This is a genomic window from Azonexus sp. MM2026_4 (genome assembly GCF_055901855.1).
Genome location: NZ_CM148380.1, coordinates 3484386 through 3540106, shown reverse-complemented (window position 1 = coordinate 3540106; position 55721 = coordinate 3484386). Strand labels below are relative to the sequence as shown.

The window sequence follows — 55721 nt, the reverse complement described above, 5'->3', positions numbered from 1 at the left end:
CCGCCTGGTGCGCGTCACCCAGGAAGGCCTGCCGCTGGTGCCACGCCCTTACGCCAGCATCGCCGCCGTCCTCGGCGTCAGCGAGGCGCAGGTCATCGAACGCCTGCAGGCGATGCTCCAACGCGGCGCCATCCGCCGCATCGGCGCCGTGCCCAACCACTACGCCATCGGCTACACGGCCAACGGCATGAGCGTCTGGGACATCGACGACAGCGCCGTCGACCGGGTCGGCGAGCTGCTCGGGCGGCAGGCGGCGGTCAGCCACTGCTACCGCCGGCCGCGCCGCCTGCCGGACTGGCCGTACAACCTGTTCGCCATGCTGCACGGCCGCCAGCGCGCCGAGGTGGACGCCCAACTGGCGGCGCTGGCCGCGCTGGTCGAGCGCGAATGCGGCGCCGTGGTGCGCGCGCGCGACATCCTCTTTTCCAGCCGCATCCTCAAGAAAACCGGCCTGCGCCTCGGCGCCGGCCCCCGGGAGACCTGAACCATGTTCCGCATCAGCCAGTTCCTCAGGGAAATCGACCAGCCGACGCCGGCCGGTCCGCGCCGCCACCCGCCCGGCCCGGTGGTGATCTGGAACCTGCTGCGCCGCTGCAACCTGACCTGCAAGCACTGCTACTCGATCTCCGCCGACAAGCACTTCCCCGGCGAACTGAGCACGGACGAAATCAACACCGTGATGGACGACCTGCGCGCCTTCCGCGTGCCGGTGCTCATCCTTTCCGGCGGCGAGCCGCTGCTGCACCCGGACATCTACAGCATCGCCAGCCGCGCCAAGCGCCTCGGCTTCTACGTCGCGCTGTCGACCAACGGCACCCTGATCGACCGCGACAACATCGACCTGATTGACGCCATCGCCTTCGACTACGTCGGCATCAGCCTCGACGGCATCGCCGCCACGCACGACCGCTTCCGCCGCCAGGAAGGCGCCTTCGCCGCCTCGCTGGCGGCGCTGCGGCTGTGCCGCGAACGGCGCATCAAGGTCGGCGTCCGCTACACGATGACCGAGGACAACGCCCACGACCTGCCGGCGCTGCTGCGCCTGGTCGCCGACGAGGGCATCGACAAGTTCTACTTCTCGCACCTCAACTACGCCGGCCGCGGCAACAAGCACCGCGCCGACGACGCCCGCCACGCCAGCACGCGCGCCGCCATGGACCTCCTGTTCGACACCTGCCTGGACAGCCTGCGGCGCGGCGAGGACAAGGAATTCGTCACCGGCAACAACGACGCCGACGGCGTCTACCTGCTGCACTGGGCGGCCCGCCGCTGCCCGCAGAGCCTGCCCCACCTGCTGGCCAAGCTGCGCCAGTGGGGCGGCAACGCCAGCGGCGTCAACGTCGCCAACATCGACAACCTCGGCAACGTGCACCCGGACACCATGTGGTGGCACCAGACCCTGGGTAACGTCCGCGAGCGCCCCTTCTCCGCCATCTGGAGCGACCCGGCCAACCCGCTGCTCGAGCGCCTGCGCGAACACCCGCGCCGCCTCGAAGGGCGTTGCGCCGGCTGCCGCTACCTTGCCATCTGCAACGGCAGTTCGCGCGTGCGCGCCGAGCAGGTCACCGGTAATCCATGGGCCGAAGACCCCGGCTGCTACCTCGACGACGCCGAGATCGGCGGCGCCGCCAGCCAACGCATCCGGACCACGCCGTGGCCCCGCCTGGAGAAAGTCGCATGACCGCCCGCCTCCTGCTCTGCCTCGCCATCGTCTGGCCGCTCTTCGCCAGCGCCGCCGAACCCGCCGCCCTCTACCGCCAGCACTGCGCTTCCTGCCACGGCGCCGACCGCCTCGGCGGGATCGGCCCGGCGCTGCTGCCGGAAAACCTCGAACGCCTGCGCCGCCCGGAAGCCGAAAAGACCATCCGCGACGGCCGCATCGCCACCCAGATGCCTGCCTTCGCCACCCGCTTCGACGACGCCCAGGTCAAGGCGCTGACCGACTACCTCTACCAGCCGGTGACACCGGCACCGGCCTGGAGCGAGGCCGACATCCGCACCTCGCGCATCCAGCACGTCGATCCGGCGACGCTCGCCGACCGCCCGGTATTCCGCGCCGACCCGCTCAACCTCTTCGTCGTCGTCGAAAGCGGCGACCACCACGTCAGCATCCTCGACGGCGACCGCCTCGAACCGATCCACCGCTTCGCCTCGCGCTACGCCCTGCACGGCGGCCCCAAGTTCTCGCCGGACGGCCGCTACGTCTATTTCGCCTCGCGCGACGGCTGGCTGAGCAAGTTCGACCTGTGGAACCTGACCACCGTCGCCGAAGTCCGCGCCGGCCTCAACACGCGCAATGCCGCCGTCTCCGGCGACGGTCGCCTGGTCATCGTCGCCAACACCCTGCCCGGCAACCTGGTGGTCTTCGACAGCGAGCTGCGCCTGCTCAAGACGATCGCCGCCGCCAGCCTGGACGGCCGCCAGAGCTCGCGCGTCTCGGCGGTGTACGACGCCTCGCCGCGCAAAAGCTTCATCGCCGCGCTGAAGGACCTGCCGGAAGTCTGGGAAATCAGCTACGACGAGCAGGCGGCGCCGATCCACGACGGCCTGGTGCACGACTACCGGATGGGCGAGGCGATTGCCCGCCCCGGCTACCTGCATCCGCGGCGGACGCCGCTCGACACCGTGCTCGACGATTTCTTCTTCGATCAGAGCTACACCCACGTCATGGGCGCCAGCCGCGACGGCAAGGGCCAGGTGGTCAACCTCGACATCCGGCGCCAGGTCGCCGACCTGGCGCTGCCCGGCATGCCCCACCTCGGCTCCGGCATCACCTTCACCTGGCAGGGCAAGCCGGTGATGGCCTCGACCAACCTGAAGACCGGCGAAGTCAGCGTCATCGGCATGAGCGACTGGCAGCTGGTCAAGACCATCCCGACCCGCGGCCCCGGCTTCTTCCTGCGCAGCCACAGCCAGTCGCGCTACGCCTTCGTCGATTCGATGATGAGCCGCGAAGGGCGCAACCACCTGCAACTGATCGACAAGGAAAGCCTCGAGGTGGTGCGCGAATTCACCGCCCCGCCCGGCCAGACGCTGGCTCACGTCGAATTCACCCGCGACGGCCGCTACGCGCTCGCCAGCCTGTGGGAAATGGACGGCGCGCTGGTCGTCTACGACATGCAGACGCTGCAGGAGGTGAAGCGCCTGCCGATGAAGAAGCCGGTCGGCAAGTACAACGTCTGGAACAAGACGCGCAAGGACGAAGGAACCAGCCACTGATGGACGATTTCAGCGCCCTCTGGCTGGCCCGCGCCGCGCACGTGATCGGCGTCGTGCTGTGGATCGGCGGCGTCGCCTTCGTCACCACCACGCTGCTGCCGGCGATCCGCCGCGACTTCCCGGTCGCCGCCCAGCTCGCCGAATTCGAACGCTACGAACGCGGCTTCGGCCGCCAGGCGCGCTGGACCACGCAACTGGTTGGCGGCAGCGGCCTGTTCATGGTCTGGAAGCTCGACCTCTGGTTCCGCTTCGCCACCCCCGACGCCTTCTGGATGCACGCGATGCTGGCCATCTACCTGCTCTTCACGCTGCTCCTCTTCGTCATCGAACCGCTCTTCTTCCACCGCCTGCTGCGCCACCTCGCGCAACGCGACCCCGCCCTGCCGCTACGCCTCCTCGGCCGCCTGCACTGGCTGCTGCTCACCCTCAGCCTGCTCACCACCGGCTTCGCGGTAGCCGGGGCGCATGGGTGGGGTTGAGAACAGTATTACGTCACTCCCGGCGTCTCGTCATGCCTGAGTCGGACTGATACAATGAACGCCGATTTTTTGGGCGTTCCAATTCATTCGCCATGAAGCGTTGCATAGTCGGTATTCGCCCCTCAGGTACGCACGATGCCACGGCGATTGAGCCTTGATGATTTACCCCAACCTTAATCCCGAGAAGGCGCTGATCTGGCGCATTGTCCATCGCGACAACCTGCCGTGGATTCTGGACAACGGCCTCCACTGCGGCAACAGTGCGCTGAAGGCGCCAGCCTGGGTAAATATCGGCAACCCGGAACTGATCGACAAGCGGGCCAATCACCCGGTCCCTTTGCCGCCCGGAGGTTTGTTGAACGACTATGTGCCGTTCTACTTCACGCCGTTTTCACCCATGCTGCGCAACATCCACACCGGTTGGGGCGGTATACCAAAACGGCCGAATGAGGAAATCGTGATTCTGGTCTCCAGCCTGCATCACATTGCCGGACTGGGCTTGCAGTTTTTATTTACCGATAGCCACGCCTACTACCAGTGGGCAAACTTTTACGCTGACCTTGCCGATCTGGACAAGATCGACTGGCCCCTGCTGCAAAGGCGGGACTTCAAGCGGGACCCGGAAGACCCCGCCAAATTCGAGCGCTATCAGGCTGAAGCGCTGGTTCATCAGCACTTGCCGGTGTGCGGACTTCGCGGCATCGTGTGCTACACGGAAGCATTGAAACAACGTATCGAACCGGAAATACAGGCCAGAAATCTGAACCTGCCGGTTCATGCCAGAACAGGGTGGTACTTCTGATGATCACATTCACTCAAGGCAATCTGCTGGCGGCCCGCGCGGAGGCGCTGGTCAACACGGTCAACACCGTCGGGGTGATGGGCAAGGGCATCGCGCTGATGTTCAAGGAGCGTTTCGACGAGAACTTCCGCCGTTACGCTGCAGCCTGCAAAGCCAAGGAAGTGCAAACCGGCAAGATGTTCGTGACGCAGGTACACGAGTTGGATGGCCCGCAGTGGATCGTCAACTTCCCCACCAAGCAGCACTGGCGGGCGCCCTCGCGCATGGAGTGGATTGTTGAAGGACTGCAGGACTTGAAGCGCTTCTTGATTGAGCAGCAGGTCAAGTCCATTGCCATTCCGCCACTGGGTGCGGGCAATGGCGGGCTGGAATGGGTCGAGGTACGCGAACAGATTGAGCAGGCACTGGGCGATCTGGATATCGACATCCTGGTGTTCGAGCCCACCAGACAATATCAGAACGTAGCCAAGCGCAGCGGCGTCGAGAAGCTCACCCCGGCCCGCGCACTGATTGCCGAACTGGTGCGCCGCTACTGGGTGCTGGGCATGGAGTGCAGCCTGCTGGAGATACAGAAGCTGGCGTGGTTCCTGGAGCGCGCCATCGAGCGTCACAACCCCGGCGACAACCCGCTGAACCTGCAGTTCGCGCCGCACAAGTACGGCCCCTACGCCAACCGACTTGACCATCTGCTGAACAATCTCGACGGCAGCTACCTGCACTCCGAAAAACGTATCAGCGATGCCGATCCGCTGGACGTGATCTGGTTCGACGATGAGCGCAAGGCTTTCGTACAGACCTATCTCAAGAGCGAGGCAAAAGCCTACACGCAAGCGCTGGAATCCACCGCCGCACTGATCGATGGCTTCGAATCCCCCTTTGGCATGGAATTGCTGGCTACCGTGGACTGGCTGCTTGCCCGCGAAGGCGTCGCCCCCAACGTTCCTGCCTTGCGCGCTGGGCTGCATCGCTGGCGCGGCGGCCCGGACGCGGCGGCGCGCAAGGAACGCCTGTTCGACGACCGGGCGCTGGGCATTGCCCTGAATCGGCTGACACAAGCGACCACCGTGCCGGCTTGAGGGCCGGACTCGGCAAAACCCGGAACTCGCCCCCTCACGCAACTCGTAGATCAAACACCGCCGGATCATCGCGGTGTTCGGTGAGCAGGCGGGCGACGCGGTCCTGCCAGATTTCGCCGAAGCGCTGCCGGGCGGCGGCGTCGGCGGTGCCGAAGGTGACGGCGGCGAGCAGGTCGGAGAGCGCCGGATCGGCGGGCACCTGTTGCGGGTAGGCGGCGGCGTCGACGCGGGCGCCGGTGTCGAGGCGTTCGAAGCGCAGGTCGAGCGGGATGGTCGCCGCGAAGTTGAGCAGGCCGCGGCGGGCGTAACGGCCGCCCAGGCCCTTGAAGCCTTCGCTGCCGGCGGCGCCGGTGAGGAGGCCGACGACGGCGGCGGTGACGCCGGTGACGCCTTCGTCGCGCGGCTGGCGGAAGCTGACGCGGATTTCGCCGCGCACCGGCAGCGCCGTGCCGTAGAGCAGCGCCAGCGCCCGCCAGGTCAGCCAGTAGGCGGCGGCGACGGTGGGGCAGGAATGGCCGGCCAGGCGGACGGCGTCGGCGTAGCCGTAGTCGAGGATGCCGTCGGCGCTGGCGCCGAGCAGCCCGGCCAGTGGATCGCGCAGGCGCAGGCGGGGAACGTGTTCGTAGAACTCAGGGAAGGACATGGCGGGTTCCTTGGACGAGGTCAGACGAGGCCGGCGCGCAGGCGGCCGATGTCGGGGACGTGGATGAGGCGGCCCTGGACGACGACCAGGCCTTCGTCGACCAGTTCGTGAAGGATGCGCGAGAAGTGTTCCTGGGTCAGGTTGAGGCGCGAGGCGATGGTGCCCTTGTGCGTCGGCAGGCGGATCGTCACCGCGCCGGCGCTGGCGACCGGACCGGCCATTTCCTCCTCGCGCAGCAGGTAGCCGATGATGCGCTCGCGGCCGGAACGCAGCGAGTGCGCTTCGAGGTCGCCGATCAGGTGGTGCAGGCGCATCGACAGGCCGGCGATCAGCTTGCGGCACATCTGCGGGTCGCGCGCCAGTTCGGCGAACACCGCGTCCTTGGCGATATGCAGCAGGCGGCAGTCGGTCAGCGCCTGCGCCATCAGCATGTAGGGGCGCTCCATGAACATCACCGCCTCGCCGAAGGTCTGGCCGGGGCGGATGATCTCGACCACCTTCTGGTTGCCGTCCTGGGAGATGAAGGCGAGCTTGATCTGGCCTTCCAGCGCCAGATAGAAGCCGTGGCAGGGGTCGCCCTTGTGGAACAGGATATTGCCCTTGTCGTAGTGCTCGCGCCGGCAGCCGGCGGCGAGGCGCAGCAGGTCGTCGGGGCGCAACCCGGAGAACAGCGGCGTACCGGCCAGGATGCGCGCCACTTCGAGCAGCGCCGGGTCGCTGGCGGCATGGTCGTCGAAATCGGGCCGGGGAATGCAGGTCATCATGGCCTCACCTCGTCAGTTGGGCGTAGAACAGCGGAAGATGGAGCGGCAGTTCCTCCGGCTTGCGCAGCACGGCGTAGCCCTGCGGCCCGAACAGATGGGGCAGGTAGCCGGCGCCTTCGCGGTCGATCGTCAGGCAGAAGGGCAGCAGGCCGAGGCGGCGCGCTTCGAGCACCGCTGCCCGGGTGTCCTCGATGCCGTAGCGGCTGTCGTAGAGGTCGAGGTCGTTGGGCTTGCCGTCGGACAGGATGAGCAAGATGCGCCGGCTCGCCGCCTGCGCGTCGAGCAGTTGGCTGGCGCGGCGGATGGCGGCGCCGAGCCGGGTGTAGTAGCCGGGGCGGATGGCCTGGACGCGGCCGCGGATGCGGTCGTCGAAGGGATCGCCGAAATCCTTCAGGCGATGGAAGCGGACCTGCTGCCGGCGCACCGAGGAAAAGCCGCACAGCGCGAAGGCATCACCGGTGGCGGCGAGCGCTTCGCCGAACAGCAGCAGGGCGTCGCGGATGACGTCGATGACGCGCGCCTCGCTCGACACCCAGGCGTCGGTGGACAGCGAGAGGTCGGCGAGCACCAGACAAGCAAGGTCGCGTTCGCGCCGTTCCAGCGACAGGTAGAGCTGCTCGCCGGGATGGCGGCCGCAGGCGCGGTCGGTGCAGGCGCGGACGACGGCGTCGAGGTCGGCCTCGCTGCCGTCGGGCTGCCCCTTTAGCCAACGCCGGCCGGGCTGCAGGGCGGCGAACTGCTGGTGCAGACGGCGCGCGGTGCGGCGCAGGCGCGGCGGCAGCGGCGTCGGCACGGCATGGCGGGAGGCCAGCTCCTGCAGGCAGACGTGGTCGTCGAGCAAGCGGCCCTTGCGGTAATCCCATTCCGGCAGGCGCAGGCCGGGGCCGAGCACGATGTCGTCCTCGGCCGCCGACGGCAGGTCGAGGTCGAAGCGCACCCGCGAGGCGACCCGCTCGCCGGGCGCCGCTTCGGTCAGCGACAGGCGGTCGAGGTCGGCGGCGACCTCGGCGGCATTGGCATCGGGATCGTCGTCGACGCCGCGATTGACGCGGATGAATTCGGCCACCGAGAGCAGGCTTTCGGCGCGGAAGTACATCATGATGCCGTCGCGCTGCGGCCCGGCATCCACGCGCTCGGCGCGGTGCGCCTGGGCGCCGCCGTCCTGCACCGCACCGGCGGCCTCGGCGCCGCCGTCGCTGCTCTTGTTCGGCGCGCCGGCGGCAACGGCGCCGGCCTCGCACCAGAGCAGCACCGGCGCGGCCGGCGCGGCATCGGCCGGCAGTTGCGGCCATGCGCTAACGCTGCCCGGTTCCAGCAGCGCCTGGCGCAGCGCGTTTTCCAGCGCCGCCTCGGCCGGCGGCAGTTGTGCCGGCGCCAGGCGCAGCGGCAGGTAGGCAGCGACCAGGCGCCGGTAACGCGTCGCCAGACCGGGAAAGTCGGCCAGCGCGGCGACCGTCGCCGCCTGGTTGCGGGTCGCCGGGCCGGCCCCGGCGAGCGCCGCCGGCAGCCGATGCAGGCAGGCCGCCTGCGCCGCCAGCCAGTAATAGAGGTCGCGGTTCAGCGCGCGCTCCGGAAACACCGCCAGGCGCGCCGGCAGGCGCAGGCTGGCGAGGTCGATGCGGGCCTGCGCCTGCCGCTCGCCGTTGCCAGCGACACGCGCCAGCCAGGAACGGCGGGCGCCGTGGGCGTCATTGGTGGCGGCGGCCAGACGCAGGCCGGGGTCGCCGCCGAGGGCGCGGAAATAGATGCCGAGCGGGCGCTGCATCGCCTTCAACTCGACGACCGCCGCCGGATACTCGGCGCCGGCGGCGCGCGTCACCCAGCGATGCCAGAGCTTGCCGACCCATTCTTCCATTTAATTATCTCTCTCGTCGGCGAGGCGGTTGCCGGGGCGGAAGCCGGCCTCGTTGCGGCGCGCCGCGGCCGCCGCCACCCAGTGCAGCAGCGGGCCGTCCGGGTTGGCCACCTGGCTCTCGGCGCAGGCGCTCAGGCATTGGCCGCACTGGGTGCAGGTGAACATGTGGCGCTTGATGTTGCGCGGGTTGAGGCGCATCGGGCAGACCATGTCGCAGGCGGCCTGGCGGTCCGGCAGGCAGTCGTTGCAGGCGGCGCCGCGGGCGCGCTGGAAGCCGACCACCATGGCGTCGCGGTTGCCGATCCAGATCAGCGACTGAAAGAGGCCGACGGCACAGGCGTAGCGGCAGAACAGGTGGCGGGCGAAGAGGAATTCCAGGCTGAGGACGACGGTGGCGGCGCCGATGAACAGCGCCTGGTTGCGCGTCGGCGCGGCACGCCACAGGTTGCCGTAGACCTCGGCCGGCGGCAGCAGGTAGGTGAGCAGCACCACCGCCCAGCACAGCGCGAAGGCCACCGCCGCCGGCACCACCAAGAGCCACCAGCGGCGGTCGATGTGGCGCGACCGGCCATCCGGCTGCCACGGCGGCAGGATTTCCTTCTCCCACAGGCTGGGTTTGCCGGAGGCACGCAGCATCAGCGTGTTGATGGTTTCGACCACGGAAAAATGCGGGCACAGCCAGCCGCAATAGAGCCGCCCCCAGCGCCGGGCGACGCCGAGGAACAGCGCGGCGCCGGCCAGGAGCGGCAGGAACAGGCGCAACAGCACGTTGCCGGCGGCCTCACCAGCGCCGATGCGGCCGGCGATGAAATCGTCGAGACCGAGCCGCCATTCCATGCCGAGCAGCCAAGCGTGGCCGGCGTTGAGGTCGTAGCGGAAGAGGTCGAACACCGGCGCCAGCACGAAGAGGACGAAGAAGCCCGCCTGCCAGGCCAGCCGCCGCCGCTGCAGTCCCGCCGGCGCACCGGCGTTGCGGATCGGGATGACCCGGCGGGCGGCGCCCCCTGCCCCGTTCATCGTCCTGCCCCGGTCAGCGGCCGAAGGTGGCGGATACCACCTCCATCAGCGCTTCGGCGACTTCCGGATCGTCGGTCAGGCTTTCGACGATGGCGCTGCGGCAGGCCAGCACCGGGTCCATGCCGTCGCCGACGAGAAGCGCCGCGTATACCAGCAGGCGGGTGCTCGCCACTTCCTCCAGATCGTGGTCGCGCAACTGGCGCAGGGCGGCGGCGATGCCGGCGAGGCGGCGGGCGAGGTCGGCGTCGCAGCCGGTTTCGCGGCGCAGGATGGCGGCCTCGCGCTCCGCCGTCGGGAAGTCGAAGCGCAGGCTGACGAAGCGCTGCCGGGTCGACGGCTTCATCCCCTTGAGCAGGTTCTGGTAGCCGGGGTTGTACGACACCACCAGCATGAACGACGGCGGCGCCGCCAGCAGTTCGCCGGTGCGGTCGATGGGCAGCAGGCGGCGGTCGTCGGCCAGCGGGTGGAGGACCACCGTGGTGTCCTTGCGCGCCTCGACCACCTCGTCCAGGTAACAGATGCCGCCGGCGCGCACCGCCCGGGTCAGCGGGCCGTCGCACCAGACGGTCTGGCCGTCGCCGATCAGGTGGCGGCCGACCAGGTCGGCGGCGGTGAGGTCGTCGTGGCAGGCGACGGTGAACAGCGGCAGCCCCAGCTTCGCCGCCATGTGGGCGACGAAGCGCGTCTTGCCGCAGCCGGTCGGCCCCTTGATCAAGAGCGGCAGGCGGTTCTTCCAGGCCGATTCGAAGACCGTCGCCTCGTCGGCGCAGGGTTCGTAGAAGGGCGTGAGGTCGGCGGGGGCGGCGGCGTTCATGCGGACATTCCTTTCCAGTAAGCGAGGGCGATGACGACGCCGACCAGCAGCAGCCAGCCGACGATCAGTGCCGGCCAGAGCAGCGGCGCGCGGCGCAGCGCCATGAATTCGAGGGCGACGACGCTGCCCTTGGCGATGGCGAGCAGCAGCAGGACGGCGGTCAGCGCCGGGCCGCCCCGCCCTTCGCCGAGCGCCCAGGTGAGCAGCGTGGCGAGGACCAGCAGCAGCCAGAGCAGCGCGGTGCGCGCCGGCGTGCCGTGCAGGCTGGCGGAAGATGGATCAATGGATGACATAGACGAGCGGGAAGAGGATCAGCCAGACCAGGTTGACCATGTGCCAGTAGGCGGCGCCGCTCTCCAGGCCGTTCATCGCGCCCGGGCCGTAGTGGCCGCGACGCAGGCCGTGCCAGAGCACGGCGAGGATGACCAGGCCGAGGATCACGTGCATGAAATGGAAGAAGGTCAGCGACAGGTAGAACATCTGGAACGGCCCACCCGACAGATTGACGCCGGCGGCGAAGGCGAGCGCGTATTCGTGGCCCTTGACGCCGAGGAAGGCGAAACCGCAGACGATGGCACCGAGCAGCCAGGGAGCCGCCCGGGCGCCGTCGCCACGCGCCGCGCCCTGCACGGCGCGGACGACCAGGGCGCTGGCGCTCAGCAGCAACAGGGTGTTGATGGCGCCGGCGTTGCGGTCGAGCAGTTGCTGGCCAGCTTCGAACAGCGCCGGATGGCGGGCCCGGGTGAAGGCGTAGGCGGCGAAGAAGACGCCGAAGGCGAGCAGCTCGGCGAGGATGAAGATCCAGATGGCGAGGTCGCCGGCCAGATGACGCGGCGGCGGGGAAAGATCGACTTGCATGCCGCGCAGTCTAGGCGCCGCCTCCGGGCGGGGCTTTGATGCGTGTTAAATTCGTCCGGCCGCAGCCAACGTGGACAAAAAAGGGGCGGCTCGCGCCGCCCCGAAAACACCACTATCCACTCACTTGTTATTGGGCGCCAACCCGGCTTTCGCCCTTAACGAAGAAGCTGATCAGGTAGATCACCAGGCCGATCAGGAAGATCACGCCGCTGATCTCGCGCAGCCAGTAGAACAGCGAAATCTGGTCCTGCGTCGCCATGAAGGACAGCGGCGCGGTCGAGATGCGCTGCAGCCAGACCTGCAGGATGCCGGCGGCGGTCAGGAACAGCGTGATGAAGACCATGGCGATGGTCATCAGCCAGAAGCTCCACATCTCCAGCACCTGGGCCCGCGGCGAATTGGCGGCCCGACCGCGCAGGATCGGCATGGCGTAGCTGATCAGCGTCAGGACGACCATCACGTAGGCGCCGTAGAAAGCCATGTGACCGTGGGCGGCGGTGATCTGCGAACCGTGGGTGTAGTAGTTGACCGGGGCCAGGGTGTGCAGGAAGCCCCAGACGCCGGCGCCGAGGAAAGCCATGACGCCGGTGCCGAGCGCCCACAGCACGGCAGCCTTGTTCGGATGCTCGCGGCGGCGACGGTTGACCATGTTGAAGGCGAAGACGGTCATCGCGAAGAACGGGATCGGTTCCAGCGCCGAGAACACCGAACCCCACCACTGCCAGTATTCCGGCGCGCCGATCCAGTAGTAATGGTGACCGGTACCGATGATGCCGGTGACCAGCGTCAGGGTGATGATCACGTACAGCCACTTCTCGATCACTTCGCGGTCCACGCCGGTGACCTTGATCAGGACGAAGGCGAGCAGCGCACCGAGGATCAGTTCCCAGACGCCTTCCACCCAGAGATGGACGACCCACCACCAGTAGTACTTGTCCTTGACCAGGTTGTGCGGGTTGTAGAAGGAGAACAGGAAGAAGATCGCCAGACCCCACAGGCCGAGCAGCAACACCATCGAAATCGCCGTCTTGCGCCCCTTCAGCATGGTCATGCTGATGTTGAAGAGGAAGCCGAGGACGACGACGACGATGCCGATCTTGGTGATCAGCGGCTGTTCGAGGAACTCGCGCCCCATCGTCGCCAGGATGTCGTTGCCGGTCATCTCGGCCAGCGTGGCGTAAGGCACGAACAGGTAACCGAGGATGGTCAGCGCCCCGGCGACGAGGAAGATCCAGAACAGCCCGAGCGCCAGCTTGGGGCTATACAACTCGGTTTCCGACTCCTCCGGCACCATGTAGTAGGCCGCGCCCATGAAACCGAACAGCAGCCAGACGATCAGCAGGTTGGTATGAACCATCCGGGCAACGTTGAAAGGCAGGGCGGGAAAGAGGAAATCCCCGACCACGTACTGGAGGCCCATGATCAGTCCGAAGACGATCTGCCCCACGAACAGGCCGATTGCCGCCACAAAATAGGGCTTGGCAACCGCTTGGCTCTTGTATTGCATCGCGATACTCCTTGAATGTCGAAACTCGGCGGGCTCAGCCTTCGATGTTGGGCGGCCAGTTGGCGGTGTTGATCTCGGAGGCGTACTTCAGGAAGGCCACCAGATCGTCGAGTTCCTTGTCGCTCAGATGGAACTGCGGCATCTGCCGCCGTCCCGGCGCGCCGGTCGGCTGCGCCTGGATCCACGCCTTGATGAAGTCCGGACCGCGCCGGACATAGACGTTGCCGAGCTCCGGCGCGAAATAGGCGCCCTCGCCGAGCAGGGTGTGGCAACCGATGCAGTTGCGCGTCTCCCAGATCTTCTTGCCGGCAATCACCTCCGGCGTCAGATTCTGGCTGTTGTCCCGCTTCGGCAGCGCCTGGTTGGTGTCATAGGTGAGAGCCAGGAAAAGGAGGAAGAAGAAGACCGTTCCCCCGTAGAAAATATTCCGGGCCATCGATTTCGTGAAAGTTCCGCTCATCGTGCGCTCCTGTGCATGGTGTGGAGCGCATTGTCCGCGTCAGCCCGGCGGCCCATCCATGATGTACATCAAGAACGAAAATCCGGCGGAAACGGCCGGCTGGCGGGGGTGTGAGTGCTTGACTGGTGGGGAAGAGTGCAGGCGGGAACGGCGAGTGAGATGACGAAAGACCGATCCACCACCGAGGTCATTTCGGTAAAACAGGCAAAGCAAGCGAGGTTGACTTCCCGTTTGAACAGATAATGCATCGCGCGCTCGGAACTGCCCAGCAACGAATGCTTCACCAGACCCACTGCCAGTCAACGAGGGCTGGTGTCGATCCACTTGTTGCGCAATGCTACTGCTCAACAAACGGGATAGGGCTCGAGCCTTGATATTCCATTTGATTCGCGGCACGATCACGGCATGAAAAGACTTTTCCGCAGTGTAGTTACACATCTCCGCTACACGGGAAAGATTCAAGGAGAGTCCGACCAACACCCGCTTAGAGGCTGAATGAGGAGCGCCAGCAATACGCGCGACAAGTTCTGAGTCTACTCTGGGCCGAGCAAACGCGATTGGCGGATTTTCTTGATTCGATGCCTGCAGCCCAATCCATCAACCCACCAGATTAGCCATTATGCATAGACGATCGTTTTTAATTTCGAGTTTTGCTTTGGTGGGATGCTCTAACCTAGCCAAACAAGGCTCTCCCAGCAAACTCGTAAGCCTAAGTGATTTGGAATACGCCGGCTGCGCCCCGAAAACTCCGATGGGAGTGACGGTAGATGAATGGTCAATGCAAACTCACCACGCTTCAGGTTCTGTGCATTGCGCTGGACTCTATCTGGGTAATGCGGATGTAACAAGATACATCGAGTTCTCCACCTATCGCGTTGGGCTTCTTGTCCCAATTGCAACGGTGTTTGTTCCATCATTCCTGTTTCTAAGTAAATCCTTCGAGCCAATCGCTATTGTTGAACCCCCAATTTATCAGGACGTTCACCGTATTCGCCCACCTAATCCACTATCACAGCAATCCTTCTACGGAGTGGCACGTGTGCCACAAAACGCCGCACGTGTTGTTATCTTCACCGAACCATCGAAGCAAAAGACAGAGACGGTTAAGTTGGTGCAAGGCGGTGGGCTTAGTGGTGATATGACTGTTCGTGATTATGCGCTATCCCTTCGCCGCTTTACATTGCAGGAATTCTCCCAAGGAAAACCGCAGGAAATATCGTCTAAATGGCATACACACAAAGTTTCTCGAGCAAAATTTGGTGAGATATCTGTACTGCTTTCAATCACTTAACAGACAGCCAAGCATGCACCAACTAGCTTACGTAAAAACAGTGGAGATAAATGACCAGCAGGTTTAATTTCGCCACGAATGGAGGGGAAAAGACATGGCGGCATACACAACCAAGGGGAGCATTCAGAATGTAAAAATTCTTGTAGTAGCAGTTCGCAGTATTGGATTAAGCAATCAAGAACACTTCTATTTAACAAAAAAATCATTAAACCTATTCGCTTGCAATCAAAACGATAGGAACCGGACCACGGTTTATTTGTTTCCTATTGTGCAGCACAAGTCGGACATGAAAAACTCCGCAGAACTCATTGCGCTGTCGCTATCGGCAATATTTGTTGCGGGAGCGGTGACTTGCGCATGCATCGTGTCTCGGTACGCACAAGCCTTCGAGGCTACCGGCAAAGAAGACCGACTCCTACTATCTTGTACTCAAGCGTTTCGGCAAGCCAAGCGCATTGAATATCCTGCTCAACCATTTCTGCACTGTGCCATCCCAGGCCTGTAGCGCACCATGTGCATTCAGATTGAGAGGGTGCATCTGGTGCTCAAAGACATTGAGGCATGGTCGATAGAGTTCAACGATAAAAGCCATTTCATTCATACCGCCCACTGGCTGTCTCCATGATAACGACGCTCAATCGGGTAAACAAGCCCCAGCCTGGCCACCATACGGCTCCGTCATGGGCAACTCAACGATATTGTGCGAGAGAATTGCTTAAGAAAAACCGGTAGTCCGAAATTCGTCCTTTTGCAGACGAAAACAGCGAAAAGCCACTGAAGGTGCCAAACCAAACGCCGTCAAAAGCAAGCCAGAAATGAAGCTACGCGCCCACCCAACGGCCAGCTCTCTTTTCGCCGGTTTTGTCTGGACACTTGGATGGACGGCAATCTGGTGGCTTGCACTCGACACACCCTTGAAACCAATTCTGGTCCGGATAGGACAACTCGGTTTCGGCAAGCACGGCTACCTTCTGGGGCTGATTCCGGTATTGCTCACCGGGATAGTATTCATCGCCGGAAGGAAAAGGCGTCTTGGCATCGCTCTGATTGTTGGCGCAATCAGCGGTTGCTTGGCTTGTATCGGCGCTCTGATCATTTTTCTCATCGGACAACCCAACTTGCCACCAATCTCCATCTGGTAAGTACCGAACGCTCAGCAGCAGAAACCAAAGGAAAACGGCCCCGCAGGGCCGTTTTCCTTTTCCAAGAGTTGAACCACCTTACCAGCTCGCCTCGCGTTCCGGCGTTGCGGTGATCTTGTGGATGCTGAGGTCGGCGCCTTCGTATTCTTCTTCCTGGTCGAGGCGCAGGCCGAAGACTTTCTTCAGCAGGCCATAGACGGCGAAGCCGCCGGCCAGGGCGATGGCGATGGCGAGCAGGGTCATCAGCAGTTGCGGCATGAAGGCGACGCCACCGGCGCCGCCCAGCGCCTTGCTGCCGAAGATGCCGGCGGCGATGCCGCCCCAGGCGCCGCACAGGCCATGCAGCGGCCAGACGCCGAGGACGTCGTCGATCTTCCAGCGATTCTGGGTCAGCGTGAACATGACGACGAACAGGGCGCCGGCGACCAGGCCGACGACCAGCGCGCCCATCGGGTGCATCAGGTCGGAGCCGGCGCAGACGGCGACCAGGCCGGCGAGCGGGCCGTTATGGACGAAGCCGGGGTCGTTCTTGCCGAGCACCAGCGCGGCGAGGATGCCGCCGACCATGGCCATCAGCGAGTTGATGGCGACCAGGCCGGAGATGTTCTCGATGGTCTGCGCGCTCATCACGTTGAAGCCGAACCAGCCGACGGTGAGAATCCAGGCGCCGAGCGCGAGGAAGGGAATCGACGAGGGCGGGTGCGCCGACATCCGGCCGTCCTTGGTGTAGCGGCCGTAGCGGGCGCCGAGGAGGAGCACGGCGGGCAGCGCGATCCAGCCGCCCATGGCATGCACCACGACGGAGCCGGCAAAGTCGTGGAAGGGCGCACCAAAAGTGGTCGTCAGCCAGTCCTGGAGGCCGAACATCTTGTTCCAGGCGATGCCTTCGAAGAAGGGATAGACGAAGCCGACGAGCAGGAAGGTGGCGGCCAGTTGCGGGTAGAAACGGGCGCGCTCGGCGATGCCGCCGGAGATGATGGCGGGGATGGCGGCGGCGAAGGTGAGCAGGAAGAAGAACTTGGTCAGCTCGTAGCCGTTCTTCTCCATCAGCGTGTCGACGCCGCTGAAGAAGTGGATGCCGTAGGCGATGCCGTAGCCGACGAAGAAGTAGGCGATGGTCGAGATCGCGAAGTCGGTCAGGATCTTGACCAGCGCGTTGACCTGGTTCTTCTTGCGGACGGTGCCGACCTCAAGAAAGGCGAAGCCTGCGTGCATGGCGAGCACCATGATGCCGCCGAGCAGGATGAAGAGAACATTGCTGCCGGATTGAAAGCTATCCATGAAAACCTCCAGAACGAATCCGGCGTGGAAAGCAAGCACCATTCCAGTGCATTATTTTCTTTTCAAATCAGGGCGTTGAATTTTGCACCAAGTTGAAAAGCGCACCTCTATCGTGCATTGCGGGGCGATCGCGCCCCGCAATTGTGCATTACCTCAGTCCAGCGGGTAGCCGCGCGGCAGCAGCACCCACATGCGGCCGCGCTGTTTCATGCGTCCGGCGATGTTGCCGGCTTCCTTGCCGAAGCCCCAGAAGAAGTCGGCACGTACCGCACCGCGGATGGCACCGCCGGTGTCCTGGGCGAGCATCAGGCGGTTCAGCGGCTGCGCCGAATTGGGCCGGGTGGTGGCGAGGAAGACCGGCGCGCCGAGCGGGATCGAACGCGGGTCGATGGCGATGCTGCGTTCGGCGGTAAGCGGCACGCCCAGTGCGCCGAGCGGGCCGTCGTCGCTGGCCGGCATTTCGCGGAAAAAGACGTAGCTGGGGTTGGCGTTGAGCAGTTCGTCGAGGCGCGCCGGGTTGGCCCGCGCCCAGGCCTGGATGCCCTGCATCGAGGCTTCTTCCAGCTTGAGGTCGCCGCGGTCGACGAGCAGGCGGCCAATCGAGCGGTAGGGATGGCCGTTCTGGTCGGCGTAATTGACCCGCAGCAGGCTGCCGTCGGGCAGGCGGATGCGCCCGGAGCCCTGGATCTGCAGGAAGAAGAGTTCGACCGCGTCATCGACCCAGGCCAGCGTCCTGGCCGGCAGGCGCTTGCCCTGGGCGGCGATCTCGCCGCGCGACCAGTAGGGGACGACCTTGTTGCCCTCGATCCGGCCGCGCACGCGCTTGCCCTTGAGTTCCGGGAAGAGGTCGCCGAGTTCGACGGTCAGCAGGTTGTCCGGTACGCCATGCACCGGGTAAAAGTTGCGCTTGTCGCGCTGGCGGCTGCCCTGCAGCAGCGGCTCGTAGTAGCCGGTGATCATGCCTTCGACGGCGGCGCGGTCGTCGGTCGATACCGCGTAGGGCTGCATGACGTTCTCGAAGTAGCGGCGGATCGCCTCGGCGGAACGGGCGTCGACCTCGGCGGCGTGGGCGCAGGCCTGCTGCCAGGGGGCGCCACCGGCGCGGCTGCGCAGCGCCTGGCAGCTTTTCAGGAAGGGTTGCCAGGCGGCGCTCAGGTCATCTTCCTGCCAGCCCGGCAGGTCGCTCCAGGCGGCCAGCGTGAACACCCGGCTGAACGCCGGGGCGGCCGGCTTTTCCGCGGCGGCCTCGGCACAGGGCGGGCAGTCGGGCGCCTTGGCCGCGCCTTCCGGCGAGACGATGCGCGGCGGCACGGCACAGGCGGCCAGCGCCAGGCTGGCGGCGAGAATGGCGGTTTGGAGTTTTGACATGGCTTTGGTTAGAGTGATCGACTTTTCCCGAGTATACCTGTGACGATGATCGATCCCGCCCAACTCGAACGTTTGCTGAACCGCGCCGAACACGTCCTGTCCCGCCTCGAAGGCATCCTGCCGCCGCCCCCGGCGCAGCCCGACTGGGCCGGCGCGGTGGCTTTCCGCTGGCGCAAGAGTGGCGGCCGCGGCTGGCTGCAGGGCGTCGCCCATCCGCACCCGATCCGCCTTGCCGACATCGAGACGGTGGACGACCAGAAGGCGCGCATCGTCGCCAACACCCGCCAGTTCGTCGCCGGCCACGGCGCCAACAACGTGCTGCTGACCGGCGCCCGCGGCTGCGGCAAGTCCTCGTTGGTGAAGGCGGTGCTCAACGAATTTTCAGGCGACGGCCTGCGCCTGATCGAGGTCGACAAGCACGACCTGGTCGACCTGCCGGACATCGTCAACCTGGTCGACGGGCGGCCCGAGAAATTCATCATCTTCTGCGACGACCTCTCGTTCGAGGCCGGCGAAACCGCCTACAAGGCGCTGAAGTCGGTGCTCGACGGTTCGGTCGCGGCGCCGCCGGCCAACGTGCTGATCTACGCGACCTCCAACCGCCGCCACCTGATGCCCGAATACATGGCGGAAAACCTCGAAGTTCAGCGTGTCGGCGACGAAATCCACCCGGGCGAGGCGGTCGAGGAAAAGGTCTCGCTGTCCGAGCGCTTCGGCCTGTGGATTTCCTTCTACCCCTTCTCGCAGGACGATTACCTGGCGGTCTTCGCGCACTGGGCGCGGCAGTTCGGCGTCGCCGCGGCGGTGATCGCCGACAGCGAGCGCGAGGCGCTGAACTGGGCGCTGTCGCGCGGTTCGCGCTCGGGCCGGGTGGCCTGGCAGTTCGCCCGCGACCTCGCCGGCCGCCAGCCGGAGAGCGGCGCGTGAGCGGCATCGTCGAAGTCGCCGCGGCGGTGATGCTGCGCGCCGGCGGCAGCGAGTTCCTGCTCGCCCAGCGCCCGGAGGGCAAGGTTTACGCCGGTTACTGGGAGTTTCCCGGCGGCAAGGTCGAACCCGGCGAAAGCGTGCGCGACGCGCTGGTGCGCGAACTGCAGGAGGAGCTGGGGATCACCGTCACCGCCTGCCAGCCCTGGCTGACCCGCCGGCATGTCTATCCGCACGCCACGGTGCGCCTCAATTTCTGGCGGGTCACTGCCTGGCAGGGCGAAATCGGCATCACCGCGCCGCTCGAACACAGCGCGGTGGACTGGCAGCAGCGCGGCGCGGCGGCCAGCGTCGCCCCCATCCTGCCGGCCAACGGGCCGATCCTGAAAGGCCTGGCGCTACCGGAGACGATGCTCATCTCGTCGCTCGACGAAACGACACCGGCGGCCTGGCTGGCTCGCCTGGAACGCCGCCTGCAGAGTTCCGGCGACGTCCTGCCGCCGCTCGTCCAGGTGCGCGACAAGACGCTGTCGGCAACGGAGCGCGCCGCCTTTGCCGGCGCCGTGGTCGAACTGGCGCACCGCTACGGCGCGCCGGTGGTGATCAACGACGACGCGGCGCTGGCTGCCGCCTGCGGCGCCGACGGCGTGCACCTTTCCGCGGCGGCGCTCGCCGCCTGCGGGCAACGTCCGGATTTCGCGTGGGTCGGCGCATCCTGCCACACGGCGGCGGAAATCGCCCGCGCCGGCGAGCTGGAACTCGATTACGCGCTGCTCGGCCCGGTCATGGCGACGCCGACCCACCCCGAACACCCGGGACTGGGCTGGCCGGAATTCGCCCGCCGCGGCGCCGGCAACACGCTGCCGCTGTTCGCCCTGGGCGGCATGCGCGAGACACTGCGCGACAGCGCCTGCCTGCACGGCGCCCACGGCATTGCGCTGATGCGCGGCTGGTAGCACGGCGACGACAGGCGACGCTGGCGCTCAGCGATCGCCTTCGGGAAAATCGGGGGGAATGTCGTTCGGCGCGCCGGGAATGGCATAGCTCTCGCTGGCCCAGGCGCCGAGATCGATCTGCTTGCAGCGTTCGGAGCAGAAGGGCCGCCAGCGGTTTTCCGGCGACCACGGGGATTCCTTGCCGCACTGCGGGCAGCGGACGAGACGGGGCGGCTTCACAGGTTGCAGAAGGTCAGCGCGAATTCGACGTCGCGCTCGCAGCCGCGCGCCTTCAGCTCGTTGAGCGGCGGCTTGGTGAAGCGGATGTTGAGGAAGTACTTGTTGGCGCTGACCTCGGGCACCGCGCTTTCCTCCGCCGCCAGTTCGACACGCACCATCTGTGCAGAGGTACCGCCGAGGTTGAGCTGGAACTGCCCGTTGCTGGCGACGTGGCGCTTCGGCCGGCCGCTCGAGCGCAGCAGCCGGAGGACGATCGCCGACGCGTCGCGCAGCGCGAACAGCGGCTTGCTCCAGCCTTCCAGCGCGTTGCGCCGGGCTTCCGGCGTGCGGTGCAGCCACCAGTGGTAGGACGGCAGATCGAATTCGCAGACGCCGCCGGGAATCGCCGCCCGGCTCTTGATGCTCATCAGCCAGTCGTTGTCGCGCAGGTACTGGCCGATCTTGCCGCTCATCGCCAGCAACGAGGCCGACGACTGCTCGATCTCGTAGAGCGCGCCGGACAGCGCCTCTTCGGAAATGTCCGGGTTGTTGCGAAAGGCGAGCAGGGTCTGACGCTGCCGTTCGAGCTCCTGGATCAGGTCCATCTTGAGGTCGGCGCGACCGGCGGCTTCGAGGATTTCGAAGAGCGTGACGAGGGCTACGTGATGTTCGTGCTGACCGTCGGCACGAGCGAAATACGCCGTCTTCTCGAAAAGATCTTCGAGACGCAACAGCGTACGGATGCGCTCGTTGAACGGGTATTCGTAGGTGATCACTCGGCCAGGTTCCGGAAATCGGAAAAATTTGCTGAATTCTGAGGCATTTGCGAGCAAATCTCAACAGCCAGCTTTAACTTGATCTGGCTAAAGTGAGATATTTTGCATGGAGCTCGGCAACTGCCCGGTAAAGAATTGTGCGCTCGCCGTCATTGACCACGACGTCGTCGGCAATTGCCAGCCGTGCCTCTCGGCTGGCCTGGGCGGCAAGGATGGCGCGCACCTCGGTTTCGCTGATGCCGTTGCGCGCCATGACGCGGGCGATCTGCAGGCTTTCCGGGCAATCGACGACCAGGATGCGCCGGCAACGCTCGCGGTAGGTGCCGGATTCGACCAGCAGCGGCACGGCGAGGATCACGTAGGGCGCGCCCGCCGCCCGGCAGCGGGCGGCGGACAGCTTACGGATCATGGGATGGAGGATGCCTTCCAGGCGCTGCCGCACGCCGGGGTCGGCAAAGGCCAGGCGGCGCATCGCGGCGCGGTCGAGGGCGCCCGCCGGATCGGCGATCGCCGGCCCGAAGGCGGCGATCAGCGCCGGCATCGCGGCCCCGCCGGGCGCCGTCAGCTCATGGGCGATGGCATCGGTATCGACCAGCGCCGCGCCGAGCTCGACGAAGGCGTCGGCAACCGTGCTCTTGCCACTGCCGATGCCGCCCGTCAGGCCGACGACGAAATCGCTCACGGGCAGCGCTTCGGCGCGTTCTTCGGCAAGGCGCCGGCGAGTGCGCTGCGCAGGGCGTCGGCACGACTTGCCGGGCCGCGGATTTCGAGGCGCGGCTTGCTTTCCCTGCCGTCCTTGTCCGGACGCTGAGCGACCCGCGCCGAACGCACACCCTTGTCCTGCAAGGAGGCCAGATGGTCGTTGGCAGCCTTTTCGCTGCTGAAGATGCCGAGCGAGATGGCGTGACGCTGACCGCCTTCCTGGATGATGAAGTAGTCGGTGATGCCGATCGCCTTCAGCTCGGCGGCCTTCTTCTCGGCCGCCGCCCGGGTCGCCTGCGGCGGGATCGACACCCACCAGCCGCGGCTTTCGGCGCTGCTCTCGCGCCAGGTGAACTCGTCGAAGCCGCCGGCCAGGACACGCCGCACCCGGTCGCTTTCGACCTGACTCAAGCCCTCCCAGCTCAGGCAGACGGCAGCCGATGCCTGGGCTTTGGCTGCTTCCTTGGCTGCTGCTTCCTTGGCTGCCGCTTCCTTGGCTGCCGCTTCCTTCTTGGCCGCGGCCTCTTTCGCCGCTGCTTCCTTGGCCGCCTTGGCGGCTTCCTTGGCCGTCGGGGCCGGCTTTTCCGCCGGTTCTTCCGGTGGCGCCGCTTCGGCTTCGACCGCTGCTGCCGGCTTTGGCGCCGGCAACGGCGGTGCCTCGCCGCGGGCGACGATGCGGATGCTTTCCGGCTTGATCTGCTGCGTGATGCGCACGCTTTCACCGACGTCGGCCGGACCGATCAGCCCCTGGCTGAAGGCGTAGAACAGCAGGTTGCCGAGAACGAGCAGGAAGACGATGAATTTCACGATCTCAGCCGACCTGGGGCAGGTGCTTCAGCGATTCGACGATGGCTTCGGCCGGATACTCGTAATCCTCCAGCTTGCCGGCGAAATACTTGTCGTACGACGCCATGTCGAAGTGGCCATGACCGGTCAGGCAGAAGAGGATCGTCTTGGCTTCGCCGGTCGCCTTGCAGCGGAGGGCTTCGTCGATCGCGGCGCGGATGCCGTGACAGGATTCCGGTGCCGGGATGATGCCTTCGGCACGGGCGAACTGGACGCCGGCCTCGAAGGTACCGACCTGCGGCACCGCCACCGCTTCCAGCAGCTTTTCATGGAAGAGCTGCGACAGCAGCGGCGAGGCGCCGTGGTAGCGCAGGCCGCCGGCGTGGATGCCGGGCGGCATGAAGTCGTGGCCGAGCGTGTACATCTTCATGATCGGCGTGTAGCCCGAAGCGTCGCCGTAGTCGTAGGTGTAGGCGCCCTTGGTCAGCGTCGGGCAGGAGGTCGGCTCGACGGCGACGCAGCGCAGGTTCTTCGCGCGCGGATCGCCGGCTGCCTTGTCCGCCAGGAAGGGAAAGGCGATGCCGCCGAAGCTGGAACCGCCGCCGCAGGGCCCGAAGATCACGTCCGGGTAGAGGCCGATCTTGGCGAACTGCTTCTTGGCTTCAAGGCCGATCACCGTCTGGTGCAGCAGCACGTGGTTGAGCACCGAGCCGAGGGTGTAGCAGGTGTTGGGATCGGCGGCGGCTTCCTCGACCGCTTCCGAAATCGCCAGGCCGAGCGAGCCCTGGCATTCCGGGTCGGCGGCCAGCGCGGCACGGCCGGCGTTGGTCAGGTTGGTCGGGCTGGCGAAAACTTCGGCGCCCCAGGTCTGCATCATCGAGCGGCGGAAAGGCTTCTGCTGGTAGCTGACGTTGACCATGAAGACGCGCACCGGCAGGCCGAACATCTGGCCGGCGTAGGCGATCGACGAGCCCCACTGGCCGGCGCCGGTCTCGGTGGTCAGCTTTTTCGTGCCGGCCAGCTTGTTGTAGTAGGCCTGCGGCACGGCGGAGTTCGGCTTGTGCGAACCGGCCGGCGAAACGCCCTCGTACTTGAAGAAGATCTTGGCCGGCGTGCCCAGCATCTGCTCCAGGCGCAGCGCCCGGCACAGCGGCGCCGGCCGCCATTGGGCGTAGATCTGGCGCACTTCCTCGGGAATCGCGATCCAGCGCTCGGCGCTCATTTCCTGCTCGAGGATGGGGTCGGGGAAGATCGCCCCCATCGCTTCCGGCGGCACCGGGTTGCCGTCCGGCCCGAGCGGCGGCGCCGGCGGGTTGGGCATGTCGGCGACGACGTTGTACCAGTGGGTGGGGATTTCTTCTTGTTCGAGGTTGATGCGCAACGGTGTCATATTTTTCTCTCTCCCTGCGGCCTGCGCCGCAAAGCCGGTAAATTACTCCAAAACCCCGCCCGGACCAAGGGCGCGGCCGTCTGATCCGGAGTAAAGTAGCGCCTGCTTTCCACCCGCAACCCCGAGCCGATCATCAACTTCCAGCCCCTGTCCTGTCATGCCACCGGCACACCGCCGACCGGGCTGGCGATCGCCGTCGCCACCCGGCGCGGTGACGCCGGCGAACTGCTGCTCGACTACCGGCTGCATGGCGTCGGCGCCCTCGCGCTGCCGCCGCCGGCTGCGCCTGGCCCGGCCGACGGACTGTGGCAACGGACCTGCTGCGAAGCCTTCGTCGCCGCGGCCGACGGCCCGGCCTACCGCGAATTCAACTTCGCGCCGTCCGGCCAGTGGGCGATCTACGACTTCGCCGACTACCGCCAGCGCAACGCATCCTGGCAGCCGTCGGCGGCGCCGCGCATCGCCTGCCGCAGCGACGGCGACACGCTGTACCTGGCCGCCACCGTTCCCGCCGCGCTGCTGCCGGCCGCTGGCGCCCGCCTCGGCCTCACCGTCGTCGCCGCCACAGCGGCCGGCGACAAGAGCTACTGGGCACTGGTCCACGCCGCCGCCCAGCCCGATTTCCACCTTGCCGCCAGCTTCGCGCTGCCCCTGCCATGACGCAAAAACTCCTGTTCGGCATCGACCGCCTGCTCGCCGACCGCGAGCTGCGCCGCCCGCTCGCCGGCCGCCGCCTCGCCCTGCTCGCCCACCCGGCCTCGGTCACCGCCGACCTGACGCACAGCCTCGACGCCCTTGCCGCCCTGCCCGACCTCAAGCTCACCGCCGCTTTCGGCCCGCAACACGGGATCAAGGGCGACAAGCAGGACAACATGGTCGAATCGGCGGATTTCGTCGATCCACAGCACGGCATCCCGATCTTCAGCCTGTACGGCGAGGTAAGACGGCCGACGGCGGCGATGCTGAACACTTTCGACGTGCTGCTGGTCGACCTGCAGGATCTCGGCTGCCGCATCTACACTTTCATCACCACGCTGCGCTACGTGCTCGAAGCCGCCGCCGCGCACGGCAAGAGCGTCTGGGTGCTCGACCGCCCGAACCCGGCCGGCCGGCCGGTCGAAGGCTTCACCCTGCGCGAGGGCTGGGAAAGCTTCGTCGGCGCCGGCGCCATGCCGATGCGCCACGGCCTGACGATGGGCGAACTCGGCGCCTGGTTCATCGCCCAATTGAAACTCGACGTCGACTATCGCGTGATCGCCATGCACGGCTGGCAGCCCGAGGCGGCACCCGGTTACGGCTGGCCGCTCGGCGAACGGAGCTGGGTCAACCCCAGCCCGAACGCGCCCAACCTCTCCATGGCCCGCGCCTACGCCGGCACCGTGCTGCTCGAAGGCACGACCTTGAGCGAAGGACGCGGCACGACGCGGCCGCTGGAATTCCTGTTCGGCGCGCCGGACATCGACGCCGGCAAGGTGCTCAAGGAGATGCGCGAACTGGCAGATAATTCGGCTCCGCACTGGCTGGCCGGCTGCAAGATCCGCGAATGCTGGTTCGAGCCGACCTTCCACAAGTTCCAGGGCCAGCTCTGCCAGGCACTGCAAGTCCACAGCGACGGCCCCTACTACGAGCACGCCGCGTTCACGCCCTGGCGGCTGCAGGCGCTGACCTTCAAGGCAATCCGCCGCCTTTACCCGGACTACCCGATCTGGCGCGACTTCGGCTACGAATACGAATTCGATCGCCTCGCCATCGACCTGATCAACGGCTCGCCGCTGCTGCGCAAATGGGTGGACGACCCGGCCGCCACCCCGGCCGACCTCGAGCGCGCCGTGCTCGCCGACGAAAGCATTTGGATCGCCAGACGCGAGCCTTTCCTGCTCTACCGATGAGTCCCGAACTCGCCGCGCCACTGATCGCCATCGAGACCCACCCGCTGCAGACGACGATCGTCGCCGTCTTCGCCGTCGTCTACCTCGGCATGTTCCTCGGCGGCCTGCCCAAGCTCAAGCTCGACCGCAGCGGCGTCGCGCTGCTCGGCGGCATCGCCGTCGTCGGCATCGGCGCGATGACGACCGAGGAAGCGGCACGCGCCGTGCATCTGCCGACCATTCTGCTGCTCTTCGCCTTCATGGTCGTTTCGGCGCAGATGCGACTGGGCGGCTTCTACACCGAAGTCACCCGCCGCGTCGCCGCGCTGCCGCTCGCCGAACCGTGGCTGCTCGGCGCCCTGATCTTCGTCGCCGGCGCGCTGTCGGCGGTGTTCTCCAACGACATCGTCTGCCTGGCGATGACGCCGGTGGTCGCCCGCCTGTGCATCGAGCGCCGGCTCGACCCGGTGCCCTTCCTGGTCGGCCTCGCCTGCGCCGCCAACATCGGCTCGGCGGCGACCCTGATCGGCAACCCGCAGAACATGCTGATCGGCTCGGTGCTGCAACTGCATTTCGCCGATTACCTGCGACGGGCGCTGCCGCCGGTTGCTCTCGGCCTGCTCGCGCTGTGGGCCTGGCTGGTCTTCGCACCGCGCCGCGCCACCCTGCCCCCGCCAAGCGCCCCGGTGGACGAGGCGCTGCCCGAGTTCGACCGCCTGCAGACCGCCAAGGGTCTCGCCGTCGCCGCCGTGCTGCTGGTCGTCTTCCTGTTCACCGACTGGCCGCGCGAAGTCGCCGCCCTGGTCGGCGCCGGCGTGCTGCTGCTGTCGCGGCGCTTCCATTCCTCGCACGTCATGGGTTACGTGGACTGGGAACTGCTGGTGCTGTTCGTCGGCCTGTTCGTCGTCAACCACGCCTTCGACAGCACCGGTCTGGCCGCCATCGCCGTCGCCTGGCTGGCCGGCCACGGCATCCACCTGGGCGACGCCGGCCCGCTGTTCGCGGTCGGCGTCGGCCTTTCCAATCTGGTGTCGAACGTGCCGGCGGTGATGCTGCTGCTGCCGCACCTGAAAAGCCCGGACGCCGGCCTCACCCTGGCGCTGGTCAGCACACTGGCCGGCAACCTGCTGCTGGTCGGCTCGATCGCCAACCTGATCGTCGTCGACCTCGCCCGCAAGCAGGGCATCGCCATCGACTGGCGCCAGCACCTGCGCATCGGCCTGCCGGTAACGGCGCTGACCCTGGCGATCGCCTGGGGCTGGCTGAAGCTGTAAAACTTCCGGGAACCGAATGGCGATTCCGCACCCCAAGTCGTTTCCCGAACATCTCCAGAAACCCATGCCCAGCCCGCAACTCAAAGAATTCTTCACCTCGCTGCAGTCGAGCATCGTCGCCGAACTCGAAGCCTTCGACGGCAAACCCTTCCTGACCGATACCTGGCAGCGCCCCGAAGGCGGCGGCGGGATTTCCCGGCTGATCGAGGAAGGCGACTTCTTCGAGCGCGGCGGGGTCAATTTCTCGCACGTCACCGGCCACGCGCTGCCCGCTTCCGCCACCGCCGTCCGCCCGCAACTGGCCGGCCGCGCCTGGGAGGCGATGGGCGTCTCGCTGGTGCTGCACCCGCGCAACCCCTACTGCCCGACGGCGCACATGAACGTGCGTTGCTTCGTCGCCAGCAAGGAAGGCGAGGACGATGTCTGGTGGTTCGGCGGCGGCATGGACATGACGCCCTATTACGGGCAGCGCGAGGACGTCGCGCATTTCCACCGCACCTGCCGCGACGCGCTGGCGCCCTTCGGCGACGACGTCTACGCGAAGTACAAGCAGTGGTGCGACGAGTATTTCTTCCTCAAGCACCGCAACGAACCGCGCGGCGTCGGCGGCGTCTTCTTCGACGACCTCAACGAGGGCGGTTTCGAGCGCTGCTTCGCGCTGACCCAGGCGCTCGGCAAGGCATTCACCAGCGCCTACCTGCCGGTGCTGGCGAAGCGCCGCGCCACGCCCTACGGCGAGCGCGAACGTGATTTCCAGGCCTACCGGCGCGGCCGCTACGTTGAGTTCAACCTGGTCTGGGACCGTGGCACCTTGTTCGGCCTGCAGTCGGGCGGCCGTACCGAGGCGATCCTGATGTCGCTGCCGCCGGTCGTCAAATGGCGCTACGACTGGCAGCCGGCGCCGGGCACCCCGGAAGCGGAACTCTACGAGGTCTTCCTCAAGCCGCAGGACTGGGTTTGAGCCGGCAGCGGCCGGCTCACTTCAGCGTGTTCGGGGCAACCGCCGCGCGGTAGTGGCGGTTGGCGTCTTCGACGCGTTCGAGCTGGTCGTCGAGACGGGCCAGTTCGAGGTGGCCGGCCTGCGTGTCCTCGACCGCCAGCGACGCTTCCAGATAGCTCTGTGCCTTGCCCCACAGCCGCTGGCGCGCACACATCCGGCCCAGCGCCAGGAGCAGCGCGGCGTGCATTGGCCGCTGCCGCAGCCAGGCTTCAGCGCGGGCGATGCGCGACAGCTGGTCGCCGCCGGCCAGGCTGCCGTAGATCGCCGGCAGTTCGCTCTGCCAGGCCTCGTCGTCGCTGCCGTCCAGCTCTTCCTCGATCAGCTTCTGCGCGTCGCCGTCGGCCCCCGCCGCCGCCAGGGCGCGTGCCGCGGCAAGAACGACTTCGCCCCGGCGTTCGGACCCAGGCAGCTTGCGCAGGTAGGCAACCAGGGCCTCGCGGTCGGCACCGCAACGGGCGAGATTGGCCAGGTGCGCCTTGCTCGACAGGGTGTCGACCAGCTCCACCGAAACGGCGTCGCGCTTGGCCAACTGGCGCAGCAGCTTGAGCACGCCGTCCCAGTCACCGAGCCCCTGGCGCGCCCGCAGTTCCAGGCGCAGCGCGGCGATGTGCCGGCCCTGCTTGCCCTGCAGACGCTGCAGCGCGGCCAGCGCTTCGGCGAAGCGGCGTTCCTCGTTGTACATCTCGGCTTCCAGCATCAGCGTCGCCGCTTCGTTGCGCGCGTCCTGCTGCTTGGCCTTCTCCAGCCATTCCTGCTGACGCCCCGGCTCGCCCAGGCGTTGCGCAGCACGGGCGGCGATCAGCGCCGCCAGCGCCGGCGCTCGGCCGGCATCGTAGGCCTCGCCGGCGCGCTTCAGGGCCTGGCCGAAACGACCTTCGAAGAGGTGGCGCACGGCATCCTGGAACATCTGCCCGGATTTCTCGCGCAACTGGCGCCGACGGTAGGCACTGACCTGCGCCGGCATGCCCAGGGTCAGCGAGACGGCGCGCAGGCCGGCGTAGACGACGACGAAACCGAGCAGCAGCGCCAGCACGAAGAAATTGAGCGACACCTCGACCCGCCAGGGCGGCACGACGAGCAGCACGTAGCCAGCGTTGAGGCTGGCGGCGAGCGCGACGATCACCGCCAGGGCGAACAGCAGGAGCAGCCAGAACAAGCCCTTCACTGTTTTTCCCCGCCGTCGCGCAGCGCCTCCAGCGCCTGCTGGCTGGCCCGCAGGTCGGGCAGTTCGAGGACGATGTCGGCGGCGGCGAGTTCCTTCAACTGCGCCAGGGCCGCCGCCACCGCCCGGTCGTCGCCGGCGAAATAACGAGCCAGCCAGGCTTGCGCTTCCTTCAGCTCGTTGCGGAAACTCGCCTCGTCGCGGGCGAATAGCGCGAGACGGGCGCTGAGCAGGCGCAGCTTGAGGTTTTCGCGCAGGAAGAAGCCCTGCTCGGGCGCCAGCAGCGGCGCTTCGTCGCGATCGAAACGCTGGATGCGGATCAGGTTGCGGATTTCCTGCCAGGCATCGGCCAGCGCCAGACGCCACCAGGGCAAAGCCGGCGGCGTTTCGGCCGCTGCCGCGACCGGCGCTGCCTCATGCGGCCGGGCGTGCGCCGCGAAGGGGAACTTGTCGATGCCGCGCAGCACTTCCTCGAGACGCAGGCTGGTGCCGGCGAGATCGACGCGCGGCAGGCCGTCGAGACGGGCGATGTCGGCGGCCAGCGCCTTGCGCAGCGGCAGCAGGCTGGCCTTGTCGAGGCGGGCGAGCTGGGCGTCGGCGGCACGCAGGGCAAGCAGCGCGACCGGCACGTTGCCGGCCAGTTGCAGTTGCTGCGCGGCCAGCGTCACCTCTTGTTCGATTTCGAGCAGGTCGGCCGCCTCGCGGCCGCTGGCGACATCCTGGAACAGGGCCTGGAGTGCCGCTTCCTGGTCGCGGCTGACTTCCTGGCGCGCCTCGAGGGCGGCGATGCGCTCGCCCAGGGCGGTCAGCATTTCCTTGTGCGCGGGGCCGTCGAGATCGGCGAAACGGCGATTGACGTCGGTGCGCAGGCTGTCGATGTCGCGCCGGCTATCGACAATGTGCCAGGCCAGCACACCACCGAGCAGCAGCGCCGGAACCAGCCACAGCGCCCCCTGACCGCCGCGGCGCCGGGGCGTCACACGGGGCGCTTCCGGCTCGGCGGCGGGAGTAGAAGTTTGTTCTGCGTTCATGCGCACCAATTATAAGCAAGTAATCCACGGATCAGGCCGCTGTCGGCGCCTTCGGTCAATACCACGCGTTCGAGGCCGAGAGCACGGGCGCTTTCGGCGATCCGGGCGTGCGGCACGAAGAGCGGCGTCCGTTGCAAGGCGGCCCGGCCCTCGGGGGGCAGGCCGTCGACCAGGTAGCGCAGCGCCTCGCTGCTGGAAACGACGATGGCGTCGAGGCGACCGCCGCGCCAGGCGTTGACCAGGCTGGCGAAGCCGCCGGCCGGGCCGCTGCGTCGGTAGCAGGTGACGGCATCGACGCTCGCTCCGCGCTGGCGCAGGGTGTCGGCGAGCAGTTCGCGGCCGCCGTCACCACGCAGGATGGCGACCCGGCACCCGGCGATGGCAGCCGGCGCCAGTTCGGGCAAGGCGAGCAGGCCTTCCGAGTCGAAGCGTTCGCGCGGCGCGATGCAGCCGCCGATGCCGGCATCGGCCAAGGCCCGCACGGTTCCCGGGCCGACCGCGGCCGGAATCAGGGTTGCCGGCCAGTCGCCGGCGGCAAGCAGGGTCGGCAGCGCGTGGGTAACGGCATTGGGACTGACGAAGACGGCCAGCCGGTAGGCGGCGAGTTGTCGGGCGAGCGCCTCAAGCTGGCCGCGATCTTCGGCCGGGGCGATTTCCAGCAGCGGAAACAGCAGGACGTCGCCGCCGGCGGCAGCGATCAGCCGGGCCAGCGGCGCCGCCTGATCGCGCGGCCGGGTGACGACGATGCGGCGACCGGCCAGCGCGCCGGAATCCATCGTCTTCAGTGACAGGCCAGCCCGGCGAGGATGGCGTCCGCCCCCTGCGCCCGCAGCATCTCGGCGAGCTGGCGACCGAGCGCCTCGTCGGCGGCCGGCGCGCCGCGCACTTCGCCGCTGACCATTTGCTGGCCGTTGACGCTGGCGACAAAACCGCGCAGCCAGAGTTCGCCGTTGTCGATGATCGCGTAGCCGCCCAGCGGCACCTGGCAGGAACCGCCGAGGGCCCGCGACAGCGCGCGTTCGGCCTTGACGCAGTGGGCGGTTTCCGGGTCGTTCAGCGGGGCGACGACGGCGGCCATGGCGGCGTCGTCGGCCAGCAGTTCGATGCCGAGCGCGCCCTGACCGGGCGCCGGCAGCGACTGTTCGGCGCTGAGCACCGTCCGGATCCGGCTTTCCAGGCCGAGGCGGATGAGGCCGGCGGCGGCCAGGATGATGGCGTCGTATTCGCCGGCGTCGAGCTTCTTCAGCCGGGTGTCGAGGTTGCCGCGCAGGCTCTTGATCGTCAGTTGCGGGTAGCGGGCACGCAGGATCGCCTCGCGACGCAGGCTGGAGGTGCCGACGACGGCACCGGCCGGCAGTTCGTCGAGGCCGGCGTACTTGTTCGAGACGAAGGCGTCGCGCGGATTTTCACGCGCCGAGATGGCGGCCAGCACGAAGCCCTCCGGCATCGTCATCGGCACGTCCTTCATCGAATGCACGGCGAGGTGCGCTTCGCCAGCCTGCATCGCCACTTCCAGTTCCTTGATGAAGAGACCCTTGCCGCCGATTTCGGCGAGCGGACGGTCGAGGATCTGGTCGCCGCGCGTGGTCATGCCGAGAATGACAACTTCCGAGGCCGGATTTAAACTCGCCAGACGCCCTTGGACATGGACAGCCTGCCACATGGCGAGGCGGGATTCACGGGAGGCGATGACGATTTTCTGAGGAGCGGACATGAGGCAATCCTGGAATGACGGGGTCAGGCTGATCGGGGCCCTGATTCTAGCATGCCTCCCCCTGGCCTCTCCGGCCGCCGAGGCGCTGCCGGCCGCCGCCGCGCTGGATGCCGAAGCCGCTGCCGCGGCCCGCGCCGGCGGCCCGCTGATCGTCATCTTCAGCCGTGCCGACTGCCGCTTCTGCCAGGCGGTGAAACGCGATTACCTGCAGCCGCTGGCCGCCGACCCGCGTTACGGCAAGCGGGTCGTCATCCGCGAAGTCCGCCAGGACAGCGACGCCGCGCTGCGCGATTTCGCCGGCCGGCCGACGACGCACGCCGCCTTCGCCGCCGCCGAGAAGGTCAAGCTGGTGCCGGTGGTCGCCTTCTACGGACCGGGCGGCCGCCAGTTGCACCCGCCGATCGTCGGCGCCCGGCTGCCGGATTTCTACCAGAGTTACCTCGAGGACGCCGTCGAACAGTCGGCGCTCGCCCTGAAGAAACCATGAACGATATCGTCAAACCGACCACGCAACGCCCGGAACACCCGGATTTCTGGTGCAGCCGCTTCGGCGCCGGTGCCATTCCCTGGGATGCCGGCGGCGTTCCCGCCGACTTCGCCGCCTTCGTCGCCGCCCGGGCGCCGCTCGAAACCCTGGTTCCGGGTTGCGGCAGCGGCTGGGAAGCGGCTTTCCTTGCCGGCGCCGGCTGGCCGGTGACGGCGCTCGACTTCTCGCCGGTGGCGGTGGACAAGGCGCGTGCCGTGCTCGGCACGGCGGCGGTCGATCTGGTCTGCGGCGACTTCTTCGCCTACCAGCCGCCGCGGCCGCTCGAGTTGATCTACGAGCGCGCCTTCCTCTGTGCGCTGCCGCGCAAGCTGTGGGACGACTGGGGCCGCCAGGTCGCCGCGCTGCTGCCGCCGGACGCCCTGCTCGCCGGCTATTTCTTCGTCTGCGACCAGCTCAAGGGACCGCCCTTCGGCATCCGGCACGAACAGCTCGTGGCGCTGCTCGAACCGGCGTTCGAGTGCATCGAGGACAGGGAAGCCGTCGACTCGATCCCGGTCTTCGCCGGCCGCGAACGCTGGCAGGTCTGGCGCCGGCGTTAAGGCGCGCCACCGGACAGGTGGCGCAGCAGCATTTCGGCCAGCCGTTCCGGCACCACCGGCTTGGCCAGGAAATCGTCCATGCCGGCGGCCAGACAGCGTACCCGGTCCTCGGCGAAGGCATTGGCGGTCATCGCGATGATCGGCGTCGTCGCGTAAGCGGGCTGGCGGCGGATCGCCTGCGTCGCCTGCAGGCCGTCCATGCGCGGCATCTGCATGTCCATCAGGATCAGGTCGTAAGCCCCCGTTTCCGCCATGGCCACCGCCTGCTCGCCATCCTCGGCGGCATCGACGCGCAGGCCGAAGTCCTCCAGCTGGAGGACGGCGATCTCGCGGTTGATCGGCTCATCCTCGACCAGCAGCAGGCGCCGCCCGGCGCACTCGCGGCGCAGGCGGTTTTCGGCGTCGGCCAGGGCAGGCACCGGCTGTGGCGCATTGGTGTCGCGCGCCAGGCGCACCGCGAACCAGAAGGTGCTGCCCTGCCCCGGCTGGCTGCTGACGCCGGCGTCGCCGCCCATCAGCCGGGCCAACCGGCGGGTGATCGCCAGCCCCAGCCCGGTGCCGCCGTAATGCCGGGTGGTCGACGCATCGGCCTGCTCGAAGGCGGTGAACAGCCGCGGCAACGCCGCTTCGGGGATGCCGATGCCGCTGTCCTCGACTTCGAAACGCAGCGTCAGTGCCGCTTCGTCCTCGCCTTCGACGACGACACGGACGACGATGCCGCCGCGCTCGGTGAACTTGAGCGCGTTGGTCACGTAGTTGAGCAGCGCCTGCTGCAAGCGGGTCGGATCGCCACGCAACGGGGCCATGATCGGCGCCACCTCGCTGCGCAGCGTCAGGCCCTTGGCCTGGGCGCGCTCATGGATCATCGACAGGACGTTGGCGACGATGGCCGCCGGCTGCACCGGCAGCGACTCGAGGACGAAATGGCCGGCCTCGATCTTCGACAGGTCGAGCACGGCGTTGATGATTTCGAGCAGGTGGCCGCTGGCGATTTCCAGCTTGTCCATCTGCGCCGCCTGCCCGTCGCTCAGCCCGCCCCTGCGCACCAGCCGCGCCATGCCGAGGATGGCGTTCATCGGCGTCCGGATTTCGTGGCTCATGTTGGCCAGGAAGGCGCTCTTGGCGATGCTGGCGCTCTCCGCCGCCTGCTTGGCCTGCGCCAGTTCGCCGGTGCGCAGCTCGACCAGCTCCTCGAGATGCTCGCGGTAGGCCGCCAGTTCGGCCTCGATCCGCCGCCGCTCGGAAATGTCGCGCAGGCTGCACTGGAGCAGCGTCCGCCCGCCGGAATGAATGCGCCCGAGCATGATTTCGGCGGCGAAGGGACGGCCATTGTCGAGCCGGCGGTGGGTCCACTCGAAACGCGGGAAGCTGCCCTGCAGCGCCGCCTCGATCAGCCGCCCGGCCAGTTCGCGCGACGGCTCGCCGCCCGGCTGCAGGGGCGGCGACAGATCGACCGGCGAGCGGCCGCGCAGGGCCTCGCGATCGGCGGCGCCGAACAGGACCAGCGCGCCGGGATTGCAATCGACGATGGCGTGACCGTCGAGGATCAGCACGCTCTCGGCGGTCGACTCGAAAAGGCTGCGGTAACGCTCTTCCGACACCTGCAAGGCCTCGGTCCGCTCGGCGACGCGCCGTTCGAGGTCGGCGTTGGCGTCGCGCAACGCCAGATCGGCGCGCCGCCAGCGGCGGCTGAAACGGAACGCGAGGAGCATGCCGATCAGGCAGGGGACCAGCACCATCAGCGCCACCGACTGGATGACGCGCTGCACCTGCGGTGCGATCGCCGCGCTCAGCGCCCGTTCGCTACGCGCCAGGCTGAGGTGCCAGCCGTGGGCGAGCGGCACGACGAAACGCAGCCAGGGTTCGCCGCCGGCATCGGTGATGCGCTCGAAGCCGTCCTTGCCTGCCAGCGAGCGATCCGGCGCCTGGCCCGCGCTGGCCCCGGCACCGGAATCGGCGACCTTGCCGCCAGCGGCATCGAACAGCGCGGCGTGCTCGAAGGGCGCGATGCGCTCGGCAACCAGCAGGTCGGCGAGACGGCTGAGGTGTAGGACGCCGCCCAGATGCAGCGCGATGCGCCCCGAGGCGTCGCGCACCGGGACGTCGATGGCCACCGCCGGCACCCCGTCGGCGCCGAGGAAACCGCCGGAGACGACGGCCTCGCCGCGATGCGCCGCGTCACGGAAATAACGGCGATCGGCCAGGTTGTACTTGCGCAGCGCGCGCTGCACGCTGAAGGGATGCGAGATGTAGTGGTCGCCTTCCGGCGTCAGTACGAAAAGGACGGAGAAATTGCCCTGGCGGCGCAGGCTTTCGAGAATCTCGCGTTTTTCCGGGTCGGCGCTTTCGGGAATGCCGTTGATGCCGCGATCGATCTGCGCCAGCGCCGGCAGGTCGCGGAAGGCGCGCGTCTGCGCGGCGAGGCGCAGCAGTTGCAGCGGCCGGTCGATCTCGGCGTCGAGCCGCGCCGCCAGCGCGGCGACGAAGGCACGGTTGTCCTCGGCCCAGCGCGCCACCGCCCAGTCGAGCAGCGAAGCGCGCAGGAAGAAGAGGAGCAGGACCAGCGACAGCAGCGTCGGCAGCAGCACCAGGGCAACGATGTGTCGCCGCTCTTCCTTCATCCCGGTCGCGCCTCCTGCCAATGATTGCAATTTTGGCAATTATGCGCGCAAACCCCGTCGAAGCAAGCCGGGAAATCCCGCCCCCGGCAGGTCGCCGCTACGGCCCCGCCGGGTCGCTGACGAAGCCGATCCTGGCCAGGCCGTTGCGCGCCGCGACGGCCATCACCTGCGCCACCTTTTCGTAGGGCACCAGGCGGTCGGCGCGGATATGCAGTTCCGGCGGCGGCGACTGCGCGGCGGCGGCGGCGCAGCGCGCGGACAGTTCTTCGAGCGTCACCGCTTCGCCGTTCCAGAACATCTCGCCGCTCTCGCGCAGGCCGAATTCAATGTGCTCGGGCTTGGTCAGGTTCACCGCGCTCGCCGCCTTCGGCAGGTCGATCTTGACCGCGTGCGTGAGCAGCGGCGCGGTGACGATGAAGATGACGAGCAGCACCAGCATCACGTTGACCAGCGGGACCACGTTCATCTCGGCTTTCGGGCCATCGGCCCGGCCGCGGTAGCGGCGGAAGTCGCCGGCCGCCATCAGCCGCCCCGGGCGCCGCCGGCGGCTTCGTTCTTCACCGTCAGCAGCACGTAGAGGTCATGCGCGAAACCTTCGAGGCGCGCCAGCCACAGCCGGTTGCGCCGGCTGAAGGCGTTGTAGGCGAACACCGCCGGAATCGCCACGGCGAGACCGAGGGCGGTCATGATCAGCGCCTCGCCGACCGGCCCGGCGACCTTGTCGAGCGTCCCCTGGCCGGACAGGCCGATCTGCACCAGCGCGTGGTAGATGCCCCAGACGGTGCCGAAGAGGCCGATGTAGGGCGCCGCCGAGCCGGCCGAGGCGAGCACGGTGAGGCCGTGTTCGGAGAGCGCCGCTTCCTGGTCGATGGTGTTGTTCAGCGTCCGCGTCAGGTATTCGGCGAGACCGCCGGCGGTCGCCAGGTTGTCGTCGCCGGCCGCCGCTTCCTCGGCCGCCTCGATGGCGTTCAACGCCAGGCGGGCGAAGGCGTTGTCGATCTTCTCGTTGCGCAGGCGCTGGCCGAGGCCGCTGCGCGAGCCGCCCTGCCAGAAGCGGGCGAGGAAGGCGCTCGCCTGGCGCTGCGCCAGGTAGTTGGCGAGCCACTTGGTGACGATCAGGTACCAGCTCGCCACCGACAGCAGCAGCAGCAGGCCGAGCACGATGCGCCCGACGCCATCCGCCTGGGCAAGAAAATGGGCAAAGCCCAGGCCTTCGACAACTGCGGGTTCCATCGATCAGTTTCCTTCCAGCACGAAATTAAAGGGTTGCAAGGCCGTCGCCTCGACCGGCTGGCCATTGCGCCGGGCCGGCGTGCAGCGCCAGCCGCGCACGGCGCCGAGCGCCGCTTCGTCGAGCCGCGGGTAGCCGCTGCTGCGCTCGACATTCGCCCGGGCGACGCTGCCGCGCTCGTCGAGCGTCACCCGCAACACCACCTTGCCGGTCTCGCCGAGACGGCGCGACTGCGCCGGGTAGGCCGGCGCCTGCCGCTCCGGACAGACTACCGACAACTCGCCGCCCAGCGCCACCGGGCCCTGCGGCAACGGCAGGGGCGGTGCCGGCGGCGCCACCTCGACCGGCGGGGCCGGCGGCGGCGCTGGCGCCACCGGCTCGGCCGGACTGAGCACCGGCGCCTCGGCGACCAGCTGGCGCGGCGCCGGTTGCGGCAGCGGCCGCGGCTCGGGCGGCTTGGGCGCTGGCTTGGGTGCCGTCTGCTGCGGCGCCGGCGGGGCGATGAAATTGACCATCAGCGTCGTCGCTTCCTCCGGCAGCGGCAGCAGCCGCTGCGCCAGCAGTGCCCACAGCGCCAGGCCGTGCACCGCCAGCACGAGGGCGATGCCCAGCCAGCGGGCGGCCGCTGGCGAGGAGGGAGGAAGGGACGACGGGCGCAAGGTGGGCGGCGGACGGTGGCGAAGCTTCGGGATGATACGCAAGAAGTAGCGCGCTGGCATCCGCCCGCCGGCCGCCAGCCGCCTTTCAGAAGTTGGCGTAGAGACCGGCGGTCACCGTGCGTCCGGGCGCCAGGTAGCCGATGCCGTCGTAGATCTTGTCGCCGGCATTGACGACGCTCAGGCGCGCGCTGAAGGTTTTGCCCAGCGGGTAGCTGGCATTCAGGTCGAGCGTTGTGTAGGCCTTGTAGAACTTGCTGTTGATGTCGTCGGCGTAGCGCTTGCCGACCCGGTTGACGGCGGCGGACAAGGTGGCGCCGCCGGGCCAGCGGTAATCGGCGCGCAACTGTCCCTGGCGGCGCGGCACGCTGGTCAGCGACTTGCCTTCGAGAGCGGGATTGCTGGCGTTCTCCTCGATCCGCGAACGGTTGAAGGTGAAGCTGGCGCTCAGCGCCAGCGCCTCGCTCGGGCGGTAGGCGGCTTCCAGTTCCAGGCCGCGGGTGGTGACGGCGCCGACGTTGATCTTGTCAACATTGGTCGCGTCGCGGCGGACCGAATAGATGAAGTCCTTGGCGTCGTTGTAATAGAGCGTCGCCTTGACGTAACCGCGCCGGCCGAAATAGTAGTCGGCGCCGAGATCGTAGGCCTTGACGGTTTCCGGCTGGAGATCGGGGTTCGCCCAGTAGGTCGTCGTGCCGCGCCGGGTGTTGGCGTAGAGGTTGAACATGTCCGGCAGGTTGAAGGCGCGACCGGCGCTGGCGCGCAGGTTGAAGGCATCGTTGACCTTGAACAGGATCGCCAGCTTGGGCGAGAAATCGCCGGCGGAGCGCTCGCGGTAGCTCGTGCTGGGCTGGCCGACGCCGCTGTCCACCTGGTTGCCGCCGGTGGTCCAGTGGTCGTAGCGGCCGGCGAGGTTGAGCTTCCAGCGCGCCGTCAGCGCCATCTCGTCCTGGATGAAGACGCCGTAGCGGCGCAGGTCGCCGCGCGTGTCGCGCAGGCGGCTGCTGCCCGGATAGGAGAAATGGTTGTCGACGTCGCCGTCGAGGAAATCGAGGCCCAGCGTGACCCGGTGCATGCTGCCCAGCGAGCGGGAATGCTGGGCGTTGAAGCCGACGCTGCGGTCCTCGTAAAGGCCTTTCTCGGAGATCGCCGCGTAGGTCGCCGGGTTCAGCGTGTCCGCCCACTGCTTGCCGAAACGCCCGTAGAGCGCGAGCGAGGTGTTCGAACTTTCCCCATCGCGCACGTAGCGCACGGTCGGCACGTACTGCTCGCGCTGCGACGGCTGGTAGCCGGGCGCACCGGGACGGTAGAAGCCGGTGGCTTCGTCCTTCAGGTAGCTGACGCCGGCCTCGACGAAGGACTGGGCGTCGATTTCGTGCAGCAGCTTGAGCGTGGCGTTGTCCTTGACGGTACCGATCTTGTCGCGGTTGGCGGCCGGAATGGTGGTGTCCGGGCGCCACATGTCGTAGCCGTCGCTGGCGAAATGGCTGGCCGAAACACGGATCGAAGTGGCGCCGAAACGCTGCGAATGCGAGGCCAGCAGGCGCTTGCTGTCGAGGCTGCCGTATTCGACGCCGAGCCGCGTTTTCGTGCCCGGTTCGGGGGCACGCGACAGCACGTTGATGACGCCGCCCATCGCGTTGGCGCCGTAGAGCCCGGAGCTGGCACCGCGCACCACTTCGACGCGCTCGACGTCCTGGGTGCTCAGTTGCGACCAGTTGACCTGGCCATCGTAGAGCACGTTCATCGGAATGCCGTCGAGCAGCACCAGGGTCCGGCTGTTGCCGGGCAGACCACGGGTATAGGTCTGGGCGATGCGGTTCGGCGACGAGGCGTCCATGCGCGCCGCGTAAACGCCCGGCACGCCCTGCAGCACCTGGTCGACGGTGGTGGCGCCGGAAGCTTCGATGCGTTCGCGGTCGATCACCGAAACCGCCGCCGGCACCTCGCGGATCGACTGTTCGGTGCGGGTCGCGGTGACCACGACCTGGGCGAGGTCACGCTCGTCTTCGGCAAAAGCGGTCGCCGCGGCAAGGCAGCCGCAGGCCAGCAGCAGGCGCCGGGCCGGCTCGGTCATCTGGAACATGGTTTTCCCCCTGAGATTCTTCTGCGGCCGGCCCCCTGCCGTCCGCCGTGCAGGGGCGGACTATACGGAGCGCCCCCGGGGCCCGGAATGTGGCAAATTGCCGCATCCCGCCGGGCAGGCCGGCCGCCGCCGGCGACCGGGAATCGCCCACTTCACGTATCATTTCCGGCTTCTCTCCGGACCCCGATCACGATGAACCGCGAAGCGCCCCAAACCGTCTACCTCAAGGACTACACCCCGCCGGCCTGGTGGATCGATACCGTCGACCTCGATTTCGTCATCGAAACCGGCGCCACCACGGTCACCGCCCGCCTCGCGCTGCGCCGCAACCCGGCCGTCGCCGCGCAGCCGCTGGTGCTCGACGGCGAAGAACTGGAAACGCTCAGCGTCAGCGTGGACGGTCAGCCGGCGGTATTCATCGCGACGCCGACCTCGCTGACGCTGGCCGACCTACCCGACGCCTGCACGCTGACCACCGTCGTGCGCATCGACCCCGACAAGAACACCCGCTTCTCCGGCTTCTACCGCTCGCAGGACGGCTACTTCACGCAGTGCGAGGCGCAGGGCTTCCGGCGCATCACCTGGTTCCTCGACCGGCCGGACGTGATGTCGGTCTACACCGTGACCCTGCACGCCGACAAAGAGGCTTTCCCGGTGCTGCTCGCCAACGGCAACCCGGTCGCCGCCGGCGACGAGGCCGACGGCCGCCACTGGGCGAAATGGGCCGACCCGTTCAAGAAACCGGCCTATCTGTTCGCCGTCGTCGCCGGCAAGCTCGACGTGTTGCGCGACAGCTTCCGCACCGCCTCAGGGCGCGAGGTGCAGCTCGCCATCTACGTCGAACCGGGCAAGCTCGACCAGTGCCCGCACGCGATGGTGGCGCTGCAGAAATCGATGCGCTGGGACGAAGAACGCTTCGGCCTCGAATGCGACCTCGACCACTACATGATCGTCGCCGTCAGCGACTTCAACATGGGCGCGATGGAGAACAAGGGCCTCAACATCTTCAACACGAAGTATGTGCTCGCTCGCCCGGACGTCGCCACCGACGTTGATTTCGAGAACATCGACCGGGTCGTCGCGCACGAATACTTCCACAACTGGACCGGCAACCGCGTCACCTGCCGCGACTGGTTCCAGCTCTCGCTGAAGGAGGGCCTGACCGTCTTCCGCGACCAGGAATTCGGCGCCGACCTGCACAACCGGCAGACCGCCCGCATCCGCGAGGTGCGCGGCCTGCGCGCCGCGCAGTTCCCGGAAGACGCCGGGCCGATGGCGCACCCGATCCGCCCGGCCAGCTTCGTCGAGATCAACAACTTCTATACGTCGACCGTCTACGAAAAGGGCGCCGAAGTCATCCGCATGATCCAGACGCTGATCGGCCGCGACGCCTTCCGCGCCGGCATGGACGAATACTTCCGCCGCCACGACGGGCAGGCGGTGACCTGCGAGGACTTCGTCGCGGCGATGGCTGCCGCCAGTGGTTTCGACTTCACCCAGTTCATGCGCTGGTACAACCAGCCGGGCACGCCGAAGGTCGTCGTCGACGGCCATTACGACCCGCTCGAACGCAGCTACACGCTGACCTGCACGCAGAGCAACCCGCGCGCCAGCGACGATGCGCCGGCACTGATCCCGATCCGCGTCGCGCTGTTCACCGAAGCCGGCGAACTGATCGCCGGCAGCGAACGCACCTTGCAACTGACCGCCAACAGCCAGTCCTTCGTCTTCAACGATATCGGCGACGAGCCGGTACCGTCGCTGCTGCGCGACTTCTCGGCGCCGGTCAACCTCGAGTTCGATTACCTGCCGGAACAACTGACGCTGCTGCTGGCCTTCGAGACCGACCCGTTCAACGCCTGGGAAGCCGGGCAGCGCCTGGCGTCCACGCTGATTCTCGGCGGCGCCCGGGAAATCGCCGCCGGCCGTGCGCCGCAATGGCCGGAAAGTTTCGTCGCCGCCTGCCGCCGCTTGCTGCAGACGCAAGGCGAACGCGGCGCCGCCTTCGTCGCCGAAGCGCTCACCCTGCCCGGCGAAACGACGCTCGCCGAACAGTTGGAGATCGTCGATCCGGACGCCCTGCACGCCGCCCGCAACAGCCTGCGCCGCCACCTCGCCGAACAGCTCGAAGGCGAGTTTGCCGGCCTCTACGCCGCGTTGACCGTCAAGGAAGCCTACGCCCCGGACAGCGACCAGGCCGGCCGCCGCGCGCTGCGCAACCTGTGCCTCTCCTACCTGCTCGAACTCGACAGCGACGCCGTCCGCCAGCTGGCCTACGCGCAGTTCCGCGACGCCGACAACATGACCGACCAGTTCGCCGCGCTAGCCGCGCTGGCCAACGTCAACGCCGCCGTCTGCCCGCAACGCGAGCAGGCGCTGGCCGAGTTCTACGCGCGCTGGAAGGACGAAGCGCTGGTCGTCGACAAGTGGCTGCAGGCGCAATCGACCAGTCGCCGTCCGGAAACGCTGGCGACGGTGAAAGCTCTGACGCAGCACCCGGCCTTCGACGCCGGCAACCCGAACAAGATCTACGCGCTGATCCGCGCCTTCGGCGCCAACCTGGTCCGCTTCCATGCCGCCGACGGCAGCGGCTACGCCTTCATGGCCGAACGCATCCTGCTGCTGCACGACAAGAATCCGCAGGTTGCCTCGCGGCTGGCGCGCAGCTTCGACCGCTGGAAGAAATTCGACGCCGGCCGCCAGGCACATGCGCGCGCCGCGCTGGAAAATATCCGCGCCCACCCCGGTCTGGTCCGCGACGTGCTGGAAGTGGTCGAAAGGGCGCTGGGCTGACGACTGGCTGCCGCCGGATGTACCGATCCGGCGGTCAAGCCAGCCGATAGAAATCGCTGAACCAGCGCGCGAAGTTGGCAACGCCCTGGTCGACCGGCGTTGCGGGCCGGTAGTCGAACTGCTCGACCAGATCGTCCACGTTCGCCCAGGTATCCGGCACATCGCCCGGCTGAAGCGGCAGGAAGGCTTTTTTCGCGGTCCGGCCCAGCGCATTTTCCAGCGCGCCGACATAGGCCATCAGGTTGACCGGGCGATTGTTGCCGATGTTGTAGACCCGCCACGGCGCCCGACTCGTCCCCGGATCGGGCTGCTCGCCCGACCAGTCCGGGTTGGGTGGCGCCGGGCGATCGAGGACGCGGATCACGCCTTCGACGATGTCGTCGATGTAGGTGAAATCCCGGCGGTGCTTCCCGTGATTGAAGAGTTTGACGACCTCGCCCTTGACGATGGCCCGGGCAAATTTCTGCAAGGCCATGTCCGGCCGATCCCACGGACCATAGACGGTAAAAAAACGCAGCCCGGTCGTCGGCAGCCCGTAAAGATGGCTATAGGAATGCGCCATCAACTCGTTGGCCTTCTTGGTCGCGGCGTACAGGCTGAGCGGATGGTCGACGTTGTCGTGCACCGAAAACGGTAGCGCGGTATTTGCCCCATACACGCTGGAACTGCTGGCATAGACCAGGTGTTCGACGCCGTTGTGGCGGCAGCCTTCGAGGACATGGGCGAAACCGACGAGGTTGCTGTCGATGTACGCCAGCGGGTTCTCCATCGCGTAGCGCACCCCGGCCTGCGCGGCCAGGTTGACCACGCGCCGGGGCTTATGGGTTCTGAACAGTTCCGCCATGCCGGAACGGTCGGCCAGGTCGATACGCAGGTGGGTGTAGCTGGGATGCCCGGCCTGGCGAGCCAGACGCGCGTCCTTCAGCGCCGGATCGTAGTAGTCGCTGTGATTGTCGATCCCGATGACGGTGTCGCCGCGCGCCAGCAGGCGTAACGAGACGGCCGAACCAATGAAACCGGCGGCGCCGGTGACGAGTACTGTCAATTGATCGCTCCCAAACGAATCACTGAAAAACCTTGACTGCCGCGCCAGGACGCGGTCGGGTGCACGATAGGCGCGCAATTTTTCAGTTTGATGAGCCTCGCCCGGCCGCGTCACAAAGCCTTAACAGCCTTGCCTTAGTCTGCTTCGACTCGATTCACCGGAGCATGCCTTGTCCGCCCAGCCAACCGTCACGGCCTTGGCGTCCGCCACCTTGCTGTCCGCCTCATTTCCCCGGCACGTCGCCGATGGGCAATGCCCGCGGCCTTTCCTGCCCGCCCTCGCAGTGATCCGGCGGCCCGCCCGGAGGACGATGCGCCGCTCGCCGCCGACGCTACCGGCTCGCGGCAACACCCCCCGGGGCCTGCGGACGGCAATCCGTTGATCCTCCGGCTGTCCGTCTCCCTCCTGATCAGCGCCGCCTTGCTGTTCTGGCTGCTCGGCAGCCGCCAGGCAGCGGCGGCCTGGGATGCCGTCCGCCTGCCGGCGCCGGGCGTTCTCGGCCTGCTCGTGCTGCTGCAATGCTTGTCCTATGGCTGTCGGGCGGCGCGCCTGTCGACGCAGTTCGCGACGCGCCTCGCGCTGGGTTGGCGCAGCACGCTGCGCATGACGCTGCTGCACAACCTCGGCATCAACGTCATTCCGTTCCGGGCCGGCGAACTGTTGCTGCCGGCGATGCTGCGCCGCGCCGGCCTGCCCTTGTCCGAGGCGCTGGCCACCCTGCTCTGGTTGCGCATCCAGGATGTCGTCGTGCTCGCCGGACTGGGCGTCGCACTGTGGCCGGGATTGCCGCTCGCGCTGCGCGGCGCCGCGCTGCTCGGGCTCGCCGCCGCCTGGCCGCTGGCCCGCCATCTGGCGCGGACGGCCGATGCGAACCAGCGCAGCGGCTTCCTGTTCCGCCACCTGCAGCGCCTACGGGCGATGTTCGACGGTTCGCGCGCCAGTTGGCTGTGGACCGTCGCCAACTGGCTGAGCAAACTGAGCGGCCTCAGCCTTGCGCTCGCCGCGCTCGCTGGCCTGCCCGTCGCTACCGCCGTGCCCGGCGTCCTCGGCGGCGAACTATCGGCGGTCCTGCCGGTGCAGGGAATCGCCGGCTTCGGCACCTACGAAGCCGGCGTCGCATTGCCGCTAGCCGGCTTTGGCCTGCCCTGGCAACCGCTGCTCGCTGCCGCGCTGTCCTTGCACCTGATCACCATCGCGATCGCCCTCGTCGCCGGCATCCTGGCCTGGATCGCCCTTCCTGCCCCCAACCTTCCGCCCTCCGCCCGCGCATGAATCCGCCCCGCCCCGTCCCCGCCCACAGCCTGTCGCTGGTGGTTCCGCTCTACAACGAGGAAAAGTGCGTCGCCCCGCTGGTCGACCGCATCCATGCCTGCCTCGGCGATTATCCGTGGCGTTGGGAAGTGCTGCTGGTCGACGACGGCAGCAGCGACGACACCGTGGCCGAAATCGGCAAGGCTCGACAGCGCTGGGGCGAGCACGTGCGCTGCGTCGAACTGGCGCGCAACTTCCGCCAGACGGCCGCCATGCAGGCCGGCATCGACCAGGCGGCGGGCGACGTCATCGTCACCCTGGACGGCGATCTGCAGAACGATCCGGTCGACATCCCCGCGCTCGTCGCCAAGCTGCTCTGCGAAGACCTCGACCTGGTCGCCGGCTGGCGGCGCAACCGGCAGGACGGGCTGTGGCTGCGCAAAATTCCGTCACGCATCGCCAACCGGCTGATCGGCCGCGTCACCGGCGTCCGCCTGCACGACTACGGCTGCAGCCTGAAAGCCTTCCGCGCCAGCGTGCTGCGCCGCATCCGCCTGTACGGCGAGATGCACCGCTTCATCCCGGCCTGGCTGAGTACCGTGACCACGCCGCGACGGATCGCCGAGATGGCGGTCGAGCATCACCCGCGACGGCTGGGCGAATCCAAGTACGGCATTTCGCGCACCTTCCGCGTCATCCTCGATCTGCTGGCGGTGTATTTCTTCATGCGCTTCCGCGACCGCCCCGGCCACTTTTTCGGCAACATCGGGCTGGCGCTTTCCGGCCTGGGGTCGCTGGTCCTGCTCTACATGGCGGTACTCAAGCTGCTCGGCGAGAGCATCGGCACGCGACCGCTGCTGATGACCGGCTTCTTCGCCTTGCTGATCGGCATCCAGTGCGTGCTCACCGGCGTCCTCGCGGAGACCCTGTCGCGCATCTATTTCGGCGCCGACGCGGGACGCGCCTACGTCCTGCGCAACGCCCCGGACACTGGCGCCGACCTCCGCTGGCACCAGCCCGCCGCCCCGCAGCGGGCAGCAAGCCACCGCGAGACCAGCGATGCCCTCTGAACGCCTTTTCCGCTGGTCGTCGCTGCTCGCCATCGCCGCGCTGTTCCTGGTCTGGCGGGTGCTGACGATAGGCACGGCGGGCATCACCCTGCATGTTGACGAGGCGCAGTATTGGGGCTGGGCGCAGCAACTGAGCTGGGGCTACTTCTCCAAACCGCCCGGCATTGCAGCCTTGATCGCCGCATCGACCGCGTTGTTCGGCGACGGCGTGCTGGGCAGCAAGGCGCTCGCCATGCTCTGCTACCCGTTGAGCGCGCTGCTCGTCTACGGGCTGGTCCGCGATGCCCGCGACGTGCGCACCGCCTGGTGGTGCGCGCTGGCCGTCCTGACCTTGCCGATCTTCGCCTGGCTGGGCCTCGCCGTCACCACCGACTCGCTGCTCGTCCTGGCCTGGAGCGCGATGCTGCGCCTCTACGTCGATGCCTTGCGCGACGACCGGCTCTGGCGCTGGCTGCTGCTCGGCCTGGTCTGCGGCGCCGGCCTGCTGAGCAAGTACACGATGCTGGCCGGCCTGCTCTCCGCACTGCTCCATCTGCTGCTCTGCGAGCGCCAACGACTGGCCCGGCCCGGCCCCTGGCTGGCCGCCGGCCTCGCCCTGCTGTGCCTGGCGCCGAATCTCTGGTGGAACATCCAGCACGATTTCCCGACCTTGCGTCACACGGCAAAGATCACCGTCGAGCGCGACGGCGGCGGCCCGCTCGCCCTGCTCGAATTCGTCGCCAGCCAATGGGGCTGCTTCGGCCCGCTGCTCGGCGCTGCCTTCATCGCTGCCCTGCCGTCGGCTCGCCAGCGCACGCCGGCCGGCGACTTCGCCCGCCTGCTGCTCTGCTTCGCCCTCCCGTTATGGCTGCTTGCCGTCGCCCAGGCCTACGCCGGCAAGGCCAACGCCAACTGGGCCGCACCGGCCTTCGTGCCGGCAACGATCCTCGCCGTCCTCTGGCTGCGCGACAGCGGCCGTCAACGCTGGCTGACGGCCGCTGTTGTGCTCAACATCGCGATCGGCGCCATCGTCTATCACGGCAGCGCGCTGCTGCGCGCCTTCGGCGCCAACCCGCCGACCCCTTACGCTCAGGTCATCGGCTGGGACCGCCTGGCGCAGCAACTCGAACCCTGGCTCGACGCCTATCCGCAGGCGATACCGGCTGCCGGTAACCGCACGCTGATCGCCCACCTGCAATACGAACTGCGCGATCGGCAACTGTCCGTCGCCCGCTGGAACCCCGACGGCAGCGTGCGCGACCACTACGAGCTGACCCAGTCGCTGGTGCTGCCGCCCGGCGCGCCGCTGCTCTACCTTTCCACCGCCGCCCTGCCTGCTGATATCGCCAGCCGCTTCGCCCGCCACGAACACCTCGTCAGTCTCGCGACCGAGTCGCGTGGTCCGAAAACCACGCGCCAACTGGAGGTTTACCTGCTCGATGATTTCCAGAAGCCTTGAGTACCGCCTGATCCTCGGCACCGGTCTCCTGCTGGCGATCCTGTTCGTCACCCACCCCGAGATCGATCTCGCCGTCAGCCGCCACTTCTATGCCGGCGATGGCATCTGGCGCTACAACAGCAGCGATTTCTGGGCTGCCTTGCCCAATCTGTGGGTGCCGCGCCTCGGCCGCGGCGTACTCGCGCTGCTGATCATCGTGGCGCTGATCGGTCGCTTGCGACCGGACTTCGTGCCGCCCCCGACCCGCGACAACGTCGCCTTCCTGCTCGTTGCCGCATTGCTCGGCCCGGTCGTCGGCGTGGAGGCGATCAAGACACTGGCGGAACGCGCCCGACCTTCGGACATTGCAACTTTTGGCGGCGCGCGGACTTTTTCCCCGGCCTTCCTGCCGGCCGGGCAATGCGAGCGCAACTGCGCCTTCGTCAGCGGTCACGCGGCGACCACCGCCTTTCTGCTCCTGGCTCCCGGCTGGCGACGCAGACGACGACTGCCCTGGTTGCTCGTCGCCATCATCGCGACGGCATGCACCGGCTTGGCGCGCCTGGCAGTCGGTGCCCACTTTCTTTCGGACGTGGTCTTTGCCTGGTATGCCAGCTACGCCGCCCTGTGGCTGAGCGAAACGCTGTACCGACGGTGCCGGCGCCCCGCCTTGCCACCGCCCGCCGCCAGCGACTGAGCGCGCCGGCAGCAAGCGAAGCGCCGCGCGACACACTGAGCAAGCCCGGAGTAGAGCCGGGCGGGAAAAAGCACTAGACTTGCCGCGCCCCCCGTGGTCAAATGCATACGACATGAATCGGCGTCGCTCCCGGCGAACGGAACTGTTCCGTTCACCGCCGGAAAGCCCGGGCAGATCGTCGGAATCGAACCAAGCGGAGAAAATTCATGGGCATCCTGGATCAATTGAAATCTCTCTTCGGGCGCCCCGCCCGCGCACCGGAGCCGGTCGCCAAGGTGGTGCCGATGCCGGTGGAAAGACGGCAGCGGCCACGGGTCGACCCACCGCCGGGCACCTGCGTGCTGATCATCGACGATTCCAAGACGGTGGTTGCCGTGCTGCGCAAGTTCCTGCGCTCGGCCGGTCTCGACACCATCGAATGCTTCGACGCCGAAAGCGGCCTCATCCAGTTGCAGGAAAAACGTCCGCAACTGGTCTTCCTCGACATCATGCTGCCGGGCATGAACGGTTTCGCCGCCCTGCGTGCCATCCGCCGCGATGCGCAGACGCGCGACACGCCGGTGATCATGATGAGCGGCAACGAACAGGCGATGGAACAGTTCTTCGGCACCCGCATCGGCGCCGACGATTTCATGAAGAAACCCTTCAACCGCCAGGAAGTCTTCTTCCGCATCGAGCGCCTGCTCGACGAACAAGGCATTCCCCGGCGCAACGCGAAACCGGCCGCCGAGCAGTCACCGGCGGCCCACGCGATCAGCGCCTAAGCCGGATTTCCCAGCCCGCCCTTCGCCGCCACCCACTGCCGGCGGCTGACCGGCAACTTCTCCGCGACGCCGCGCAGCAGCGCCCAGCCATAGGCCTCGGCATCGTCGCCGGCCGCCTTCTCGAAGCCGGCGATCGCCCGCCGCGCCACCAGCACCGCCCGGTGCAGGCGCAGGAACTGCTCGGGAAACTCGTTCTCGAGATGGGTCAGCGATTCGTCGAGCAGGTATTCGCGCTCGACGGTGCGCGCCGCGACATACTTGAGGTCGGCGCGGAAATACAGCACTTCCTCGACCGGCACCAGCAACAGGCGGCCGCGCTCATGGCAGGAGAGATGGGTCCGCCCGCCACCGCGCACCGCCTGGCCGATACCGGCCAGGACGGCGGGATCGGGCCGCGTCCCGGGCAGTTTCTGCAGCGCCGTCAGCAGGCGCTGGGCGCGCACCGGCTTCATCAGGTAATCGACGGCGTTGAGATCGAAGGCCTGCACCGCGTAGTTGTCGTAGGCGGTGGTGAAGATCACCGCCGGCGGCGCCGCCAACCGCCCGAGATGCGAGGCCAGCTCGATGCCGTCCATCGCCGGCATGCGGATATCGCTGAGCACCACATCGACCGCCTGCCTTTCCAGTTGTTCGAGCGCCTGCAGGCCGTTCGCCGCTTCGCCGACAATCTCGCTCGGACACTGTCCGGCGATGTCGCCGAGCAGGACACGCAAGCGCTCGCGGGCCAGCGGCTCGTCGTCGACCAGAAGGATTTTCAGCGGGGTTTGCGTTGGCATGGCAGCACGATGCGGACTTCGTAATGATGATCGTCAATCTCGGTCTCCAGCCGAGCCTCGAGATCGTAATACAGCGCCAGGCGTTCGCGGATGTTGAGCAATGCCATCTGGTTACCGACGGCGGCGGCCGACCGACCGGCGGTCGGGTTGGCGATGCGCACCAGCAGTTCGTCGCCGCGCCTGGCCAGGCCGACGACCACGGTACCGCCTTCGGGCAGGGGCTCGATGCCGTGGCGCACCGCGTTCTCCAGCAGCGGCTGCAGCATCAGCGGCGGGATCGGCAGGTCGAGCGCCACCTCGCCGATCTGCCAGTCCACCGTCAGGCGCTCGCCCAGACGCAACTGTTCAAGTTCCAGATACTGCCGGCCAAGGGCAATCTCGTCGGCCAGGCTGACCCGCGCCGACGGATCGCGCATCGCCGCGCGGAACAGGTCGGACAAGGCTTCCAGCGCCGCCTCGGCTTCCTGGGGGCGGGCCCGGATCAGCGAGAGGACGGCGTTCAGCGAATTGAACAGGAAATGCGGCCGAATCCGCGCGTTCAGCGCCGCCAGCCGCGCCTCGGCCTGGGCCGGCGACAGCGCCCGCGAACGCAGCTCGAAATAGAGCAGCAGCAGCGCCGTTGCCGCAACCGCCAACAGGCTGCCGCGGGCGACCGCCCCGGCCTCGACCAGGTGCAGCTCGTGACCATAAGCGAAGAGCGCCGCCGCCAACCCGCCGGCCAGTGCCAGCACGCAGGCCTGGCCGACGCGCAGGCGCAGGCGCCAGAGCAGGTCGCGGCATAGCGACAGAACGGCCAGACCGATCAGCAGCAGCGGCTCGACCACCGACGCCATATCGACGAAACGCTCGCCCCAGCCCGCCAGATCAGGCGACTGGATGAGCGCGGCGACGGCGGCGAGCAGGTTGATGCCGAGCAGGACGCGCAGCATGACGCCGAAGTTGCGCCAGTCGGGCAGCGGCTGGGTCGCCGGAAAGTGCCGTATACTTGTCATTCTTCTTGCGGATTCAACCGAATTCCCCATCTCGTTTCGCGCCCCATTGTAGACCCAAGTCATGACTTCCAACGCCAACCAATACACCTGGGCCGGCCGCTTCTCCGAGCCGGTCTCCGATCTCGTCAAACGCTACACGGCCTCGGTCGATTTCGACCAGCGCATGTGGCGCCAGGACATCCGGGGTTCGCTCGCGCACGCCCGGATGCTCGCCCGGCAAGGCATCATCAGCGCCCAGGACCTGGCCGACATCGAGCGCGGCATGGCGCAGGTCGCCGAGGAAATCGAGTCCGGCAAGCTGGAATGGTCGATCGACCTGGAAGACGTGCACCTCAATGTCGAGAAGCGCCTCACCGCGCTCGTCGGCGACGCCGGCAAGCGCCTGCACACCGGCCGTTCGCGCAACGACCAGGTGGCGACCGACATCCGCCTTTACCTGCGCGACGCGATCGACGACATCCAGGTGCTGCTGAAGGCCTTCCGTTCCGCGCTGGTCGACCTCGCCGAGAAGGAAGCGGCGACGCCGATGCCCGGCTTCACCCACCTGCAGGTGGCGCAGCCGGTGACTTTCGGCCACCATGTCCTGGCCTATTTCGAGATGTTCGGGCGCGATGCCGAACGCTTCGCTGATGCCCGTAAGCGCGTCAACCGCCTGCCGCTCGGCGCCGCCGCGCTGGCCGGCACGACCTACCCGATCGACCGCGAGTTCGTCGCCGAGCAACTCGGTTTCGAAGGCGTCTGCGAAAACTCGCTGGACGCCGTGTCGGATCGCGACTTCGCGATCGAATTCACCGCCGCCTGCGCCCTCTTGATGATGCACATCAGCCGCCTGTCGGAAGAACTGGTGATGTGGATGAGCCCGCGCGTCGGCTTCATCCAGATTGCCGACCGCTTCTGCACCGGCTCGTCGATCATGCCGCAGAAGAAGAACCCGGACGTGCCGGAACTGGCGCGCGGCAAGACCGGCCGCGTCTATGGTCAGCTGATCAGCCTGCTGACCCTGATGAAGTCGCAGCCGCTCGCTTACAACAAGGACAACCAGGAAGACAAGGAACCGCTGTTCGATGCCGTCGACACCGTCACCGACACGCTGCGCATCTTCGCCGACATGGCCGGCGGCATCACGGTGCGCGCCGACAACATGCAGGCCGCGCTGACCCAGGGCTTCGCCACCGCGACCGACCTCGCCGACTACCTGGTCAAGAAGGGCCTGCCCTTCCGCGACGCGCACGAAGCCGTCGGCCACGCCGTCAAGGCCGCCGAAGCCAAGGGCGTCGACCTGCCGCAACTGAGTCTGGAAGAACTGCGTGCCTTCTGCCCGCAGGTGGAAAGCGACGTTTTTGCAGTGTTGACCGTCGAGGGCTCGCTGGCCTCGCGCAACCATATCGGCGGCACTGCCCCGAACCAGGTCAGGACCGCCGTCGCCCGCGCCCGCAGCCGCCTCTGAGCGTCGGCTGGCGCCCGAACGAACGAAAAAAAGCCCCGTCGCCAGGACGGGGCTTTTTGCATGCTGCGGCGCTCAGGCGCTGACGACGTCGGCCAGCATCTGCTGCAATTCACCGGCCGCGTACATTTCCTTCATGATGTCGCAGCCGCCGACGAACTCGCCCTTGATGTAGAGCTGCGGGATGGTCGGCCAGTTGGCGTAGTCCTTGACCCCCTGGCGGATTTCCTCGTCGGCCAGCACATTGACCGTGACGAAGTCGTTCACCCCGCAGGCCTTCAGGATCTGCACGGCGGCAGCCGAAAACCCGCACTGCGGGAAACGGGCATCGCCCTTCATGTAAAGGACGACCGGGTTGCCGGTGACGGTTGCGTGGATGCGTTGTTGTACGTCGGACATGGAGACTCCAGTTGCTTTACAGGTGCCCGCCGGAAACGCGGTCGTTGCCGGCCAGGTCGGGTTGCGTGAATGGCCCTTGGAACCCGGCGGCGGCCAATAAGTTCCGGCTCGCCGCGCCCTGGTCGTAACCGTGCTCGAACAGCAGCCAGCCGCCGGCCGTCAGATGCGCCGCGGCACCGGCGACGATGGCGCGGATGCAGGTCAGCCCGTCGCCGCCATCGGTGAGCGCCATCTGCGGCTCGCAGGGTAGGCCGTCGCCGCTCAGGTGCGGGTCGCCGGCGGCGATGTAGGGCGGATTGGCAACGATCAGGTCGAAACGCTCGCCGGCCAGCGCCGCATACCAGTCGCTTTCGACGCAGCGGACGGCGGCGCCGAGACGGCCGGCGTTGTTGCGGGCGACGGCGAGCGCCGCCGGCGACAGATCGACGGCGACGACCTCGGCCGCCGGACATGCGAGCGCCAGCGAGACGGCGACGATGCCGGAACCGGTCCCCAGATCGAGCACCCGCGCCGGTGCCTTGCCGCTCAGCCGGGCCAGCGCCAGTTCAACCAGCAACTCTGTCTCCGGGCGCGGCACCAGCACCGCCGGCGAAACCTGGAACAGGCGGCCGCGGAACTCCGCCTCGCCGACGATGTAGGCCAGCGGTTCGCCGTTGGCGCGGCGTTCGACCCAGTCCAGGAACTGCGCCGCTGCCGGCGCCGACAGCGGCGTTTCCGGCCGCGCAAGGAGGTCGGCATGCGTGCAGCCGCTGGCGCATTCGAGGAGCAGGCGGGCGTCGAGCCGGTCGATGCGTGACCGGGCACCGGCCAGCGCCTCGCCCAGGGTGAGCGGCAGGCTCATTGCTGCTCGGCCAGTTCGGCGAGCAGGTCGGCCTGGTGTTCGGCGGCCAGCGCGTCGAGCACTTCGTCCATGTCGCCTTCCATGATCGCGGCGATCTTGTACAGCGTCAGGTTGATGCGGTGGTCGGTAACCCGCCCTTGCGGGAAGTTGTAGGTGCGGATGCGCTCGGAACGGTCGCCGGAACCGATCAGGTTCTTGCGCGTGCTGGCGATGTGGCTCTGCTGCGCCCGCACCTGGATGTCCTTGATGCGCGCCGCCAGCACCTTCATCGCCGACGCCTTGTTGGCGTGCTGCGAACGGCCGTCCTGGCATTCGGCGACGATACCGGTCGGTAGGTGGGTGATGCGCACCGCCGAGTCGGTCTTGTTGATGTGCTGGCCGCCGGCGCCGGAAGCGCGGAAGGTGTCGATGCGCAGATCGGCCGGATTGAGGTTGACGTCGCCGACCTCGTCGGCTTCCGGCATCACGGCGACGGTGCAGGCCGAGGTGTGGATGCGGCCCTGGGTTTCGGTTTCCGGCACGCGCTGCACGCGGTGGCCGCCGGATTCGAACTTGAGGCGGGAATAGGCGCCGTAACCGGCGATCCGGCAGATCACTTCCTTGTAGCCGCCGAGATCGGATTCACTGGCCGACAGCACCTCGACCTGCCAGCGCTGGCGCTCGGCGTAGCGCGAATACATGCGGAAGAGGTCGCCGGCGAACAGCGCCGACTCGTCGCCGCCAGTGCCGGCGCGGATTTCCAGGATGACGCTCTTGTCGTCGTTGGGGTCCTTGGGCAGCAGCAGCTTCTGCAGCTCGACCTCGAGTTCCGGCAGGCGCGCCTTGACGGCGGCGATTTCCTCTTCGGCGAACTCGCGCAGGTCCGGGTCGCTGCGCATCGACTCGGCTTCCCGCAGATCATTCTCGGCCTGGCGGAAGGCGTTGTAATGCACGGTCACCGGCTCGACTTCCGCCCGTTCGCGCGAGAGACGAGTAAACTGAGCCATATCGCCAGCCGCGTCGGGTGAGGACAGCAGACGATCGATTTCGTCGAGACGATCGACCAGCAGATCCAGTTTTTGACGAATGCTTGCTTTCATCGATCCGGGCGGCGGCACAAGGAGAATGGGGCCGTTATGGTACCCGAGTTCCCCCCCGGTAATACACCGAGATTGCCAGGATCGGGTTCCGTCAGCATAATTGTTCGATTGTTCTGAATGCGCGATGTCAAATTTTCCAAATTCCGTGCTCGCCCTCGCCGCCACCCTTGAGCGAGGCTGGGCCAGCTACCGTGAGCAGGGCGAGTTCGATCTCTTCGTCGAATTCACCCTTTCGCTGAACGGCCTGACCGAACAACTGCACCGCCTGCAGTTGCCGGGGCTGGTGCGCGCCTGCCAGGAGCTGGAAAACACCGCCCTGTCGTTCTACGGCGAACGCGACACCCACCCGATCTCGCTCGACCAGGCGGTCGCCATCGAGCGCAAGCTCAGCGTCATCCTCAGCGAACTGCGCCGCCACGAAACGCCGGCCATCCTGGCCCGGCGCGTTCTCGACAGTACCGAAGGGCAACTCCCGGAGACCTGGAACAAGCCGCGCCGCGTCGTCCTGGTCAGCAGGGATGGTCATTCCTGGTCGACCTCGCTGTCGGAACAGCTCGGTTTCTTCGGTTTCAAACCGGAAGGTATCTGCTGGGAAGAACAGCCCACCGACGACGAACCGCCGCTCGCCATCATCTTCATCCCCGATGTCGAAGGCCGCGCCTATCCGCCGGCCGCGATCACCGCGATCATCGCCCTGCGCACGCGTTTCCCGACCAGTTATTTCTACTGTCTGTCGGTGCCGTCCAACCTGCAGAGCATCGTCCTGCTGCAGCGCGCCGGCGCCGATGCCTGCGTGCCGGTCGGCAACAAGGTCAGCGACGTCCTGTCGCGCATCCTCGACCTGGTCGACATGCACGAACAGGAGATGTACCGCGTGCTGATCGTCGAGGACTCGGCGACCGCCGTCGCCCACATCCGGCGCTCGCTGACGCAGCACGGCATCGACAGCAAGGCGATCAACGACCCGCGCCTGCTCCTCGAAGTCGCCAGCGAATACCGCCCCGACGCCATCCTGATGGACATGTACATGCCCTTCTGCACCGGCGTCGAAGTCACCAGCGCCTTGCGCCAGATTCCCGAATACCAGTCGCTGCCGGTGATCTACCTGTCGAGCGA

General features: G+C 67.3%; 56 protein-coding genes (2 of these 56 cut by a window edge). 24 read left to right on the top strand and 32 right to left on the bottom strand.

The window, feature by feature from the left end; translation table 11 throughout:
- From ahbB to darG, 6 genes are all read left to right on the top strand, one after another.
- On the top strand, positions 1-484 hold the 3' portion of the coding sequence (gene ahbB, locus AC0KWY_RS16680) for a siroheme decarboxylase subunit beta (RefSeq protein ID WP_474026597.1). The gene continues 35 nt to the left of window position 1, outside the view; the window shows 484 of its 519 coding nt (coding positions 36-519); its start codon lies beyond the left edge, outside the window; its stop codon occupies positions 482-484.
- 3 nt (positions 485-487) lie between these two features.
- The gene (gene nirJ, locus AC0KWY_RS16675) at positions 488-1681 is read left to right on the top strand and encodes a heme d1 biosynthesis radical SAM protein NirJ (RefSeq protein ID WP_474026596.1); all 1194 of its coding nucleotides are present in this window, start codon (positions 488-490) and stop codon (positions 1679-1681) included.
- Positions 1678-3219 carry a cytochrome D1 domain-containing protein gene (locus AC0KWY_RS16670; protein ID WP_474026595.1) on the top strand — a complete coding sequence of 514 codons (1542 nt, stop codon included), beginning with the start codon at positions 1678-1680 and terminating at the stop codon, positions 3217-3219. Before nirJ ends, AC0KWY_RS16670 begins: the two co-directional genes overlap by 4 nt.
- Positions 3219-3698 carry a hypothetical protein gene (locus AC0KWY_RS16665; protein WP_474026594.1) on the top strand — a complete coding sequence of 160 codons (480 nt, stop codon included), beginning with the start codon at positions 3219-3221 and terminating at the stop codon, positions 3696-3698. Before AC0KWY_RS16670 ends, AC0KWY_RS16665 begins: the two co-directional genes overlap by 1 nt.
- A gap of 157 nt (positions 3699-3855) precedes the next feature.
- Positions 3856-4500, top strand: a complete 645-nt coding sequence (darT, locus tag AC0KWY_RS16660; RefSeq protein WP_474029747.1) for a type II toxin-antitoxin system toxin DNA ADP-ribosyl transferase DarT — start codon at positions 3856-3858, stop codon at positions 4498-4500.
- Positions 4500-5576, top strand: coding sequence for a type II toxin-antitoxin system antitoxin DNA ADP-ribosyl glycohydrolase DarG (darG, locus tag AC0KWY_RS16655; RefSeq protein WP_474026593.1), 1077 nt, complete (start codon positions 4500-4502; stop codon positions 5574-5576). The genes darT and darG overlap by 1 nt, the downstream gene beginning before the upstream one ends.
- 34 nt (positions 5577-5610) lie before the next feature.
- Here the strand turns inward: darG and AC0KWY_RS16650 are convergent, their stop codons facing one another.
- The 9 genes from AC0KWY_RS16650 to AC0KWY_RS16610 all read right to left on the bottom strand — a co-directional run bounded on the left by AC0KWY_RS16650 (position 5611) and on the right by AC0KWY_RS16610 (position 13494).
- Positions 5611-6219, bottom strand: a complete 609-nt coding sequence (locus tag AC0KWY_RS16650) for a hypothetical protein (protein ID WP_474026592.1) — start codon at positions 6217-6219, stop codon at positions 5611-5613.
- A 20-nt stretch (positions 6220-6239) separates the two neighbouring features.
- A complete protein-coding gene (locus AC0KWY_RS16645; RefSeq protein ID WP_474026591.1) occupies positions 6240-6983 on the bottom strand; it encodes a Crp/Fnr family transcriptional regulator in 744 nt (247 codons plus the stop codon).
- A 4-nt stretch (positions 6984-6987) separates the two neighbouring features.
- A complete protein-coding gene (locus AC0KWY_RS16640) occupies positions 6988-8838 on the bottom strand; it encodes a nitric oxide reductase activation protein NorD (protein ID WP_474026590.1) in 1851 nt (616 codons plus the stop codon).
- Positions 8839-9855: a 4Fe-4S binding protein gene (locus AC0KWY_RS16635; RefSeq protein WP_474026589.1), complete on the bottom strand. Its 1017-nt coding sequence runs from the start codon at positions 9853-9855 to the stop codon at positions 8839-8841.
- A 13-nt stretch (positions 9856-9868) separates the two neighbouring features.
- Positions 9869-10669, bottom strand: coding sequence for a CbbQ/NirQ/NorQ/GpvN family protein (locus AC0KWY_RS16630; RefSeq protein ID WP_026687466.1), 801 nt, complete (start codon positions 10667-10669; stop codon positions 9869-9871).
- The gene (locus AC0KWY_RS16625; RefSeq protein WP_474026588.1) at positions 10666-10962 is read right to left on the bottom strand and encodes a cytochrome C oxidase subunit IV family protein; all 297 of its coding nucleotides are present in this window, start codon (positions 10960-10962) and stop codon (positions 10666-10668) included. Before AC0KWY_RS16625 ends, AC0KWY_RS16630 begins: the two co-directional genes overlap by 4 nt.
- Positions 10949-11527 (bottom strand): cytochrome c oxidase subunit 3, encoded by a 579-nt coding sequence (locus AC0KWY_RS16620; RefSeq protein ID WP_474026587.1) that lies wholly within the window; start codon positions 11525-11527, stop codon positions 10949-10951. Before AC0KWY_RS16620 ends, AC0KWY_RS16625 begins: the two co-directional genes overlap by 14 nt.
- Before the next feature lie 127 nt (positions 11528-11654).
- Positions 11655-13034: a cbb3-type cytochrome c oxidase subunit I gene (locus AC0KWY_RS16615; protein ID WP_474026586.1), complete on the bottom strand. Its 1380-nt coding sequence runs from the start codon at positions 13032-13034 to the stop codon at positions 11655-11657.
- 34 nt (positions 13035-13068) lie between these two features.
- A complete protein-coding gene (locus AC0KWY_RS16610) occupies positions 13069-13494 on the bottom strand; it encodes a c-type cytochrome (protein WP_026687462.1) in 426 nt (141 codons plus the stop codon).
- 778 nt (positions 13495-14272) lie between these two features.
- Between AC0KWY_RS16610 and AC0KWY_RS16605 the strand changes: the two genes are divergently transcribed.
- The 3 genes from AC0KWY_RS16605 to AC0KWY_RS16595 all read left to right on the top strand — a co-directional run bounded on the left by AC0KWY_RS16605 (position 14273) and on the right by AC0KWY_RS16595 (position 15927).
- Positions 14273-14785 (top strand): hypothetical protein, encoded by a 513-nt coding sequence (locus tag AC0KWY_RS16605; protein WP_474026585.1) that lies wholly within the window; start codon positions 14273-14275, stop codon positions 14783-14785.
- 94 nt (positions 14786-14879) lie between these two features.
- Positions 14880-15290: a hypothetical protein gene (locus tag AC0KWY_RS16600; protein ID WP_474026583.1), complete on the top strand. Its 411-nt coding sequence runs from the start codon at positions 14880-14882 to the stop codon at positions 15288-15290.
- Between the two features lie 310 nt (positions 15291-15600).
- Positions 15601-15927 carry a hypothetical protein gene (locus tag AC0KWY_RS16595; RefSeq protein ID WP_474026582.1) on the top strand — a complete coding sequence of 109 codons (327 nt, stop codon included), beginning with the start codon at positions 15601-15603 and terminating at the stop codon, positions 15925-15927.
- A gap of 78 nt (positions 15928-16005) precedes the next feature.
- Here AC0KWY_RS16595 and AC0KWY_RS16590 read toward each other — a convergent pair whose 3' ends face one another.
- Positions 16006-17208 carry an ammonium transporter gene (locus AC0KWY_RS16590; RefSeq protein ID WP_474026581.1) on the bottom strand — a complete coding sequence of 401 codons (1203 nt, stop codon included), beginning with the start codon at positions 17206-17208 and terminating at the stop codon, positions 16006-16008.
- A 153-nt stretch (positions 17209-17361) separates the two neighbouring features.
- Positions 17362-18576 carry a murein transglycosylase A gene (gene mltA / locus AC0KWY_RS16585; RefSeq protein ID WP_474026580.1) on the bottom strand — a complete coding sequence of 405 codons (1215 nt, stop codon included), beginning with the start codon at positions 18574-18576 and terminating at the stop codon, positions 17362-17364.
- Positions 18577-18621: 45 nt separating this feature from the next.
- On the opposite strand from mltA, the gene AC0KWY_RS16580 reads away from it, so the two are divergent.
- Both AC0KWY_RS16580 and AC0KWY_RS16575 read left to right on the top strand, forming a co-directional pair.
- Positions 18622-19503 carry an ATP-binding protein gene (locus AC0KWY_RS16580; RefSeq protein ID WP_474026579.1) on the top strand — a complete coding sequence of 294 codons (882 nt, stop codon included), beginning with the start codon at positions 18622-18624 and terminating at the stop codon, positions 19501-19503.
- Positions 19500-20456 (top strand): Nudix family hydrolase, encoded by a 957-nt coding sequence (locus AC0KWY_RS16575; protein ID WP_474026578.1) that lies wholly within the window; start codon positions 19500-19502, stop codon positions 20454-20456. Before AC0KWY_RS16580 ends, AC0KWY_RS16575 begins: the two co-directional genes overlap by 4 nt.
- A 27-nt stretch (positions 20457-20483) precedes the next feature.
- Here the strand turns inward: AC0KWY_RS16575 and AC0KWY_RS16570 are convergent, their stop codons facing one another.
- From AC0KWY_RS16570 to AC0KWY_RS16545, 6 genes are all read right to left on the bottom strand, one after another.
- Positions 20484-20675 (bottom strand): DNA gyrase inhibitor YacG, encoded by a 192-nt coding sequence (locus AC0KWY_RS16570; protein ID WP_474026577.1) that lies wholly within the window; start codon positions 20673-20675, stop codon positions 20484-20486.
- Complete coding sequence (zapD, locus tag AC0KWY_RS16565) at positions 20672-21430, bottom strand: cell division protein ZapD (protein WP_474026576.1); 759 nt, start codon at positions 21428-21430, stop codon at positions 20672-20674. The genes AC0KWY_RS16570 and zapD overlap by 4 nt, the downstream gene beginning before the upstream one ends.
- 73 nt (positions 21431-21503) lie before the next feature.
- Positions 21504-22118 (bottom strand): dephospho-CoA kinase, encoded by a 615-nt coding sequence (gene coaE / locus AC0KWY_RS16560; RefSeq protein ID WP_474029746.1) that lies wholly within the window; start codon positions 22116-22118, stop codon positions 21504-21506.
- Positions 22109-22939, bottom strand: coding sequence for an SPOR domain-containing protein (locus tag AC0KWY_RS16555; protein ID WP_474026575.1), 831 nt, complete (start codon positions 22937-22939; stop codon positions 22109-22111). The genes coaE and AC0KWY_RS16555 overlap by 10 nt, the downstream gene beginning before the upstream one ends.
- Positions 22940-22943: 4 nt before the next feature.
- A complete protein-coding gene (locus AC0KWY_RS16550; protein ID WP_474026574.1) occupies positions 22944-24308 on the bottom strand; it encodes a TrpB-like pyridoxal phosphate-dependent enzyme in 1365 nt (454 codons plus the stop codon).
- A gap of 413 nt (positions 24309-24721) precedes the next feature.
- Positions 24722-24889, bottom strand: a complete 168-nt coding sequence (locus AC0KWY_RS16545) for a hypothetical protein (RefSeq protein ID WP_474026573.1) — start codon at positions 24887-24889, stop codon at positions 24722-24724.
- Between the two features lie 75 nt (positions 24890-24964).
- On the opposite strand from AC0KWY_RS16545, the gene AC0KWY_RS16540 reads away from it, so the two are divergent.
- From AC0KWY_RS16540 to hemF, 3 genes are all read left to right on the top strand, one after another.
- Positions 24965-26197: an exo-beta-N-acetylmuramidase NamZ family protein gene (locus AC0KWY_RS16540; RefSeq protein WP_474026572.1), complete on the top strand. Its 1233-nt coding sequence runs from the start codon at positions 24965-24967 to the stop codon at positions 26195-26197.
- Positions 26194-27450, top strand: a complete 1257-nt coding sequence (locus tag AC0KWY_RS16535) for an anion transporter (RefSeq protein ID WP_474026571.1) — start codon at positions 26194-26196, stop codon at positions 27448-27450. Before AC0KWY_RS16540 ends, AC0KWY_RS16535 begins: the two co-directional genes overlap by 4 nt.
- Before the next feature lie 64 nt (positions 27451-27514).
- Complete coding sequence (gene hemF / locus AC0KWY_RS16530; RefSeq protein WP_474026570.1) at positions 27515-28411, top strand: oxygen-dependent coproporphyrinogen oxidase; 897 nt, start codon at positions 27515-27517, stop codon at positions 28409-28411.
- A 16-nt stretch (positions 28412-28427) separates the two neighbouring features.
- Here hemF and AC0KWY_RS16525 read toward each other — a convergent pair whose 3' ends face one another.
- The 4 genes from AC0KWY_RS16525 to hemC are packed head-to-tail and all read right to left on the bottom strand — an operon-like array spanning position 28428 to position 32357.
- Entirely contained in the window at positions 28428-29615 is a 1188-nt protein-coding gene (locus AC0KWY_RS16525; protein WP_474026569.1) for a heme biosynthesis HemY N-terminal domain-containing protein, read from the bottom strand.
- Positions 29612-30643, bottom strand: a complete 1032-nt coding sequence (locus AC0KWY_RS16520; protein ID WP_474026568.1) for a uroporphyrinogen-III C-methyltransferase — start codon at positions 30641-30643, stop codon at positions 29612-29614. The genes AC0KWY_RS16525 and AC0KWY_RS16520 overlap by 4 nt, the downstream gene beginning before the upstream one ends.
- Positions 30640-31419, bottom strand: coding sequence for a uroporphyrinogen-III synthase (locus tag AC0KWY_RS16515; RefSeq protein WP_474026567.1), 780 nt, complete (start codon positions 31417-31419; stop codon positions 30640-30642). The genes AC0KWY_RS16520 and AC0KWY_RS16515 overlap by 4 nt, the downstream gene beginning before the upstream one ends.
- A gap of 5 nt (positions 31420-31424) precedes the next feature.
- A complete protein-coding gene (hemC, locus tag AC0KWY_RS16510; RefSeq protein ID WP_474026566.1) occupies positions 31425-32357 on the bottom strand; it encodes a hydroxymethylbilane synthase in 933 nt (310 codons plus the stop codon).
- Between hemC and AC0KWY_RS16505 the strand changes: the two genes are divergently transcribed.
- Positions 32356-32844 carry a thioredoxin family protein gene (locus AC0KWY_RS16505; RefSeq protein ID WP_474026564.1) on the top strand — a complete coding sequence of 163 codons (489 nt, stop codon included), beginning with the start codon at positions 32356-32358 and terminating at the stop codon, positions 32842-32844. The two genes, hemC and AC0KWY_RS16505, sit on opposite strands and share 2 nt — an antisense overlap.
- Entirely contained in the window at positions 32841-33443 is a 603-nt protein-coding gene (locus AC0KWY_RS16500; RefSeq protein WP_474026563.1) for a methyltransferase domain-containing protein, read from the top strand. The genes AC0KWY_RS16505 and AC0KWY_RS16500 overlap by 4 nt, the downstream gene beginning before the upstream one ends.
- On the opposite strand, the gene AC0KWY_RS16495 is transcribed toward AC0KWY_RS16500, so the two are convergent.
- The 5 genes from AC0KWY_RS16495 to AC0KWY_RS16475 all read right to left on the bottom strand — a co-directional run bounded on the left by AC0KWY_RS16495 (position 33440) and on the right by AC0KWY_RS16475 (position 40037).
- A complete protein-coding gene (locus tag AC0KWY_RS16495) occupies positions 33440-36064 on the bottom strand; it encodes a response regulator (protein ID WP_474026562.1) in 2625 nt (874 codons plus the stop codon). The two genes, AC0KWY_RS16500 and AC0KWY_RS16495, sit on opposite strands and share 4 nt — an antisense overlap.
- 97 nt (positions 36065-36161) lie before the next feature.
- Entirely contained in the window at positions 36162-36587 is a 426-nt protein-coding gene (locus AC0KWY_RS16490) for an ExbD/TolR family protein (RefSeq protein ID WP_474026561.1), read from the bottom strand.
- Positions 36587-37297: a MotA/TolQ/ExbB proton channel family protein gene (locus tag AC0KWY_RS16485; RefSeq protein WP_474026560.1), complete on the bottom strand. Its 711-nt coding sequence runs from the start codon at positions 37295-37297 to the stop codon at positions 36587-36589. Before AC0KWY_RS16485 ends, AC0KWY_RS16490 begins: the two co-directional genes overlap by 1 nt.
- A gap of 3 nt (positions 37298-37300) precedes the next feature.
- Positions 37301-37996: an energy transducer TonB gene (locus AC0KWY_RS16480; protein WP_474026559.1), complete on the bottom strand. Its 696-nt coding sequence runs from the start codon at positions 37994-37996 to the stop codon at positions 37301-37303.
- 43 nt (positions 37997-38039) lie between these two features.
- Positions 38040-40037 (bottom strand): TonB-dependent receptor, encoded by a 1998-nt coding sequence (locus tag AC0KWY_RS16475; protein WP_474026558.1) that lies wholly within the window; start codon positions 40035-40037, stop codon positions 38040-38042.
- Between the two features lie 192 nt (positions 40038-40229).
- On the opposite strand from AC0KWY_RS16475, the gene pepN reads away from it, so the two are divergent.
- Positions 40230-42830 carry an aminopeptidase N gene (gene pepN, locus AC0KWY_RS16470; RefSeq protein ID WP_474026557.1) on the top strand — a complete coding sequence of 867 codons (2601 nt, stop codon included), beginning with the start codon at positions 40230-40232 and terminating at the stop codon, positions 42828-42830.
- Positions 42831-42864: 34 nt separating this feature from the next.
- Here the strand turns inward: pepN and AC0KWY_RS16465 are convergent, their stop codons facing one another.
- Entirely contained in the window at positions 42865-43875 is a 1011-nt protein-coding gene (locus AC0KWY_RS16465) for an NAD-dependent epimerase (protein WP_474026556.1), read from the bottom strand.
- 378 nt (positions 43876-44253) lie between these two features.
- Here AC0KWY_RS16465 and AC0KWY_RS16460 point away from each other — a divergent pair, with 378 nt between their 5' ends.
- From AC0KWY_RS16460 to AC0KWY_RS16440, 5 genes are all read left to right on the top strand, one after another.
- Positions 44254-45147, top strand: a complete 894-nt coding sequence (locus AC0KWY_RS16460; RefSeq protein WP_474026555.1) for a lysylphosphatidylglycerol synthase domain-containing protein — start codon at positions 44254-44256, stop codon at positions 45145-45147.
- Positions 45144-46196 carry a glycosyltransferase family 2 protein gene (locus AC0KWY_RS16455; RefSeq protein ID WP_474026554.1) on the top strand — a complete coding sequence of 351 codons (1053 nt, stop codon included), beginning with the start codon at positions 45144-45146 and terminating at the stop codon, positions 46194-46196. Before AC0KWY_RS16460 ends, AC0KWY_RS16455 begins: the two co-directional genes overlap by 4 nt.
- On the top strand, positions 46186-47634 hold the full coding sequence (locus AC0KWY_RS16450) for an ArnT family glycosyltransferase (protein ID WP_474026553.1): 1449 nt from the start codon (positions 46186-46188) through the stop codon (positions 47632-47634). The genes AC0KWY_RS16455 and AC0KWY_RS16450 overlap by 11 nt, the downstream gene beginning before the upstream one ends.
- On the top strand, positions 47615-48310 hold the full coding sequence (locus AC0KWY_RS16445) for a phosphatase PAP2 family protein (RefSeq protein WP_474026552.1): 696 nt from the start codon (positions 47615-47617) through the stop codon (positions 48308-48310). The genes AC0KWY_RS16450 and AC0KWY_RS16445 overlap by 20 nt, the downstream gene beginning before the upstream one ends.
- A 206-nt stretch (positions 48311-48516) precedes the next feature.
- Positions 48517-49074 carry a response regulator gene (locus AC0KWY_RS16440; protein WP_474026551.1) on the top strand — a complete coding sequence of 186 codons (558 nt, stop codon included), beginning with the start codon at positions 48517-48519 and terminating at the stop codon, positions 49072-49074.
- Here the strand turns inward: AC0KWY_RS16440 and AC0KWY_RS16435 are convergent.
- Positions 49071-49850: a LytR/AlgR family response regulator transcription factor gene (locus tag AC0KWY_RS16435; protein ID WP_474026550.1), complete on the bottom strand. Its 780-nt coding sequence runs from the start codon at positions 49848-49850 to the stop codon at positions 49071-49073. The two genes, AC0KWY_RS16440 and AC0KWY_RS16435, sit on opposite strands and share 4 nt — an antisense overlap.
- Complete coding sequence (locus AC0KWY_RS16430) at positions 49829-50842, bottom strand: sensor histidine kinase (protein ID WP_474026548.1); 1014 nt, start codon at positions 50840-50842, stop codon at positions 49829-49831. Before AC0KWY_RS16430 ends, AC0KWY_RS16435 begins: the two co-directional genes overlap by 22 nt.
- Before the next feature lie 61 nt (positions 50843-50903).
- Here AC0KWY_RS16430 and argH point away from each other — a divergent pair, with 61 nt between their 5' ends.
- Positions 50904-52289, top strand: a complete 1386-nt coding sequence (gene argH, locus AC0KWY_RS16425; RefSeq protein ID WP_474026547.1) for an argininosuccinate lyase — start codon at positions 50904-50906, stop codon at positions 52287-52289.
- 72 nt (positions 52290-52361) lie between these two features.
- On the opposite strand, the gene grxD is transcribed toward argH, so the two are convergent.
- From grxD to prfA, 3 genes are read right to left on the bottom strand one after another with little or no spacing between them, the layout of a single operon-like run.
- On the bottom strand, positions 52362-52685 hold the full coding sequence (gene grxD, locus AC0KWY_RS16420; protein WP_374326832.1) for a Grx4 family monothiol glutaredoxin: 324 nt from the start codon (positions 52683-52685) through the stop codon (positions 52362-52364).
- Between the two features lie 16 nt (positions 52686-52701).
- Positions 52702-53526 carry a peptide chain release factor N(5)-glutamine methyltransferase gene (prmC, locus tag AC0KWY_RS16415; RefSeq protein ID WP_474026546.1) on the bottom strand — a complete coding sequence of 275 codons (825 nt, stop codon included), beginning with the start codon at positions 53524-53526 and terminating at the stop codon, positions 52702-52704.
- Entirely contained in the window at positions 53523-54605 is a 1083-nt protein-coding gene (gene prfA / locus AC0KWY_RS16410; RefSeq protein WP_474026545.1) for a peptide chain release factor 1, read from the bottom strand. Before prfA ends, prmC begins: the two co-directional genes overlap by 4 nt.
- Positions 54606-54729: 124 nt before the next feature.
- Here prfA and AC0KWY_RS16405 point away from each other — a divergent pair, with 124 nt between their 5' ends.
- Positions 54730-55721 carry the 5' portion of a diguanylate cyclase gene (locus AC0KWY_RS16405; protein ID WP_474026544.1) on the top strand. The gene runs 634 nt beyond the window's last position, so 992 of the gene's 1626 nt are visible here — the first part of the coding sequence; the start codon lies at positions 54730-54732; its stop codon lies beyond the right edge, outside the window.

Coding starts and splice junctions, on each gene's coding strand:
- AC0KWY_RS16600 (WP_474026583.1), top strand. CDS start 14,880: ATGGCGGCATACACAACCAAGGGGAGCATTCAGAATGTAAAAATTCTT.
- AC0KWY_RS16495 (WP_474026562.1), bottom strand. CDS start 36,064: ATGAAGGAAGAGCGGCGACACATCGTTGCCCTGGTGCTGCTGCCGACG.
- pepN (WP_474026557.1), top strand. CDS start 40,230: ATGAACCGCGAAGCGCCCCAAACCGTCTACCTCAAGGACTACACCCCG.
- AC0KWY_RS16630 (WP_026687466.1), bottom strand. CDS start 10,669: ATGAACGCCGCCGCCCCCGCCGACCTCACGCCCTTCTACGAACCCTGC.
- AC0KWY_RS16635 (WP_474026589.1), bottom strand. CDS start 9,855: ATGAACGGGGCAGGGGGCGCCGCCCGCCGGGTCATCCCGATCCGCAAC.
- AC0KWY_RS16440 (WP_474026551.1), top strand. CDS start 48,517: ATGGGCATCCTGGATCAATTGAAATCTCTCTTCGGGCGCCCCGCCCGC.
- AC0KWY_RS16475 (WP_474026558.1), bottom strand. CDS start 40,037: ATGTTCCAGATGACCGAGCCGGCCCGGCGCCTGCTGCTGGCCTGCGGC.
- prfA (WP_474026545.1), bottom strand. CDS start 54,605: ATGAAAGCAAGCATTCGTCAAAAACTGGATCTGCTGGTCGATCGTCTC.
- AC0KWY_RS16450 (WP_474026553.1), top strand. CDS start 46,186: ATGCCCTCTGAACGCCTTTTCCGCTGGTCGTCGCTGCTCGCCATCGCC.
- AC0KWY_RS16445 (WP_474026552.1), top strand. CDS start 47,615: ATGATTTCCAGAAGCCTTGAGTACCGCCTGATCCTCGGCACCGGTCTC.
- AC0KWY_RS16520 (WP_474026568.1), bottom strand. CDS start 30,643: ATGAACGCAGAACAAACTTCTACTCCCGCCGCCGAGCCGGAAGCGCCC.
- AC0KWY_RS16605 (WP_474026585.1), top strand. CDS start 14,273: ATGCAAACTCACCACGCTTCAGGTTCTGTGCATTGCGCTGGACTCTAT.
- nirJ (WP_474026596.1), top strand. CDS start 488: ATGTTCCGCATCAGCCAGTTCCTCAGGGAAATCGACCAGCCGACGCCG.
- AC0KWY_RS16610 (WP_026687462.1), bottom strand. CDS start 13,494: ATGAGCGGAACTTTCACGAAATCGATGGCCCGGAATATTTTCTACGGG.
- AC0KWY_RS16580 (WP_474026579.1), top strand. CDS start 18,622: ATGATCGATCCCGCCCAACTCGAACGTTTGCTGAACCGCGCCGAACAC.
- AC0KWY_RS16485 (WP_474026560.1), bottom strand. CDS start 37,297: ATGGAACCCGCAGTTGTCGAAGGCCTGGGCTTTGCCCATTTTCTTGCC.
- AC0KWY_RS16490 (WP_474026561.1), bottom strand. CDS start 36,587: ATGGCGGCCGGCGACTTCCGCCGCTACCGCGGCCGGGCCGATGGCCCG.
- AC0KWY_RS16590 (WP_474026581.1), bottom strand. CDS start 17,208: ATGGATAGCTTTCAATCCGGCAGCAATGTTCTCTTCATCCTGCTCGGC.
- prmC (WP_474026546.1), bottom strand. CDS start 53,526: ATGAGCCTGCCGCTCACCCTGGGCGAGGCGCTGGCCGGTGCCCGGTCA.
- AC0KWY_RS16650 (WP_474026592.1), bottom strand. CDS start 6,219: ATGTCCTTCCCTGAGTTCTACGAACACGTTCCCCGCCTGCGCCTGCGC.
- AC0KWY_RS16500 (WP_474026563.1), top strand. CDS start 32,841: ATGAACGATATCGTCAAACCGACCACGCAACGCCCGGAACACCCGGAT.
- AC0KWY_RS16625 (WP_474026588.1), bottom strand. CDS start 10,962: ATGTCATCCATTGATCCATCTTCCGCCAGCCTGCACGGCACGCCGGCG.
- AC0KWY_RS16665 (WP_474026594.1), top strand. CDS start 3,219: ATGGACGATTTCAGCGCCCTCTGGCTGGCCCGCGCCGCGCACGTGATC.
- AC0KWY_RS16615 (WP_474026586.1), bottom strand. CDS start 13,034: ATGCAATACAAGAGCCAAGCGGTTGCCAAGCCCTATTTTGTGGCGGCA.
- AC0KWY_RS16455 (WP_474026554.1), top strand. CDS start 45,144: ATGAATCCGCCCCGCCCCGTCCCCGCCCACAGCCTGTCGCTGGTGGTT.
- AC0KWY_RS16550 (WP_474026574.1), bottom strand. CDS start 24,308: ATGACACCGTTGCGCATCAACCTCGAACAAGAAGAAATCCCCACCCAC.
- AC0KWY_RS16620 (WP_474026587.1), bottom strand. CDS start 11,527: ATGCAAGTCGATCTTTCCCCGCCGCCGCGTCATCTGGCCGGCGACCTC.
- mltA (WP_474026580.1), bottom strand. CDS start 18,576: ATGTCAAAACTCCAAACCGCCATTCTCGCCGCCAGCCTGGCGCTGGCC.
- argH (WP_474026547.1), top strand. CDS start 50,904: ATGACTTCCAACGCCAACCAATACACCTGGGCCGGCCGCTTCTCCGAG.
- hemC (WP_474026566.1), bottom strand. CDS start 32,357: ATGTCCGCTCCTCAGAAAATCGTCATCGCCTCCCGTGAATCCCGCCTC.
- AC0KWY_RS16515 (WP_474026567.1), bottom strand. CDS start 31,419: ATGGATTCCGGCGCGCTGGCCGGTCGCCGCATCGTCGTCACCCGGCCG.
- AC0KWY_RS16435 (WP_474026550.1), bottom strand. CDS start 49,850: ATGCCAACGCAAACCCCGCTGAAAATCCTTCTGGTCGACGACGAGCCG.
- AC0KWY_RS16640 (WP_474026590.1), bottom strand. CDS start 8,838: ATGGAAGAATGGGTCGGCAAGCTCTGGCATCGCTGGGTGACGCGCGCC.
- AC0KWY_RS16645 (WP_474026591.1), bottom strand. CDS start 6,983: ATGATGACCTGCATTCCCCGGCCCGATTTCGACGACCATGCCGCCAGC.
- AC0KWY_RS16505 (WP_474026564.1), top strand. CDS start 32,356: ATGAGGCAATCCTGGAATGACGGGGTCAGGCTGATCGGGGCCCTGATT.
- darG (WP_474026593.1), top strand. CDS start 4,500: ATGATCACATTCACTCAAGGCAATCTGCTGGCGGCCCGCGCGGAGGCG.
- AC0KWY_RS16540 (WP_474026572.1), top strand. CDS start 24,965: ATGACGCAAAAACTCCTGTTCGGCATCGACCGCCTGCTCGCCGACCGC.
- AC0KWY_RS16430 (WP_474026548.1), bottom strand. CDS start 50,842: ATGACAAGTATACGGCACTTTCCGGCGACCCAGCCGCTGCCCGACTGG.
- grxD (WP_374326832.1), bottom strand. CDS start 52,685: ATGTCCGACGTACAACAACGCATCCACGCAACCGTCACCGGCAACCCG.
- AC0KWY_RS16535 (WP_474026571.1), top strand. CDS start 26,194: ATGAGTCCCGAACTCGCCGCGCCACTGATCGCCATCGAGACCCACCCG.
- hemF (WP_474026570.1), top strand. CDS start 27,515: ATGCCCAGCCCGCAACTCAAAGAATTCTTCACCTCGCTGCAGTCGAGC.
- AC0KWY_RS16595 (WP_474026582.1), top strand. CDS start 15,601: ATGAAGCTACGCGCCCACCCAACGGCCAGCTCTCTTTTCGCCGGTTTT.
- darT (WP_474029747.1), top strand. CDS start 3,856: ATGATTTACCCCAACCTTAATCCCGAGAAGGCGCTGATCTGGCGCATT.
- AC0KWY_RS16670 (WP_474026595.1), top strand. CDS start 1,678: ATGACCGCCCGCCTCCTGCTCTGCCTCGCCATCGTCTGGCCGCTCTTC.